Annotated in this window: 40 protein-coding genes (1 of these 40 running past the window's edge); 11 read left to right on the top strand and 29 right to left on the bottom strand. The window is 60.0% G+C overall.

Features of this window, described 5'->3' with window-relative positions; translation table 11 throughout:
- On the bottom strand, positions 1-247 hold the start of the coding sequence (gene trmJ / locus AWR36_RS13090) for a tRNA (cytosine(32)/uridine(32)-2'-O)-methyltransferase TrmJ (RefSeq protein ID WP_067085709.1). The gene continues 533 nt to the left of window position 1, outside the view; only the first 247 of its 780 coding nucleotides appear in the window; it begins with the start codon at positions 245-247; its stop codon lies beyond the left edge, outside the window.
- A 195-nt stretch (positions 248-442) separates the two neighbouring features.
- Between trmJ and AWR36_RS13085 the strand changes: the two genes are divergently transcribed.
- Positions 443-1,246, top strand: a complete 804-nt coding sequence (locus AWR36_RS13085) for an inositol monophosphatase family protein (RefSeq protein WP_067085707.1) — start codon at positions 443-445, stop codon at positions 1,244-1,246.
- A 2-nt stretch (positions 1,247-1,248) separates the two neighbouring features.
- On the opposite strand, the gene AWR36_RS13080 is transcribed toward AWR36_RS13085, so the two are convergent.
- Complete coding sequence (locus AWR36_RS13080) at positions 1,249-3,261, bottom strand: sensor histidine kinase (protein WP_067085705.1); 2,013 nt, start codon at positions 3,259-3,261, stop codon at positions 1,249-1,251.
- Between the two features lie 673 nt (positions 3,262-3,934).
- Here AWR36_RS13080 and AWR36_RS13075 point away from each other — a divergent pair.
- Positions 3,935-5,080, top strand: a complete 1,146-nt coding sequence (locus tag AWR36_RS13075) for an acyl-CoA desaturase (protein ID WP_067085703.1) — start codon at positions 3,935-3,937, stop codon at positions 5,078-5,080.
- 120 nt (positions 5,081-5,200) lie between these two features.
- On the opposite strand, the gene AWR36_RS13070 is transcribed toward AWR36_RS13075, so the two are convergent.
- The 6 genes from AWR36_RS13070 to AWR36_RS13045 form a co-directional block, all read right to left on the bottom strand.
- Positions 5,201-6,223 (bottom strand): alpha-L-glutamate ligase-like protein, encoded by a 1,023-nt coding sequence (locus AWR36_RS13070; protein ID WP_067085701.1) that lies wholly within the window; start codon positions 6,221-6,223, stop codon positions 5,201-5,203.
- Positions 6,224-6,227: 4 nt separating this feature from the next.
- Positions 6,228-7,760 (bottom strand): inactive transglutaminase family protein, encoded by a 1,533-nt coding sequence (locus AWR36_RS13065; RefSeq protein ID WP_067085698.1) that lies wholly within the window; start codon positions 7,758-7,760, stop codon positions 6,228-6,230.
- Between the two features lie 65 nt (positions 7,761-7,825).
- On the bottom strand, positions 7,826-8,515 hold the full coding sequence (locus tag AWR36_RS13060) for an ATP-dependent zinc protease family protein (RefSeq protein ID WP_082679597.1): 690 nt from the start codon (positions 8,513-8,515) through the stop codon (positions 7,826-7,828).
- Positions 8,516-8,759: 244 nt separating this feature from the next.
- Positions 8,760-9,083 carry a YqcC family protein gene (locus AWR36_RS13055; protein ID WP_067085694.1) on the bottom strand — a complete coding sequence of 108 codons (324 nt, stop codon included), beginning with the start codon at positions 9,081-9,083 and terminating at the stop codon, positions 8,760-8,762.
- A gap of 56 nt (positions 9,084-9,139) precedes the next feature.
- The gene (gene dinG / locus AWR36_RS13050) at positions 9,140-11,278 is read right to left on the bottom strand and encodes an ATP-dependent DNA helicase DinG (protein ID WP_067085692.1); all 2,139 of its coding nucleotides are present in this window, start codon (positions 11,276-11,278) and stop codon (positions 9,140-9,142) included.
- Positions 11,279-11,369: 91 nt separating this feature from the next.
- On the bottom strand, positions 11,370-12,539 hold the full coding sequence (locus AWR36_RS13045) for a 1-acyl-sn-glycerol-3-phosphate acyltransferase (RefSeq protein ID WP_067085690.1): 1,170 nt from the start codon (positions 12,537-12,539) through the stop codon (positions 11,370-11,372).
- Between the two features lie 341 nt (positions 12,540-12,880).
- Between AWR36_RS13045 and nhaC the strand changes: the two genes are divergently transcribed.
- From nhaC to pgi, 3 genes are all read left to right on the top strand, one after another.
- Positions 12,881-14,371 carry a Na+/H+ antiporter NhaC gene (nhaC, locus tag AWR36_RS13040; RefSeq protein WP_067085688.1) on the top strand — a complete coding sequence of 497 codons (1,491 nt, stop codon included), beginning with the start codon at positions 12,881-12,883 and terminating at the stop codon, positions 14,369-14,371.
- Positions 14,368-15,429 (top strand): DUF3549 family protein, encoded by a 1,062-nt coding sequence (locus tag AWR36_RS13035; RefSeq protein WP_067085686.1) that lies wholly within the window; start codon positions 14,368-14,370, stop codon positions 15,427-15,429. Before nhaC ends, AWR36_RS13035 begins: the two co-directional genes overlap by 4 nt.
- An 813-nt stretch (positions 15,430-16,242) precedes the next feature.
- Complete coding sequence (pgi, locus tag AWR36_RS13030) at positions 16,243-17,865, top strand: glucose-6-phosphate isomerase (protein WP_067085684.1); 1,623 nt, start codon at positions 16,243-16,245, stop codon at positions 17,863-17,865.
- A 74-nt stretch (positions 17,866-17,939) separates the two neighbouring features.
- Here pgi and AWR36_RS13025 read toward each other — a convergent pair whose 3' ends face one another.
- From AWR36_RS13025 to sbcB, 5 genes are all read right to left on the bottom strand, one after another.
- Positions 17,940-18,701 (bottom strand): slipin family protein, encoded by a 762-nt coding sequence (locus tag AWR36_RS13025; RefSeq protein ID WP_067085682.1) that lies wholly within the window; start codon positions 18,699-18,701, stop codon positions 17,940-17,942.
- A 49-nt stretch (positions 18,702-18,750) separates the two neighbouring features.
- Positions 18,751-20,223, bottom strand: a complete 1,473-nt coding sequence (locus tag AWR36_RS13020; RefSeq protein ID WP_067085680.1) for an NfeD family protein — start codon at positions 20,221-20,223, stop codon at positions 18,751-18,753.
- 124 nt (positions 20,224-20,347) lie between these two features.
- The gene (gene ggt, locus AWR36_RS13015; protein WP_197409276.1) at positions 20,348-22,030 is read right to left on the bottom strand and encodes a gamma-glutamyltransferase; all 1,683 of its coding nucleotides are present in this window, start codon (positions 22,028-22,030) and stop codon (positions 20,348-20,350) included.
- Between the two features lie 201 nt (positions 22,031-22,231).
- Positions 22,232-23,248 carry an aspartate carbamoyltransferase gene (locus AWR36_RS13010; RefSeq protein ID WP_067085678.1) on the bottom strand — a complete coding sequence of 339 codons (1,017 nt, stop codon included), beginning with the start codon at positions 23,246-23,248 and terminating at the stop codon, positions 22,232-22,234.
- A 617-nt stretch (positions 23,249-23,865) separates the two neighbouring features.
- Entirely contained in the window at positions 23,866-25,305 is a 1,440-nt protein-coding gene (sbcB, locus tag AWR36_RS13005; RefSeq protein WP_067085676.1) for an exodeoxyribonuclease I, read from the bottom strand.
- Between the two features lie 137 nt (positions 25,306-25,442).
- On the opposite strand from sbcB, the gene argS reads away from it, so the two are divergent.
- Both argS and AWR36_RS12995 read left to right on the top strand, forming a co-directional pair.
- Positions 25,443-27,179, top strand: a complete 1,737-nt coding sequence (gene argS, locus AWR36_RS13000) for an arginine--tRNA ligase (RefSeq protein ID WP_067085674.1) — start codon at positions 25,443-25,445, stop codon at positions 27,177-27,179.
- A gap of 87 nt (positions 27,180-27,266) precedes the next feature.
- Positions 27,267-28,151: a dTDP-4-dehydrorhamnose reductase family protein gene (locus AWR36_RS12995; RefSeq protein WP_067085672.1), complete on the top strand. Its 885-nt coding sequence runs from the start codon at positions 27,267-27,269 to the stop codon at positions 28,149-28,151.
- 126 nt (positions 28,152-28,277) lie between these two features.
- Here AWR36_RS12995 and AWR36_RS12990 read toward each other — a convergent pair whose 3' ends face one another.
- Complete coding sequence (locus tag AWR36_RS12990) at positions 28,278-28,580, bottom strand: DUF2007 domain-containing protein (protein ID WP_067085670.1); 303 nt, start codon at positions 28,578-28,580, stop codon at positions 28,278-28,280.
- Between the two features lie 548 nt (positions 28,581-29,128).
- Here AWR36_RS12990 and gcvP point away from each other — a divergent pair.
- Entirely contained in the window at positions 29,129-32,020 is a 2,892-nt protein-coding gene (gene gcvP, locus AWR36_RS12985) for an aminomethyl-transferring glycine dehydrogenase (protein WP_067085668.1), read from the top strand.
- A gap of 92 nt (positions 32,021-32,112) precedes the next feature.
- Here the strand turns inward: gcvP and AWR36_RS12980 are convergent, their stop codons facing one another.
- From AWR36_RS12980 to purU, 6 genes are all read right to left on the bottom strand, one after another.
- Complete coding sequence (locus AWR36_RS12980; RefSeq protein WP_141398539.1) at positions 32,113-33,954, bottom strand: RHS repeat domain-containing protein; 1,842 nt, start codon at positions 33,952-33,954, stop codon at positions 32,113-32,115.
- Between the two features lie 220 nt (positions 33,955-34,174).
- Complete coding sequence (locus AWR36_RS12975) at positions 34,175-36,769, bottom strand: TonB-dependent receptor plug domain-containing protein (protein WP_067085665.1); 2,595 nt, start codon at positions 36,767-36,769, stop codon at positions 34,175-34,177.
- A 317-nt stretch (positions 36,770-37,086) separates the two neighbouring features.
- Positions 37,087-39,366 (bottom strand): RHS repeat domain-containing protein, encoded by a 2,280-nt coding sequence (locus tag AWR36_RS12965; RefSeq protein WP_067085663.1) that lies wholly within the window; start codon positions 39,364-39,366, stop codon positions 37,087-37,089.
- Positions 39,367-39,656: 290 nt separating this feature from the next.
- Positions 39,657-40,292, bottom strand: coding sequence for a DUF1294 domain-containing protein (locus AWR36_RS12960; RefSeq protein ID WP_067104716.1), 636 nt, complete (start codon positions 40,290-40,292; stop codon positions 39,657-39,659).
- Positions 40,293-40,318: 26 nt separating this feature from the next.
- Positions 40,319-40,750 (bottom strand): hypothetical protein, encoded by a 432-nt coding sequence (locus AWR36_RS12955; protein ID WP_067085662.1) that lies wholly within the window; start codon positions 40,748-40,750, stop codon positions 40,319-40,321.
- 23 nt (positions 40,751-40,773) lie between these two features.
- Entirely contained in the window at positions 40,774-41,610 is an 837-nt protein-coding gene (purU, locus tag AWR36_RS12950; protein WP_067085661.1) for a formyltetrahydrofolate deformylase, read from the bottom strand.
- A gap of 112 nt (positions 41,611-41,722) precedes the next feature.
- Here purU and pepQ point away from each other — a divergent pair, with 112 nt between their 5' ends.
- The 3 genes from pepQ (at position 41,723) to AWR36_RS12935 (ending at position 46,700) form a co-directional block, all read left to right on the top strand.
- Positions 41,723-43,033 carry a Xaa-Pro dipeptidase gene (pepQ, locus tag AWR36_RS12945; RefSeq protein ID WP_067085660.1) on the top strand — a complete coding sequence of 437 codons (1,311 nt, stop codon included), beginning with the start codon at positions 41,723-41,725 and terminating at the stop codon, positions 43,031-43,033.
- A 258-nt stretch (positions 43,034-43,291) separates the two neighbouring features.
- Entirely contained in the window at positions 43,292-45,337 is a 2,046-nt protein-coding gene (locus tag AWR36_RS12940; RefSeq protein ID WP_067085659.1) for an amidohydrolase family protein, read from the top strand.
- An 817-nt stretch (positions 45,338-46,154) separates the two neighbouring features.
- On the top strand, positions 46,155-46,700 hold the full coding sequence (locus AWR36_RS12935; RefSeq protein WP_067085657.1) for a cytochrome b: 546 nt from the start codon (positions 46,155-46,157) through the stop codon (positions 46,698-46,700).
- Between the two features lie 91 nt (positions 46,701-46,791).
- Here AWR36_RS12935 and AWR36_RS12930 read toward each other — a convergent pair whose 3' ends face one another.
- The 9 genes from AWR36_RS12930 to wecB all read right to left on the bottom strand — a co-directional run bounded on the left by AWR36_RS12930 (position 46,792) and on the right by wecB (position 56,942).
- Complete coding sequence (locus AWR36_RS12930; RefSeq protein WP_067085654.1) at positions 46,792-48,540, bottom strand: DEAD/DEAH box helicase; 1,749 nt, start codon at positions 48,538-48,540, stop codon at positions 46,792-46,794.
- Positions 48,541-48,741: 201 nt separating this feature from the next.
- A complete protein-coding gene (gene rfbD / locus AWR36_RS12925) occupies positions 48,742-49,659 on the bottom strand; it encodes a dTDP-4-dehydrorhamnose reductase (protein ID WP_067085652.1) in 918 nt (305 codons plus the stop codon).
- A complete protein-coding gene (gene rfbC, locus AWR36_RS12920) occupies positions 49,656-50,222 on the bottom strand; it encodes a dTDP-4-dehydrorhamnose 3,5-epimerase (RefSeq protein ID WP_067085650.1) in 567 nt (188 codons plus the stop codon). The genes rfbD and rfbC overlap by 4 nt, the downstream gene beginning before the upstream one ends.
- Before the next feature lie 15 nt (positions 50,223-50,237).
- Positions 50,238-51,104, bottom strand: coding sequence for a glucose-1-phosphate thymidylyltransferase RfbA (rfbA, locus tag AWR36_RS12915; protein ID WP_067085648.1), 867 nt, complete (start codon positions 51,102-51,104; stop codon positions 50,238-50,240).
- A complete protein-coding gene (gene rfbB / locus AWR36_RS12910; RefSeq protein WP_067085646.1) occupies positions 51,101-52,198 on the bottom strand; it encodes a dTDP-glucose 4,6-dehydratase in 1,098 nt (365 codons plus the stop codon). The genes rfbA and rfbB overlap by 4 nt, the downstream gene beginning before the upstream one ends.
- Positions 52,199-52,644: 446 nt before the next feature.
- Entirely contained in the window at positions 52,645-53,409 is a 765-nt protein-coding gene (locus tag AWR36_RS12905) for a WecB/TagA/CpsF family glycosyltransferase (protein ID WP_067085644.1), read from the bottom strand.
- 69 nt (positions 53,410-53,478) lie between these two features.
- Entirely contained in the window at positions 53,479-54,504 is a 1,026-nt protein-coding gene (locus tag AWR36_RS12900) for a polysaccharide deacetylase family protein (protein ID WP_067085642.1), read from the bottom strand.
- Positions 54,505-54,562: 58 nt separating this feature from the next.
- Complete coding sequence (gene wecC / locus AWR36_RS12895; RefSeq protein WP_067085640.1) at positions 54,563-55,831, bottom strand: UDP-N-acetyl-D-mannosamine dehydrogenase; 1,269 nt, start codon at positions 55,829-55,831, stop codon at positions 54,563-54,565.
- A complete protein-coding gene (gene wecB / locus AWR36_RS12890) occupies positions 55,809-56,942 on the bottom strand; it encodes a non-hydrolyzing UDP-N-acetylglucosamine 2-epimerase (protein WP_067085638.1) in 1,134 nt (377 codons plus the stop codon). The genes wecC and wecB overlap by 23 nt, the downstream gene beginning before the upstream one ends.
- Between the last annotated feature and the right edge of the window lie 729 nt (positions 56,943-57,671).

Below are 57,671 nucleotides of genomic sequence, written 5' to 3'. Positions count from 1 at the left end.
CGAGGCCGCAATCCGCCACCGCATCCTCCAGCGTATCGACCACCACAGCGCTCTCCAGCAGGTCTGCAGCGCCGGCGGCACGCCAGATCGCATTGGCGGCGGGAAACTCCCGCGGCGCCACCAGGTAGAGCTGACTCAAGCCCATGTTCTTCAGGGCGCGGGCAGCACCACCGATATTGCCGGGGTGGGCGCTGTTGACCAGCACGACGCGGATATTATCGAGAGCGGACATGGGGGACTGAGCCATCTTGCTGTTACCGAGGTTGGCCGGTGGATGCGCAGCGCACAAACACCCTAAACTTCGCCTATGAGTTACGGCGGCGCGCGAGTGTAGCAAAATTGCACAGGAATCCCTACAATCCGCGCACCCGGCAAGCCCGGCCCCGGAGGTCCCTACGCCTCCCGCTTTTTAACCCCGAAACCACACAGTGCGGACTTAGTTATGGAACCCATGCTGAACATTGCCCTGCGCGCGGCGCGCAAGGCCGGAGAACTGATCGAGCGGTCCTGGGAGCGCAGCGACCTGACCAGGCTCGAGGAAAAGGGCCGCAACGATTTCGTCACTGAGGTGGATCGGGCCAGCGAGCAGGAGATCATCTATCACCTGCGTAAAGCCTATCCAAAACACAGCATCCGCGCTGAAGAGAGCGGCATCCTCGAGGGTGCCGAGCCGGACTACGAGTGGATCATCGACCCTCTCGACGGCACCACCAACTTTATCCACGGCGTTCCGCAGTTCTGCATCTCCATTGCCTGCCGCTACCGCGGTCGCATCGAGCACGCCGTGGTTCTGGACCCCATCAAGCGCGAAGAATTCACCGCCAGCCGCGGCCGCGGTGCGGCCCTGAATGGCCGCCGCATCCGTGTCTCCCCGCGCCAGGGGCTGCGCGGGGCGCTGATCGGCACCGGCATTCCCTTCAACGGCCCGGCGCTGGAAAATATCGACCCGTACCTGACCGCCCTGAAAGAGATCGCCGGCCAGACTGCCGGCATTCGCCGCCCGGGTGCCGCAGCCCTGGACCTGGCCTACGTGGCAGCAGGACGCTTCGACGGTTTCTGGGAGATGTACCTGAATGAGTGGGATATTGCAGCCGGTGCCCTGCTGGTAAAAGAGGCCGGTGGACTGATCAGTGACTTCCGCGGCGGTGAGGATTACCTGGATTCCGGCCACCTGGTATGCGGCTCACCCAAGGTGTTCAAGCCGCTGCTGCAAATCGTCGGCAAGAACCTGGGCAGCATCCGCTGATACTACCCTTCTTCCTGAGCGCCCGCGCCCGATTTTTCCAGGGCCCGGGCAAGTTCTGCCGGGCCGTACTCTGTCGGCAGTGTGGCATCGACCGCATCACAGCCTCCCCCGCCCACCTCAATCAGCCGGATGCCGGCAGTGCGCGGATCCCCACTGAACACCTCGGACAGATCCGCTGCGGATAATCCCGGCACGCTGCTGTCGAAGAGCACCGCATCCACATCGCGGCTGCGTGCGGTGAAGATGGCCTCCACCACATCGGCGGCCACCAACAACTTTACCTGAGGGGCATCTGCCAGGACCCCGCGCAGTCGCGCGACCGCAGCCGGACGATTTTCCACCACCAGCAAACAGCACTCTGGAAAGGTAAGCGCTTTCCCCGGCTCGGGACGCAGCCTCAATACATCGCTCGGGGCATCAATCAGGGGAAATTCGATCCAGAACACCGACCCCTGGTCTTCGTGGCTATCGAAATCGATACGCCCCCCCATAGCCTCCGTCAGCCGCTTGGCGATTGCCAGCCCCACACCGGTGCCCTCAATCTGACTCTTTTCCGCGCCGAGTCGATTAAACGGCTCGAAGACCTCGCTGCGCCGCTCCTCGGCAATACCCGAGCCGGTATCGAGGATCGAGAGCCGCAACCAGCCCTCCGACTGCGGGGCAAAGTTCATGACAACGCGCCCGCCCTCCCGGTTGTACTTGACCGCGTTGCCAGCGAGATTGAGAACCACCTGCTTGAAGCGTACCGGGTCCACGCGAATGAATGCGGACTCCCACCCGAGGGGCTCGAAGATCAGCGAGACCTTGCGCGTCTCCGCCAGCGGCTCCAGCAGGCGCTTGCAGTCATTGACGAGACTCGCCGGCTGCACTGCCTCCATGGCAGGACCTACGCGGTTCGTATCGATACGGGCGAGCTCCAGCACGTCCCCAACGAGATGCAGCAGATGCTGCCCGGCACGGCGGATTTCCAGCAGGCGCTTCCGTTGATCGGTACTCAGGGTCTGGTCCAGCTCCACCATCTGGCTGTAACCGAGAATGGCATTGAGCGGGGTGCGGAGCTCGTGGCTGAGGCTGAACAGCAGGCCCGCGCGGTGCTCGCTCTCACTGCGCAGGCTCTGCAGCTCCCGCTCCGCCCGTGAGAGCGCTTCGCGACCACTGGTGACATCCTGCAGGGTACCCAGCACACGGAGCGGCTCATCCTTGCGGTTGCATTGCACCTGTCCCCTGCAGCGAAGCCAGACGATGCTGCCATCCCGATGCCATAGCCGGTACTCCACATCCAGCGGGATTCGCTCCTGCACATGATCCTGCATCGCCTGTTTGAGCCGGTCGTAATCCTCCGGCAGGATGCGGCGCTTCCACAGCTTCAACCCGCTGCGCGGGTCGGCATCCATGGTACCGGGCTCGAAACCGATCAGCGCCCAGCAGGCATCGTCCAGCAGCACTTCATCCGCGCGCAGATCCCATTCCCACAGGCCATCGCCAACGCCTGCCAGAGTCTGCAGCGGACGATCGGCGGGCAGGCTCGCGGCATCCCGCCCCGCCAGGGATTCGGTGTAGTCGGCGCAGCCGCCAATAACAAAGTGGGCCAAATTGCCGGCCGAGCCCCGGGGCTCGAAGGAGCGCGCCCAGATACGCAGCCAGCGCAGGTGACCCGAGCTGTCGTAAGCACGGAAAGTGGCGTCGGCCAGCCCACCGGGGCGCTCGAGCCGCCCTCGCATCGCACTCAACCGGTCACGATCATCAGAGTGCACCAGCGCAAGGGCCTCACCGGCAAAGAGCTTCTCTACAGCCCGGCTGCTTTCGGGGTTGAATTGGGACCACACCGCGCCCTCCGCGCGGCACAGGCCGGACTGGGGATGCCACTCGAAATAACCCGAGTCCACATCCAGCAACAGTCGCTGCAGGTAGTGAACCTGACTGCGCAAGGCCTCTGCGTCCAGGCTTTCCAGCTCGTCCAGAGCCGCCAGTTGCAGGGGTCCATCGGTGACTTGATCAGGGGGGAGCTCAGACACGCTTGCCACTTTTTAGTTGTTGAGCCGGCAAATGGCTCTGCGAGTCAAGTGAAGCACTAAACCGGCGCCAGTAAAAGAGCCGTGAGGTATCGCCAGAGTGCTCTGTGGTCACAGGGTTGACCCGCTGTAAATGATTGCCAGTGAGGATCAGGCAAAAAAAAGGCCCCGCAAAGCGGGGCCTGAATCAGCGATGATGAGAGAAAACGGGAAGACACGCAGTGTTATAAACCGTCTGTCGACCCCTGGCCGACGCGCTGTCATAAACCCCGTGAGGGATTCCCGGAGCGCGGGTCTCGCGACCCACACTCTGGTATTTGCAACCGCCATGCCAAGTTTGCCACACCCGGGCTATCGCCTCCTTCCGGGCCATGCAATAAGCGTTTTCAAACCTTGGCTGCCATTTTCCATCCGCAAACGACCGTTTCCTGTTGTCGCTGGCCCTTCCCGTGATCCAAGTCGGCACAGTTTTCCTCTACTACGCACCAAAAGTACGCAGCCGTGACCAAATGCGCAAATCTAGTCCTATTAGTGCCGGCACGGGGGTGCCATACTCATGCCGATCGGTTAGGATCAGAGTCAGCAGTGGAAGTCTCGCGCGAGGTTGCCGGCAGCAAGGCCGACCTGCCCGTTTACGGGCCACCTGACCGCTGCAGCGCATAACGAAGGTTGTAAAATGAAGACAGTTTCCGAGGCCCCAAGAATCTGGGTCACCACCATATTATTCGCCACTACCGCCCTGGTGGCCCTCACACTTGTCCCCCTGTACGGCATCTTGCATGGCTACCAGTGGCAGGCCTGGGCGGCCTTCGCCGTTTACGGCGCTCTCTGTGGACTCTCCATCACGGCGGGCTACCACCGCCTCTGGTCCCACCGCACCTACGAGGCGCACTGGTCCCTGCGCTGGCTGTTCGCCCTGTTTGGTGCCGCCTCGCTGCAGAACTCCATCCTGATCTGGTGTTCCGGCCACCGTCGCCACCACCGCCATGTGGACGATAATGATCACGACCCCTATTCCGCCAAGCGCGGCTTCTGGTTCTCCCACATCGGCTGGATGCTGCGTGACTACCCGAGCGGCAAGGTGGATTTCGACAACGCCAAAGACCTGCAGCGTGACAAGATTGTCATGTTCCAGCACAACCATTACATCCCGATCACCCTGGCCATGAACATCGGCCTGCCGCTGCTGCTGGGCCTCTGGGCCGGCGACATCATCGGTATGCTGCTACTGGCAGGCGTTCTGCGGATAGTGGTCAACCACCACACCACCTTTTTCATTAATTCCCTGGCGCATATCTGGGGTCGTCGCCCCTACACCGATGAGAACACCGCCCGCGACAACGACCTGCTGGCGTTCTTCACTTTCGGCGAGGGCTACCACAACTACCACCACATCTTTCAGACCGACTACCGCAACGGTATCCGCTGGTACCACTGGGACCCCACCAAGTGGTTGATCAAGACCGCCAGCTGGGTGGGCCTGGCCCGCAACCTGAAGACCGTTCCCGCCATGCGTATCCAGCGCGCCATGCTGGACATGCAATTCAAGCGGGCGGAGCAGAAGCTGCAGCAATCCAGTCACAAGGACAGCTGGCGCGAACTGCTGGAGAAAGAAGCGCAGGAATTTTCTGCCGCACTGGGAGAGTGGAAAGAGCTGCAGTCCCGCCGTTACGAAAACGCGCGCGAGCGTCTGCTGGCCAAGTGGGAAAGCGCAGCGATTCGCACCCGCGTCAAAGAGCTGGAATACAGCCTGAAGATGCAGCGCAAGCGTCTGTCCATCATGATGGATCAGTTCCACCTTTCCCCGGCAGCCGCCACCTGATCGGCCTCCCCGGGAAAACGCAGAGAGGCGAGCCACCAGGCTCGCCTTTTTTATGCCTCGAAAAAGCTCGAATCAGGGTGCGGGATTCCGCCGGCCTGTGCCGCAACAGGTGTGGACGGGTCAGGCAGAGGCCGCCTGCTCCAGGGTGCGGGCCGCAGCGAACTCCTGCATGGAATAGCTCACACGCTCCTCCACGGACTTTTCCAGCTGCTCCAGATCCATGGCCTCGACATGCTTCAGGCGGGTGCGCAGGCCTACGCCATTGGCCACCTGAATTGCCAGACCCGGGCGCGCGTTGGCCTCGAGCAGCAGGGGACCGCGTTTGCGATCCAGCACGATATCGCAACCGAGGTAACCGAGGCCTGTCATCTCGTAACACCTGGAGGCCAGGCGCAACAGGTCGCGCCAGCCGGGCACAACCAGCTCGCCGAAGGGCATTTCCGTGTCGGGGTGACGACTGATACGCAAACCACGCTGCACGGCGTGGCAACTCTTGCCCGTGGCCAGGTCGATGCCCACACCCACGGCGCCCTGGTGAAGGTTCGCCTTGCCATCCGAGGAGTGCGTGGAGCAGCGCAGCATCGCCATCACCGGGAAACCGCGGAAGACGATGACACGGATATCCGGCACTCCCTCGAAGGAGTACTTGTCGAACACCGGATCGAAATCCACTAGGGCTTCAATCATTACCCGGTCCGGCTTGCCGCCCAGACTGTAAAGGCCACTGTGAATATTGCTGACATGACGGAGGACGTCTTCGCGGGTCACTGCCGCGCCGGAGGGCTTGAGATAGGTGTCGCCCTCCCGGCCGACCACCACCAGAATACCCTTGCCGCCGGAGCCCCGCGCGGGCTTGATCACGAACTGCCAGAGCGGGTCGATGACCTCCAGCACCCGGCGGCGACTGGGCTGGCTTTCGAAGGCGGCGATCAGCTCCGGCACCTGGATACCGTGTCGCCTGGCCGCGTGCTTGGTGTTCAGCTTGTCATCGACAATAGGGTAAAGATCACGGTCGTTGTAGCGGGCGATGTAGTGCACGTTGCGTGCGTTCATGCCCAGGACACCGAGACGCCGGAGGGCAAACGGGGATACAAAACCTCCCCGTAGCTTGGCGACAAACTGACTGAAATCAAACCGACCCATCGATCTAGCGCACCAGCTGGCGGAAACGCATGAGCTCACCGAGTCGGTAGCCGGTGTAGTTGCCCACAATCAGGATAAAGCCCAGCAATACCAGCAACAGTTCCGGGAAGTTGAAAGTCCAGTGTTCGACAAAACGGTTCGTCATCACCCACCAGGCCAGCACCGCCACCAGCAGGCTGCCGCCCGCCTGAACCACTACTTCGTAGGGCCCGTCCTCCTCCCATACGATCGACATTCGCTCGATGGTCCAGGCGAGAATGATCATCGGGAAGAAGGTCACCGTCAGCGCCTGCTCGATACCGAGTTTATAGCTCACGACACTGATGGCCCCCATTAATATCACCACGGTGACCACCACCGCGGCGATCCTCGCCACAAGTAACAGGTTGAGCCTGCTCAGGTAGAAACGCACCCACAGGCCCAGCACCAGAATCAACACGAAGATGGCCAGGCCGGTGAACAGTCGCGTCTCGATGAAGGCGATAGCCAGCAGCACCGGCATAAAGGTGCCGGAGGTGCGCAGCCCCACAAAGACGCGCAGCAACACCACCACCAGCGCGCCCACGGGTACCAGCAGGATCAGCTTGAAAATACTTTGCTGCTCGATGGGCAGGCTGTAGATGGAGAAGTCCACCAGCGCCTCTTTCTCGTTGCTGGTGCTGAGCATCGCTACATCCCGCGCGGGGACGTCGTTTGAGATCACAGAGAAGGTCACGCGGGAATTGCGCCCCCCCTCCACGTCCAGCAGGCTCTTACCACCACGCTGCCAGATAAAGAAGTTTTTGGGCACGCCCGGGTTGCCGGTGTTGGGCTCGAACACCACCCAGCGGCGGCCGTCATAGACTTCCAGCAGGTCCTCCGGATCCAGGCGCCGGCGATCATCTTCCAGATACAGGCCGCGGATGCGGTGGGCCGGAATGTCCGCCGCCGCCAGCACCAGCAGGGCTACATCAACCAGGGTGCGATCCTTGTAATAGCCAAAGATCAGGTTGCGATCCTGGTTGCGGGGGTCATTGAGGGCAGTGAGGAGTTGTCCGGTGAATGTCTTGGTGTCGGCCGAGCGCTCGCGGGCACTACCGACAAGGCTGTAGATCGCCTGTCGCACCGCCTCCTGCTCACGGGCACCGAGAAAGGGCGTCTCCACCTCGGTGCTGAGTTCCAGTGGCTGCTCCAGTGGAGCCCCGGGGGTCTGGTGCACGTCCAGCTGGTAAAAAAGGGACTGGTTACCGGTCGCCGAGCGACGCGACCACACTGCGCGGTACTCGTTATCGTCGCGGACGATGTTGAAGCCATAGCCGGAGGAACTGAACGTTTCTCCCAGCACTTCCATATTGCGCTGTGCGCGGGGCAGCGTCAGGGAGGCTTTGACCGGCCCACCCTCTGCGGTGAAGCGCACCTTGGCCTCGATGGTCCAGACCGTGCGGTACTCGCCCGGCAGCAGCGGGAAGCCCAGCTCCTGGTTTTTGTAAATGGTCAGGCCGGCGCCCATCAGCGCGAGCAGTGCGGCAAGAATATATACCTGAGCGCGTGGCGACATTCGCCAGTCCCCGTTTGCAAGCGGGGACGATTATACCCGTCACCCGCGGTTAGCATTTTCCGTTGTTATTTTGGCGCTGGTGGACGCGGCTGCCCCTGCACCTTGCGACGGCTCACATCGACCACCGCCGCGTCCTTCAGAAAGTTGCGTCCCACCAGCAGGCGGTAATCCAGGCTGGTGCGGTCAGTCAGGTTCACCTCCACCATATGGGTGACCTCGCCGACGGTCAGGCTCATATCCACCACCGGTCGGCGCTGGGTATCAAAACCCGGCCTAGCCACGCGCACATAGCGTTTGACCGGCAGTTCCACTGAGAGAGCGTCATCTTCGTCGCCGACGCTCACTTTGAAGCGCACCCATTCCTTGCCGTCCCGCTCAAAGGGCTTCAGCCCACCCACACTCAGGGAGGACGTGGGGGCGCCGGTATCGATCAGGGATTCCAGCAGCAGGCCGCCTGGCTCTATGGCCACCATCTCGACGCTGCCGAGCACCAGCTTGTCCTTGGCGACGGGCACTTCGACGACTTTCTCAAACGTTCGTTCAATGACCCGTTCAACGACTTTGACTTCGGGCTCTGCGCAGACGACCTCCTGTACCGGTGGACACTGCTGTGCCGCTTCCGGCAATGCGGCAGTTTCAGCTGGAGCAGTGGCCTCGACAGCCGCCGGGGAGGATTTTTGCCAGGGGAAGTGAAGCGACTCGCAACCACCGATAAGCGGTGCAAGCAGCAGTAGGATTAAAGGAGAAGTCCGCATTCTTGTTAACTACCTTGGGCCACTTGGCCGTCCATTTGCGATCATCGCAACCTGGCTTTCCGTGCTTCTCTGACGCCGGAGAGATCCCGTCCCCGTTTTGCGCAAAAGGCGGATATTACCGCATCCATGCCTCACCTGAACAGCGACCGACCATCCAGACATCGTCACTTCATTGCCATTCCCTGCCACGAAGGGTGAATTGAGAGGGGCAGTATAGACCTGCAGCCCGCTCTATCACTGACCTTCAGCCTTGCTGGAGCCGCGCATCGATGTCTGCCAGCAATTTGATCAACGGTTCGGCGCCATCGGTATTGCGGAAAAATTCCTCCGCAACCGGGGCGATACCACACTGCCGGGGCAAGGGCTGCTCCAGCTCGATCAGCTGGCTCATACGCGGCAGGAAAATGAACTGCAGCCACTGCGGCAGGGTGAGGGTATCGACACAGAAGGGCTCCGTGCTGGCCAGCGCCTCCGGCGCCGGGGGCTCGGCCTGCCAGAGGTCCTGGCGGCGCAGCTCCATTTCGAGCTGCAGCAGCTGGTCCGAGACTTCCAGATAAATCGATTGCATCAGCAACTCCGTGCGGGGCTAACCCCATGATTAAAACAGCTCGTCACCACATCTCTCTAAACGATATGACGGGTAAAGGGCGGCAGCGAATCGAGAATGGCGCGGCCGTAGCGACGGGTCACGACTCGGCGATCCAACAGGGTCACCGTGCCCTCATCCTTTTCTGTCCGCAGCAGGCGGCCGCAGGCCTGCACTAATTTCAGTGCGGCGTCGGGAACCGTGATCTGCATGAAGGGATTGCCACCGCGCGCCTCGATCCACTCCGCCAGTGCCGCCTCGATGGGATCGTCCGGCACGGCAAATGGCAGCTTGGCGATTATCACATGGCGACAGTAATCCCCGGGCAGGTCCACCCCCTCGGCAAAACTGGCGAGGCCGAACAGCACACTGCGCCCGCTGCCGTCCACCGCTTCCCGGTGCAGCTCCAGCAGCCGCTGCCTGGACTGCTGCCCCTGCATCAGGATGCGATTGCGCCAGGTCCCGGGCAGGGATTCATATACGGTTTCCATCTGCCGGCGGGAGGAGAACAGCACCAGCGCACCGCCACCCCCCTCCAGGAGTTCCGGCAGGGCGTCAATCACCGCGTCGGTGTGGGCGTCGGCGTTGCCGGCGTCCACGGCGCAGGACGGGACCTGCAGCTGTGCGCGGGAAAAATCGAACGGACTCGGCACCACCTGGTAACTGGCATTGTCGGGCGTGCCGGCGCGCATCTTGAGCCGGTCGAAGCGCCCCAGCGCCGTCAGTGTTGCAGAGGTCAGCACCGCACCAAAACAGCGCCGCCAGAGGCTGTATTCCAGGGTCTTGCCGGCCAGGATCGGTGAGCTGCATACCTCGAAGTCCGTCGAACCGCCCCAGTCCACCAGCGTCACCCAACGGGCCTGGGGCAGCGCCCCCTCCGCATCCGCGCGTGCGTAATTGGCCCATAACTGCAGATTCGCCTCTGCGCGGCCATACCAGCTGCCCAGCTGGGGGTACCAGCGCTCCAGGTCCACTGCCGGCACAGGCGAGTGCGGGTCATCCAGCAGCCGCTGGGCCGCCTGCAGCATCTTGCCCAGCAACGCCTCCAGCTCATCAAAATCTTCCCGCAGCTTCTCAGCCAGCTGCATCAGGGACTCGGGTACCACGCCCCCTTCGAAGCGGTGACGGACTGTATTGCCCCGCTCGTCCTCGAACTCACACAGGTCCTCGATCAGCGGCCACATCTGCTCCAGGCCCTGTTTGGCCGAGGTCAGCACCGCAGGCAGCTGCTCGCCGCAGCGATCGATCTCGGCGCCGTCACCGATCTCACCCAGCATCTGGCCGAGATTCTTGTTGGCCTGGTCGAGCCAGCCGCTAGAGGCGCCGACCCGGCTGTGATGGGAGAAGTGGTTGAGCGCCTTGTCGGGCAGGTGATGGGCCTCATCGAGGATGTAGATGGACTCCTCCGGCGGCGGCAGGATAGCCCCGCCGCCCAGGGCCAGGTCTGCGAGCAGTAGGTCGTGGTTGGCGACGATCACCCGGGTCTTCCCCAGGCTCTCCCGGGCGCGAAAGAAGCTGCAGTTGGTCACGTGGGGACAGCGGCGGCCGCTGCACTGGCGGTGGTCGGTAGTCACCCGGCTCCAGTCCTCGACCTCGATGGTGTCGGACCAGTTGTCCCGATCGCCGTCCCAGGACCCGGTTGCCAGTTTGTCCGCCATGTCGCGATAGAGCTTGACGCTGCCCTCGCCCACCTGGGGCAGTTCGTCCTCGTACAGGCCCATACTGGCCCCGGCACCACCCTCACTGAAACCGGAGAGCAGCTGGTCGAGCTTGCTAAGGCAGAGATAACGCCCCCGGCCCTTGGCCAGGCTGAAATCGAACTCGAGCCCGCTGTGGCGGGCCACTTCCGGCAGATCCTTGTGGATGATCTGCTCCTGCAGGGCCACGGTCGCGGTAGACACCACCAGTGTTTTTTCGTGCGCCTGTGCCAGGGGAATGGCAGCCAGCAGGTAGGCGACGGTCTTGCCGGTGCCGGTGCCCGCCTCCACCACACAGATGTGTTCACCGTCGGTCTTTTCCCGGTCGCGTTCACCGGCACCGTCGTGGGCAATTCCACCCAGCGTACGGGCGATGGCGGCCACCATCAGCTTCTGCCCGTAGCGGGCCTGCAGGGAGCGGCCGGCCAGGAACTGACTGTACGCGGACTGGATGGATTTCTTCTGTTGATCGCTAAGCACAGGGGACGCCGGCAGGGTTGTATAACTGGAAACGCGCCATGGTAACCGATTCGGGGGCTCCACCGCGCGCTTCAACGGCTGTGCTGGGCGCTTATTCGTAGGCCAGCTTGGAGACGACGGGGTTGGCGTAGGACTGGATCGCCTGCTTACGCCAGCGTTCGTCGATTCGCGCCATGCGCTGTTCGAACTTCTGCCGGATCTCCTCGTGCTCGTCGGGATGCCACTCCCGCGGGGGCCAGGAAACCGTCATGGGCGGCGCCTCACCATAGATCATCTCGTAAGCGATCAGGTTGGTGGGGTGCAGCACGTAGTTGCCGATAATCTGGCGGTCGATCTCCTCGGCAATGGCGGCCACGTCGGAGTAGTCTCCCTCGATGGGCTCTCCGAAGGCCGCATGCACGTGGCCTTTCTGCCCGACCACGCCCTTGGCGATGGACTTCAGGTCCTCGTGCTTGCTCTTTTTGTAGCCCTCGGGATTTGCCTCGAAGAAGATCTGACGCGCCTTCTGCATGTCGCAGGGATCCCACTCGTAAGAGATGGACAGGGGCACGATATGCAGCTTGCGCCAGAACTCGGCAAAGGAGGTCTCCTTGTCCTTGGTCATGGCGAACATGGCGCACAGGGCGGGATTGGTGCGGTCCAGGCCGTCCTTCGCCCGTCCGGAGCGCTGGGCGATCCAGACGTGCTCGTTGTCATTGACCACCGAGTGGTAGATATAGTTGGACAGCTTGGTCGCCGCCTCGAGCTTCTCACGCCGGTTACTGGACTTGCGCTTTACCGTGAAGCACTTGTTCAGCTTCATGATATCGGTGGCGAACTGCTTGCTGAGCAGGTTGTCGCCGATGGCGATGCGGGCAGTCTCATGCCCCTCCTTGTACATGGAGAGGATGGACAGTGCCGGGTCCATGGCGATATCGCGGTGGTTGCTGACAAACAGGCAGGCGCGGTCCTTTGGAAGGGTATCCAGACCGGAGATGGTCAGCCCGTCGCTGGTGCGGTTGACCACCATGTCCATGTACTTGGACACCACATCCTGCACACCGCGCACGTCATTGGCCTTGCGGAACTCGAAGCGCAGGAACTGTCGCACCAGCCAGGCCACCGGCCCTTCCAGCTTGGCCAGCTTCGGCACCAGGAAATGGGCGGCGGCGTGGGACATCTCCGGGTCCGCGATCAATCGCTTGAGGGCATCTCGTACCTCATCATCCCGGTACGGGCGCATATCCTCAAACTGGGCGGGATCCAACTCACTTGCTCTCATGGAATCACTTACCTGCCTACTGCGGCGCTGTGGGCCAGCGCTCTGGGCTCATTCTTATTTGATCCTAGTGTACTGGTTCGCGCCCGAGGGAGCCGTGGGCTCCGAAATCGGGCTCGAAACAGAAGGGTCCGCCCGGCGGTCGGGCGGCACGCGATCGGCGGCCCGGAGGCCGCGCCGGCGCAGAACATACCGGAAGCGCCGCGGAACTGCCAGCACGCGGCGCGACCCACCGGTGTGGACAGCCGGCGGCGCAGCCGGGAGAATAACCGGCTTAATTGCGCTCAGACGCCAAAACAACGATAACGAGCCCGCAGGGCACCGCATTAGAGCAGGAGTACAGCTTGAGCCAGCCAGACACCACCATCGAGGCCCGGAAGCCCAGCCTTCGGGACTCACTGATCCCCCTCGGCATACTGATCGTCCTACTGTCACTGTCGGTCTACTTCTATGGCGCCGACTCCTCCTACGGCCCCAACCAGATCGCCCTGTTGCTCTGCGCCGGTGTGGCTGCGCTGATGGGCATGAAAAACGGCCGCACCTGGGACGACATGGAGGGCGGCATGCTGCACGGCATCGGCCTGGTGTTTGGTGCCATTCTGATCCTGTTGGCGGTGGGCGCCCTGATCGGCAGCTGGATCCTCGCCGGCACGGTACCGTCAATGATCTACTACGGTGTGCAGATCCTGTCGCCGCAGTGGTTCTACGCCGCCAGCTGTATTATCTGCGCCATTGTCGGCCTCAGTATCGGCTCCAGCTGGACCACCGCCGGCACCCTGGGCGTCGCCCTGATGGGCATCGCCGCCGCACTGGGGCTTTCCCCGGCAGTGACCGCCGGCGCGGTCATCTCCGGTGCCTATTTCGGCGACAAGATGTCTCCGCTGTCCGACACCACCAACGTGGCCGCGGCAGTCACCTCCAACGACCTGTTCCTGCACATCCGCCATATGCTGTGGACCACCATGCCGGCTTTCCTGATTGCCCTGGTGGTATTCGCGGTGATCGGCCTGACCGCAGAAACCGGCAACGCCTCCGCCTCCGACATCCAGCTGCTGCTGGGCGCTTTGAAAGAAGAATTCAATATTTCGCTGGTCAGCCTGCTGCCCCTGGCACTGCTGCTGTTCATGGCCTGGCGCAAGATCCCCGCCTACCCCACTCTGATCATCGGTGCCCTGGTGGGCTGCGTGATCGCGCTGATTTTCGAGCCGGAGACAGCGCGCCGCCTGGGCGGCGGTGAGGGCCCGCTGGCCGGGTTGAAAGGCGCCTGGTACAGCCTCTTTGATGGCTACAAGTCCACCTCCAGCAATGAGAACGTGGCCGCACTGCTTTCGAAGGGCGGCATGAGCAGCATGCTCAACACCGTCTGGCTGATCGTCTCCGCCATGGCGTTTGGCGGCGTCATGGAACGTGCCGGCTTTCTCGAGCGGATCGTCGACTGGACACTGTCCGGCGTCAAAACCGTGGGCGGTCTCATCAGCACCACCGTGCTCACCTGTTTCGGCATGAACGCCGCCGCCGGCGACCAGTACATGGCGATTATCATTCCCGGACGCATGTTCCGCGATGCCTATACCGACAAGGGCCTGAACGCCCTCAACCTGTCGCGTACTCTCGAGGACTCCGGCACTATCACCTCCGTGCTGATCCCCTGGAACACCTGCGGCGCCTATATGAGTGCCACCCTGGGTATCGCCACATTCACTTACGCGCCCTTTGCGATCTTCAATATTCTCTGCCCGTTGTTGGCCATCGCTTACGGCTGGCTGCACTTCAAACAGATGCCGCTGGCAGAGTCGGCAACCCCCAAGAGTGAAGGAGAACTCAGTCGCGCATGAGCACTGCTGGAACCCTTAGCGCACTGATTGCAGAAGCAGACTTCAACCTCCGCTGGTTCGACCTGGGCCGCCGGGTGCAGACTGTTTCCCGTGCCGACGCCGAAGCTTTCGAGAACGGTACCGCGCCCTGGCCCCACCCCTACCTGCGCCACGCCTGGACCGGGCTCCTGCTCTGGCCCCGGGAGGGCGGTGAGGCGGTCGTCTGGTTCCTGCGCCTGCCTCTGGACGAACAGGGCAAACTGCAACTACCCGTGCGCGACGGGTTCCTGCGCCGACTGGATGAGGCTTTGCGCGCGGCCGGGAGTGATGGAAAGCCGGTTGAGCCACCTTCCGCGGAGGCTCTGGACGCCGCTCTTCAGGCCAGCGGACTGCTGTTCGAACCGGCCCAGGAGCGCCAGGCCTCCTTCCATGCACACTCCTCGATGCTGCTCCAGCGGCCTCCCAGTGACCATTATGCCAGGGCACTTGCCCACCTTCAGGAACCAGAGAAAGTGGCTTGGGACCAGCTGGCACTCCAGGGCATTGCCGACCTGGCGGCCCGCTGGGAAAAACACCGGGACCTGCTCGAGCGCCGCATACCGGACCTTGCGCCACCGGTCTTCATTACCCTGTGCCAGTGCCTGGAAAGCGAGGCTGTCGATCACCGCATTGCCGGCGCGATTGCCAGGCGCGGGCGCACTGTCATGGCTGACGCGGCCGGTAACAGGGCGGAAGTCGCCGCTGCCGTGCGCGGCCTGTCGCATTCCATCGCGAGCGGGTTGCGCCGCCAGTTCCTGACGGACGTGCTGGAATCCACAGCCGCCAGCGACAGTGAGGTCCTGGCGGCAATCGGCAGCCGCTGTGCCGACGATCTGGCGGATGAAACGCTGGTTCGGGTGTGGCTTGAGGCGGTGTCTTCCTCCCAGAGCCAGAACACCTTCAACCTGTTAATGACCGATCTCATGTACCTGCCCGGGGTGCGCGGCGCGATTCTGAACGCCGTGAGGGACCCCCAGCGTCCGGAGGATGTCGCCCGGGCATTTGGCAACTTCCTCCACGGTAGTGGACCCGTTCACTGAAACACTCCCGAAAAAGTCACGCACAACGGGCTATCTTTACTTTCGCTGAGACGGGCAATTAACTCTTCTGTCGCCTGAAAGCACCAAAATTTTTTTGCGAAATTCTTTTTTTTGCAGCGGACAAAAAAAATCACAACGCCCCGCAACAGTTCCTGAACGGTTTTGGCAGAAAACCCCTTGAATTTAGGTATCTGCCGGCGACAAACTGGCGCAAAAATTATCCAGAGTTACCCCTTGGCGGCTATTTAAACCGCGTGCCTATTACACTCCATTGGGCGGTATCTTTGTAGAAAATATTTTTACAAAGCTGACCAAACAGGTGACGTTTTATTGGCTATGCTGATAGCTAACATCAACGGAAAGGAGTTAGGGGATGAATTTCACTCCAGCCAAGTACTTACTCGGAATTATCAGTGCACTGGTTCTGGCAGGATGCTGTGCAGCGCCAACACCGCCAGCTTCCTGTCCTCCGGGCTCTGAGCAGATTCCGCTTTCAATGGCATGCCCTGCTGACGCGGATTGCTGGATGGCATCCGACAACGTACGCTGCATGAAAGTGGTCAAGTAAGGTAACTTTTCAGGTTGCTCTCGCAGTTTTCCTGAAAGGTCCCTACGCGACCTGTTCTGACTAGCAATGCCGCTTTTCGAAGCGGCATTTGCTTTTCCAGCCCTGACAAAACGCTTACCAACAGCCTTCCCGCTGGCTCCCCCAACAAATTCCCGCTAGCATTGGTCACTTCGTCCTGGCCCGCTGATCAGACGGCTTTCGCCCTGACACGGCCACCATCCAAAGAGCAATAACCAAGATTTACCATGACCACCGAAACCCCGACGGTTGACCGCACCGCAGCCATTGCCCGACTCCAGTCCCATAAAGAAAAACACAAATGGTCGCTCCGCGAACTTTTCAGCGCCTCTCCAGACCGGGCCAGGGCGTTGAGCACCGAAGCCGCCGGCATCTACCTGGACTACAGCAAAAATCACCTGCGACAGGAAACCCTCGACCTACTGCTGGGTTTCGCCGAAGACATCGAGCTGCGCCAGCAGATTCAAGAACTGCTGGCCGGTGCGACGGTGAACAATACCGAGCATCGCCCCGCCCTCCACACGGCTCTGCGCTTCCAGGGGGAACCGCGCACGGAACACGAACAAGCCGTTGCAGACTGCCGCGAGCAGATGCGCCGCTTTGTCGAGCAGGTCCACAGCAAGAGCTGGACCGGTTTTTCCGGTGAACCCATTCACCACGTAGTGAACATCGGTATCGGCGGTTCAGACCTGGGCCCGCGCATGGTGATGGAGGCCCTGCGCCCCTGCAATAAAAACGCGCTCTCGGTGCACTTCGTGGCCAATATCGATGGTGCTGATTTGAGTGACACACTGGCGACCCTGCCAGCAGAAAACACACTGTTCATCGTTGCGTCAAAATCCTTCTCTACGCTGGAAACCCGCCAGAACGCCCTGTCCGCCCGCCAGTGGATGCTGGATGCCGGCTGCCGCGAGGATCAGCTCGCACAGCACTTCGTGGCGGTGAGCAGCAACATTGTCGCGGCGCAGGATTTCGGCATTGCCGCGGAGAATATTTTCCCCATGTGGAGCTGGGTGGGCGGGCGTTACTCACTCTGGTCGGCCATTGGCCTGCCCATCGCACTGGGTTGTGGCTTTGATGCCTACGAGCAACTCCTGGCAGGCGCCCACTCTATGGATCGCCATTTTGCCGAGGCGCCATTGTCAGACAACGTGCCGGTTCTGATGGCCCTTATCCATTTCTGGTACCGCCAGTGCTGGCACACCAGCAGCCAGGTGGTGCTGCCCTATGCTCAGCGACTGGCAAAATTCCCCGCGTGGCTGCAGCAGCTGGATATGGAGAGTCTCGGTAAGGGCGTGGATCGCGATGGACACCACCTGAACTATCCCACTGGCAGTGTGATCTGGGGCGCGGAGGGTAGTAATGGCCAGCACTCTTTCCACCAGCTGCTACACCAGGGCACAGACCTGATCCCGGCGGACTTTATCGCCGTCCGGCAGCCCACGTCAGAACTGGAAGAACAACATCGCTGGTTACTGGCCTGCTGCATCAGCCAGAGCCAGGCGCTGCTGCAGGGCAAGAGCCAGCAGGAAGCCCGCGAAGAACTGGAAGCACAGGGCTATACCCACCGCGAGGCCCACGCGTTGGCCCCGCACAAGGCCGTGCCGGGGAATCGCCCCAGCAACACCCTGGTTGTGGAGAAGCTGGACCCCCACCACCTGGGTGCCCTGCTGGCACTGTACGAACACAAGGTCTTCACCATGGGCTGCCTGCTGGGCATCAACCCGTTCGATCAGTGGGGTGTGGAGCTGGGCAAACTGCTTGGAAACGCGGTGCACGAGGCTATCGGCAAAGAAGCCCCGGCAGAATGGGATGGTTCCAGTCGGGAACTACTCGCGCGCCTGTTCTGAGCGGCTGGCAGCTGGAGGGTTTCCCCTCCAGCTGCCTATCACGGGCTGATCACTTCAGGCACGGCCGTTTACGGCTACGCCTTTTCCCCGGTGAGGTTTTTCATCATCGGCTGGATCAAGTCGAGGGGCAACGGGAAGACAATGGTCGAATTCTGCTCACCGGCAATATCAATCAGTGTCTGCATATAGCGCAGCGTGATCGCATTGGAGTTCTTCGACAGCTCATCGGCCGCCTCGGTCAACTTCAGTGCCGCCTGCGCTTCACCCTCGGCGTGGATGACCTTGGCGCGACGGGAGCGCTCGGCTTCAGCCTGACGCGCAATGGCGCGTATCATGCTTTCGTCCAGGTCGATATGCTTGATCTCGACATTGGTGACCTTCACGCCCCAGGCATCGGTCTGTTCATCGAGAATTTTCTGGATATCCACATTGAGCTTGTCCCGCTCTGACAGCATCTCGTCCAGCTCGTGCTTACCGAGTACGGAGCGCAGCGTGGTCTGCGACAGCTGGCTCACCGCCTCGTGGTAGTTTTCCACGTTGATGATGGCTGACTGGGGATCGATCACACGGTAGTAGACCACCGCGTTTACTTTCACCGAAACGTTGTCACGGCTGATCACATCCTGGGTCGGCACATCCATGACCACCGTGCGCAGATCGACACGTTCCATGGTCTGGATCACCGGAATGATGATGATCAGGCCCGGCCCCTTGACGGCCTGAAAGCGGCCGAGGAAAAACACCACCGCCCGCTCATACTCGCGCAGGATGCGGATCGCATACATCAGCAGCAGTGCGATGGCTGCGATCAACAACCCCAGAAAATAACTCACCATGACTTCACTCCCTTGTTGCTGTTATTCCGTATCGAATTATTCAGGGCAGCTATTCTGGCTCCACCTGCAGCCACAGCCCCTGCTCTGCGATGACCTTCACTTGCTGCCCCGGCACCAGCTCTGCGTCACTGTGGGCGCTCCAGATCTCACCACCGATCATCACCAGCACCTCATCTTTCTCAACCGACTTCACCGTCGCCGTACGCCCCACCATCGCATGGTCGATGGCGACCCGGGGCTTGCGCAGGCTGCGTCCCACCGCCATCAGCAGGCCGAGCATGGCGAGACCACTGACACCGGCAACGGCACCGATCAACTTGCGGGATACCTGCATGCCCGGCACATCGCTGTCGATCAACATGACAGAGCCGATTACCAACGCGATCACGCCCCCGATGCCCAGCGCGCCAAAGCTGGGCATAAAGACTTCGGCAACAATCAGCAGTGCCCCCACGATGATCAGTGCCAGGCCGGCATAGTTGATGGGCAGCACCTGCAGGGCATAGAAAGCCAATAGCAGGCAGATAACGCCCACGATCCCGGGCACCAGGGCGCCAGGGTTATATCCCTCGAAGATGAGCCCGTAGATGCCGACCAGCAAGAGAATATAGGCCACCTGGGGATTGGTGATCAGCGCCAGCAGTTCATTGCGCCAGTCCGGCTCAAACTCCCGCACTGGCAATTCCGCGATATCCTCCTGCACGGTAACCTCACCGGATTCCAGCTGGACCTTGCGTCCAGCCAGCTGGGCAATGAGGTCCTCGGGGTTCTTGGCAACGATATCGATGACGTTCTCTTCCAGCGCCTCCCGTGCCGTCAGGGTGGCGGCTTCCCGCACCGCTTTTTCGGCCCAGTCGGCGTTGCGGCCATAGCGGTTGGCGAGGCCGCGTATATAGGCAACCGAATCGTTGATCACCTTGCGTTCCATAGCGCTGCCCGGCTTGGGCGCTGTACTGTCGCCCTCTTTACTGGCCCCCTCACTCTCGGCGTCGTCGGCAGACTTTTCGCCGCTACTGTCCTGATCAGAGTTTTTCCCGGCACTGCCCGCACGGCGTTCCTGATCAGGTTGCTGGCCCGGCTGGGGCTGTCCGGGTGCCCCGCCCATCTGCACCGGCGTGGCGGCACCGAGGGTGGTCGAGGGTGCCATGGCTGCGACATGGCTGGCATACAGGATGTAGGTTCCGGCACTGGCCGCACGGCTGCCGGCGGGATAGACCAGTGTGGCGACGGGAATATCGGAAGCGAGAATATTCTGGATGATGTCTCGGGTGGCCGCATCCAGCCCCCCGGGGGTATCCATCTGGAGCACGAAAAGGCGGGCGCCCTGCTCCTCGGCTTCTTCCATGGCGCGTTCGAGATAGTCCGTGGTGGCCGGGCCGATGGCACCATCGATGGAGAACTTCGCAACATGGGGAGTGCGCTCCTGCTGGGCGATTGCCAGGGACGCGAGAATACCCAGCAAAATCAACGCAAACACGCCGCGTCTGGGCAGGTACATTCTTTCTGAAATCCACTTCAGCATGGCACCAATCCTGGCTGCGAGAATGTCGGTTACTGGAGGTTATCAGAAATAGCCCCAGGCGACAGCGAAACTCTCGGGCCGTGGACCGCGCCGGCTCGAGAGCCCGGCTCGCCAACCATTGGGGTCACAGGCAATGTTTAGCAGGGCACTCGATGGAAATTACACTGGTAGCGCCGCGTCCGCTGGACTGGGAAGCAGCCTCGAGCTGGCCGTGCCGCTCCACAATCACCTGCAGGTCGCCAAAACCGCGATCATCCAGCTTGTACCCCATCGCCTGCAGTTCCGCCCGTGTCGCTGCATCGAGCCCCGTATGGTGCCGGATCACGTCCCGTGGCCACAGCTGGTGGTGAAAACGCGGGCTGTCCACAATCTTCTGGGCATCCATACCGAACTCCACCGCATTGAGAATGGACTGATACACGCTGCTGATAATCGTGGTACCGCCCGGGGAGCCGGTCACTATTTTTACGTTACCATCCCGCAGCACAATGGTAGGGCTCATCGAAGACAGCATACGCTTGAACGGCTGCACCTCGTTGGCTTCGCCACCTAATGCGCCGAACGCATTGGCCACTCCCGGCTTGGCACTAAAGTCATCCATCTCATCATTGAGCAGAAAACCTGCCCCATCGACCACCACACCGCTGCCAAAACCCAGGTTGATGGTAGTGGTATTGGAGACCGCATTGCCCCACTGGTCGACGATGGAAAAGTGGGTGGTTTCCTCGCTTTCCTGCAGACCCGGCTGAATCGCCGGCGTCGGCGAGATGGCAGCCAGATTCAACTCACCGGCGCGCATGGCGATGTACTCATCCGCCAGCAACTCGGCCACCGGCACCGGGTAGAAATCCGGATCGCCCAGATACTCTGCCCGGTCGGCAAACACACGCTTGCCCACTTCCGCCAACAAATGCAGGTACTCGCTGCTGTTGTGCGCGGGTCGGGGGTTCGCGGCGAGTGCGCGGTCATACATCTTGAGCCACTGCACTACCGCAATACCGCCAGAGCTGGGCGGAGCCGCCGACACCACCTGCAGATCACGCCAGTGGGCAACGATGGGCTCGCGCCATTTTGCCTCGTAGGCAGCCAGATCCGCCTCGGTGATCAGGCCACGATTCTTTCGCATAAACGTAGCGATGATCTTTGCGGTCTCGCCACGGTAAAAGCCATCCGGCCCCTGGTCGCGGATACGACGTAGGGTCGCCGCCAATTCCGGCTGACGAAAACGCTCGCCGGCCTCCATCGCACCGAAGTAACGGGCAAAATTGACCGATGGATGCTTACCCTCAACCTTGCGCGCGAACGCGCTTGCATAACGGGCCAGGGGTGCCGGCACGGCAAAACCCCCGGCGGCGAGTTTTACTGCCGGCTCAACCAGCTCAGCCCAGGGTTTTGTCCCGTGGCGCTGGTGCGCCTGCCACATACCGGCAACCGTGCCCGGTACACCGGAAGCCAGCACACCGTAAAGGGAGAGGTTCGGGATTACATTGCCGTCATCATCGAGGTACATGTCCCGGCTGGCCGCCGCGGGTGCCATCTCGCGGTAGTCGAGGAAATACTGCTCGCTGTCCTTGTGAATCAGCATGAAGCCGCCACCACCGATATTGCCCGCTTCCGGCAGGGTGACCGCGAGCACGAACTGGGCAGCGATGGCCGCATCCACCGCATTACCACCGCTGGCCAATACCTCACTGGCCACGTCGGCGCTGAAGCTGTCGGGCATGGCAACCGCTGCCTGGCGCGGCGCTGCCAGTGATGCCGAGGAAATCGCGAAGAAAATCAGGAAAGAGAAAACAGTAATACGCACGACCGGCCTTCCGTTTATTGTTTGCAAGCAAACTAACCCTGCATCACGACAAACGCAATAAGCGGGGACAGAGGCCGTCAGGGGGTGGTGGCGCTGGCGCGGGGCGAAGAAAAGTGAAGGCGCTCAGCAGTTCATTGCTCAGAGCGGACAAACCGGAAAAAGTCCCCTGCCCGCTGCTGGGTGCGGGCAGGGACTCACAAATCAGGCCGGGTTGCGGCGACTGTGCCAACGAACCGGGTAGGAGTAATCGTCTACCTGATCCTCCACCCCCAGGAGCAGGGCGAACAGCGCCATACGGACCAGCAAGCCGTTGTCGGTCTGGCGGAAAATCGCCAGGCTGGGATGCTCGTTGAGATCGGTATCCAGCTCGTTGGCCTCGGCGCGGGAATCCCGCGGCAGCGGGTGCATGATGACGGTGTTGGGCTGGGCGTGACGGGTAAAGATTTCACGGTTCAGCCGGAAGCGCCCACGGTACAGGTTGGCCTCCTCCTGGGAGGAGAAGCGCTCTTCCTGAATACGGGTGGAATACACAATATCCACCTGTGCAATGCTGTTCTCCAGGTGGTCGGTGACCTCCACCGTGTGACCCACCGCCCGCAACTGCTCCACCAGCGCCTGCGGCATGGCCAGCTCAGGCGGCGAGACAAAAGTCAGGTGCACCTTTTTGAACAGGCACAGCAGTTTACACAGGGAGTGGACGGTGCGGCCGTGCTTCAGGTCGCCGATCATGGCGATGCGGAAGTCATCCAGTGCACGCCCATTGCCTGCCAGCTCCTTGCGGATGGTATACAGGTCCAGCAACGCCTGGGTGGGGTGCTCGTTGGCCCCATCGCCACCGTTCACCACCGGTACCCGGCTGGCGGCGGCGAACTCCGCCACCGACCCCGACTGCGGGTGGCGCATGCAGATCACGTCGCTGTAACCGGACAGCACCCGGGCGGTATCGTAGAGGGATTCCCCCTTGGCCATGGCACTGGCAGTGATGCCGACCGTTTCCCGCACGGTACCGCCCAGCAGGTTGAAGGCGGCGCCGAAACTGAGGCGTGTACGGGTGCTGGGCTCCAGGAACATATTGCCGAGAATGGCGCCTTCCAGCACGCGGGTGACTTTCTCACGGCGCGCGTAGGGCCCCATGGTGTCTGCCACCTCAAAGATGCGGTCGATATCAGCCCGCTCGAACTGGCTGACGGAAAGGATATTGGCTCCGATAAAGTCCATCGCTACTCCACTGACTGCGCCGGCCGGCGCTTGCTTTACCGGGGCGCATTCTACTGGAAAATGGCCCGCGGCCCATCCCGATATTGTTGCAGATTAGAGCCGCTCAGCTTCGATCACTATTCAGCTCATCCACTGGACACCCTGGAGGGGCGGGGTGGAATGTCTCGATTCAGCACCAGCGCCGATGCAGAATGATCAAGCTCACGGGTTATTGGCATGGAATTGGCACCGTGGCGGGCCCGCTACCGGGGGGAGTCAGGCGAGACACGCCGTGAATACATCCCTGTAGGCTTGTCTGCGAGATCCCTCTCGCAGACAGTCTCTCCGGACTCCCCCCGGCAGCGCCCCCTTAAAGGCATCGACCAGTGCCGTTTTTGACTGAGATTCGACAGTTCGTACCGGTCTGACCAAGCAAACAAGTACTTTCCCTGAGAGAAAGCAGAGGACCAGCCCCGCAGGCCTTGGTAGCCGGTACATCTCGCGGGACCGTCGGAGGCAGGATGCCGACGCCGAGCGTACAGGGACGTATTTACAGCGTGTCTCGCGAGATGTACCGGCTGCCAAGGCCGCCCCTGAGCCTAGACAGAGCCGCCAATAAAATTACATGCAGGTTTCGGTCAAACCAACAAACCATCTCCCCAGGCTTCCAGCTGGTCCAACAGCCCCGCCCTCTCCGGATACTGCTCCCGCAACTCGGCGATCTGCTCGAAATAGGGCTCCAGGGTAATGCTGGCCCCGGCAGCCGGGTCGGTCAGCCGGCGATAGCGCCACTCCTGCCAGCGCTGCTGCTCTTCCGCAGAGAGCGTGTCCGGGAAATTCCGCGCCCGCAGCCGGAACAGCAATTCCGGAAGGCGCGTATCGGTGAACGGGATGGGCGCAGCCAGGGCCTCGGGGCCACGGGTCTGCAGTTCCCGATGCAGCTGTCGGCACAAATCCCGGTCCGCGTCAGCGAGGAACCCACTGTAAAGACTTGCCTCCACATCCCGCTCGGGAAAATCCCCATCGGCGAATACCTGCTGCAGCTTCTCGCGCAGGTCTTTCGATTTCAGCGCCTGCCAATGGCGCTCACAGGCCTCCTTGTCGATGCCAAGCTCGACCGCACGTTTGTCATCGAGCATGTTCGGCGGCGCCAGCACCGGGCAGCGGTTGAGGTGAATCAGCTTGAGTCCGGCCGGGAGCTCACCCTCAGCCAGCTTGTCCCGCCCCGTATAGAGACGCTCGCGCAGGGCATCGGCGTCGAGGTTCAGAATCGGCTCCGGATCCATGGCCAGGTTGGCGGCGATGATGGCGTTGCGGTTTACCGGATGCGCCGCCAGCGGAAGAATGTAAGTGAGGTGGCCCTGACTGGCCGGCACCTTGCCCGACACATGCAACAGCGGCTTGCGCGCCTGCAGGTCGATCATTGCGGCCGCCTCGCGCTTGTTGCGCAGACGGAAAACATAATCGTAAAGGCGGGGCTGCCGCTGGCGGATCAGGCGGGCCATATCGATGGTGGCGCGCACATCGGAAAGCGCGTCGTGCGCCCCCTCGTGGGCGATACCATTGGCCGCGGTCAGCTCCTCCAGCCGAAAAGACGGCACTTTCTCCCCGTTGGCACCCTCACGCTGCGGCCACTCGATACCTTCTGGACGCAGCGCGTAGGTCAGGCGCACCATATCGATGATATCCCAGCGACTGTTGCCAGAGCGCCACTCCCGCTCGTAGGGATCGAGCAGGTTGCGATAGAGCGTGTGGCGGGTCACTTCATCATCGAAACGCAGGCTGTTGTACCCCACCCCGCAGGTACCGGGCGCTCCCAGCTCCTCCAGGATCCGCTGGATGAACTGCAACTCCGGCACGCCCTCTTCCAGCGCGCGCTGCGGACTGATGCCGGTCACAAGGCTCGCCATCGGCTGCGGCAGGCAGTCGTCCGCGGGCCGGCAGTAGAGCATCAGCGGCTCACCTACAATGTTCAGGTCCTCGTCGGTGCGGATGCCGGCGAACTGGGATGGCTTGTCGGCGCCGGGGTTTGTGCCCCAGGTCTCATAATCGTGCCAGTAGAGTGTGGTTGCGCTCACGGGTCCCCCCTTTTATTTGCGGGCATCATATCATCGTGCCCCCTGAATCCCGACGCCGCCGGCGCTGTGCCGGTTGCAAAGCCCCCGCGGCGCTTTAAAATTCCGCGTTTCCACGAATTACGGCAGCATCCTCTCCTATGAATATTCGCCAGCTCCTTACCGACAAAGTTCAGGCCGCCATGATCGCCGCCGGTATCCCCGAAGAATGCGGACCGGTCGTCGCCCCGGCCAAGAAAGCGGGCTTTGGCGATTACCAGGCCAACGGCGCCATGGCCGCGGCCAAGCGCATGGGCACCAACCCGCGAGAGCTGGCGGCCAAGATCGTCGAGCAGCTGGACAAGGGCGAGATGATAGAGAAGGCGGAGATCGCCGGCCCCGGGTTTATCAATCTGCACCTGAGCGAACAGTGGCTGGCAGACCAACTGTCTGCGGCCGAGAGTGACTCCCGTCTCAATGTCGCTGCCGAAGGCGAGCCGCAGACGGTGGTGATCGACTACTCCAGCCCCAACCTGGCCAAAGAGATGCATGTGGGCCACCTGCGCTCCACCATCATCGGCGACGCCCTGGCGCGCCTGCTGGAATTCCAAGGTCATAAAGTGATCCGCCAGAATCACATGGGCGACTGGGGCACCCAGTTCGGCATGCTGCTGGCGCACCTGTCGGACAAACTGGAGAAGAACGACGCCGAAGTGGCCCTGGCGGACCTGGAGGTCTTCTACCGCGAGGCCAAGATCCGCTTCGACGAGGAGGAGGGTTTCGACGACCGCGCGCGGGACTACGTGGTCAAGCTGCAGAGCGGCGACCCGAAGTGCCTGAAACTCTGGCAGCAGTTCATCGATATCTCCATCAGCCACAGCGAAGAGATCTACGACAAGCTCAACGTCACCCTGAAGCGCAGCGACGTCTACGGCGAGAGCCGTTACAACCCGGACCTGCCGGTGCTGGTGGATGAGCTGTTGGAAAAAGGCATCGCGGTGCGCGATCAGGGCGCCGTCGTCGTGTTCCTTGAGGAGATGGCGGACAAGGAAGGCAATCCCAGCCCGATGATCATCCAGAAACGCGGCGGGGGTTACCTCTATTCCACCACCGACCTGGCGGGTATCCGCTACCGCGCCAACAAATTGCACGCGGACCGTATCCTCATCGTGGTGGACGCGCGCCAGTCCCTGCACCTGCAGCAGGCGTTTACCGCCGCGCGCAAGGCGGACTTCCTGCCGGAATCCGTCACCCTGGAACACTGCGCTTTCGGCACCATGATGGGCGAAGACGGCAAACCGTTCAAAACCCGCACCGGCGGCACCGTCAAGCTCGCGGACCTGCTGGACGAGGCCATCGAGCGGGCGCAGAAACTGGTGGCAGAAAAGAACCCCGATCTGGATGCGGCAGCCTGCGCCGAGATCAGCCGCAAGGTGGGTATTGGTGCGGTGAAGTACGCCGACCTCAGCAGAACCCGCACCAATGACTATGTCTTTAACTGGGACGCCATGCTCAGCTTCGAGGGCAACACGGCCCCCTACCTGCAGTATGCCTATACCCGAGTCCGCAGCATCTTCCGCCGCGCCGGCCTGGAGCCGGCCGAGCTGACCGGCGCCATCACACTGAAGACGCCGGAAGAGCGCGCCCTGGCCATCAAACTGTGCCAGTTCGGAGAAGTGCTGGAGCAGGTCGCCCGGGACACCTATCCCCACGTGCTCTGCGGCTATCTCTATGACCTGTCCAGTGCCTACATGGCCTTCTACGAGGCCTGCCCGGTATTGAAGGAAGGCGTGAGCGAAGAAGACAAGCAGAGCCGCCTGCGCCTCTGCGACCTTGTTGCCCGCACCCTGTCCACCGGGCTGGACCTGCTGGGTATCGAAGTCATGGAGAAAATGTAAGCCACTTTTTCCTGTCTCCGGCGCGCGCCTCCGGGGCCGCGCCGACTGACCGCCTCCCGGCCGCACCCTGGCGAAGGAAATATGCCCATGAATGTCCTCGTGACCGGCGCCTCCGGCCTGCTGGGCCGCAGTGTTCTCGGCCGCCTCCAGCGCGACCCCCGCTTGCGTGTCACCGGCAGCGCTCTCTCGCGCGCTAACAATGATCTGGTAGCGCTGGATCTCAATGACAGTAAGGCGGTGAGCGACGCGCTCGATTCGCTGCAGCCAGGCGTGGTCATTCACTGCGCCGCCGAGCGCTGGCCCGATCGATGCGCGGAAGCGCCGGAGCGCAGCTGGCAACTGAACGTCCAGGCCACCGAGTCACTCGCCCGCCAGTGCGAGGCCACTGGGGCGCGACTGATCTACATCTCCACCGATTATGTCTTTGACGGCAGCGCTCCACCCTACGCCGTCGATGACACCCCCAATCCCCTCAATTTTTACGGTCGCAGCAAACTCGCCGGTGAGCGGGTCATCCTGCGATCCGGGCATCACTGGGCACTGCGCCTGCCCCTGCTGTTCGGTCCCGCGCAATATCCCGGAGAGTCGGGCGTCACCGGACTTCTGGAAACGCTACAGAGCCGAGCACCGCAGGCGCTGGATCACTGGGCCATCCGTTTCCCTACCAGCGTGGAGGAAGTGGCAGAGATCCTCGCCCAGGCTCTGTCCAGGGCGCTCGAAGGTGAGCAGTTTTCCGGGATTTACCACTGGAGCGGCGATAGCGCCTGCACCCGCTATGAACTGGCACTGAAAATCGCTGAGATTGCCGGGCTGGATAGCAGCCACCTGAGCCCGGATACCGCACCCCAATTCGAACAACCCCGCCCGCAGAACTGCCAGCTGGACAAGTCGCGCCTCACCAACCTGGGTATCCGAGGAAAGGATTCTCTTGAGCAACAGCTGGAGCGCGCCATTGCGCCCTTCCTGGCGTAGAAGTCTCCGGATTAGCAAGGTGCCGCCATCCGCAGCAGTTGGGGTGAGTAAAAGGGGCAAACTCAACATGCGGGATCTCTGGACTGGACCCGGGGAAACCACGCACTTGGAGGTATGGAAGTCGCGTCAGGCGATTTCAGCGCTGAAGGCCGATGGCGGACAGGGAGGGCGCTTGCTGAGGGAGGTCAGGTCCGAAGAGTCATCCGGCGTCTCGCTGGCCAGGAATTGCTCCAGAAGGCGCCGGGCCGCGGCCAGCTGGCCGTCGTGTAAAACCCAGAGTTCCGAGTACCAGGCCAGCGGTGCACCCTCTTCCTGGGGTACGTCTACCGCCGCTTTCTGCGTGAGGGCGGAGATGCCCGCATTTTCCAGGACGTTGTGAAGGTGAAAGACCATCAGCTGGTCACTGGCGATGTAAAGTCTGTGCGCCATGGTGAGAAGTTTCCGCAATCCCTGCTGGCTATTCGCGTCAGCAATGCCCATTTATCCTTATGTGGCTTCCCGCGGAGACAGCCAACTACAAACGCCGCGGGTATCTTTCACCATAGTCCAGCCGCCTCAGGCGCGCGTATTACTCATCGTATGTCGGGTTTAACCGGGCGCCAGGCGGGAGCTGAGCCCCAGCCGTGACATAAAATCCGGACAAGCGATACTTTAGAGGACGATTATCACTGTTCAGGGCTATTTTTAGCAGTTTCACCGCCAAATAAGCACAGATTGCCCGGCGGCCTTGCGATTGCTAAGATGCGCGCGGCTCGACCGGGCGCCACGGTCCTTAGCCCCGGCCATGAGTGGAATGACCGGCCAGGCGCGCTTACCAGGCCCGGCCGCAAGCCTCTTGCGAGTGCGCCCGCTGCCCAACCCCCGGGCACAGCGGACGGCGGGAATACCGCAGCGCTCTGCTATTTTTACCCGGTGCCGCTAACCCGCGCCGGGGCGCAATTCCAGCGACTACTCCCTGCGATACAGGAACGAAGTTTATGACCCAGCCATCTCTTCAGCAGTTGGAACAACACGACGCATTTATTCACCGCCATATCGGCCCGGATGAGGCCCAGGTGAAAGAGATGCTGGAAACCCTCGGTGTCGCCAGCCTGGAAGAACTGATCGAGAAAACAGTCCCCGCCGCCATCCGCAAGACCGATGAGCTGGACCTGGCAGACGCGGTGAACGAAGAGGAAGCGCTGGCAGAGCTGCGCGGCCTGGCCCAGCGCAACAAGATCTACCGCACCTTTATCGGCATGGGCTACCACGACACCATCACGCCCAATGTCATCCTGCGCAACGTGCTGGAAAACCCGGGCTGGTATACCGCCTACACCCCCTACCAGCCGGAGATCGCCCAGGGCCGTCTCGAAGGCCTGCTGAACTTCCAGCAGATGATCATGGACCTGACCGGCATGGAACTGGCCAACGCCTCTATGCTGGACGAGGGCACCGCCGCCGCTGAGGCCATGGCCATGTGCAAGCGCCAGGCCAAGCGCAACAAGTCCAATGTCTTCTTTGTGGACGCCGACTGCCACCCGCAGACCATCGCCGTGATCAAGACCCGCGCCGAGCACTTCGGTTTCGAAATCGTGGTGGGCGACGTGGAAAAGGACCTGCCCGGCGAGCTGTTTGGCGCCCTGTTCCAGTACCCGGGCTCCACCGGTGTGGTTCGCGACCTCACTGACATCATCAACAAGGTGCACGAGGCCAACGGCCTGGTGACCGTGGCTGCCGACCTGATGAGCCTCGTTACCCTCAAGGCGCCGGGCGAAATGGGCGCTGACGTCGTTGTCGGCTGCAACCAGCGCTTCGGCATCCCCATGGGTTACGGCGGCCCGCACGCCGGCTTCTTTGCCTTCCGCGAAGCGTACAAGCGTGCCGCACCCGGCCGCATTATCGGTGTCTCCGTAGACAGCAAGGGCAATCGCGCCCTGCGTATGGCCATGCAGACCCGCGAACAGCATATCCGCCGCGAGAAGGCCAACTCCAACATCTGTACCTCCCAGGTGCTGCTGGCGGTCATGAGCGCCTTTTATGCCGTCTACCACGGTCCCGAAGGGCTAAAGACCATCGCCGCGCGTATTCAGCGGCTGGCGGATATTCTGGCTCTGGGCCTGGAAAAGCAGGGCTTCAACCTGACTCACGATACCTGGTTCGACACCCTCACCGTAGTGGCCGGCGACCAGCGCGACGCTATCTACCAGCGCGCCCTGGCTGCAGAAATCAATCTGCGCAAGGTCGGCGAAGATGCCCTGGGCATCAGCCTGCACGAGACCGCCAGCCTGGACGACGTATCCGACATCCTCAAGGCTTTCACCGACGGTGATCACGGCCTGGACCTGCACGCACTGGACAGCGAGATTGCGGCCAAGGGCCCGCAGGGCGTCCCGGCATCCCTCGTTCGCGATACCGAATTCCTGACCCACCCGGTCTTCAACACCTACCACTCCGAAACGGAGATGCTGCGGTATCTGAAGACCCTGGAGTCCAAAGACATCGCCCTGAACCACTCCATGATCCCGCTGGGCTCGTGCACCATGAAGCTCAACGCCACCGCGGAGATGATCCCGGTGACCTGGCCCGAGTTCGGCAAGCTGCACCCCTTTGCCCCGACCAGTCAGGCCGAGGGCTATGCGGAGATGTTCAAGCAGCTGCAGCAGATGCTGTCCGCCTGTACCGGCTATGACGCCGTCAGCCTGCAGCCCAATGCCGGCTCCCAGGGTGAATATGCAGGCCTGGTGGCCATCAAGAAATACCTGGAAGCCAAGGGCGAGGGCCAGCGCGATATCTGCCTGATCCCCGCTTCCGCCCACGGTACCAACCCGGCCTCTGCCATGATGGTGAGCATGAAGGTGGTGGTCGTTGCCTGTGACAACAAGGGCAACGTGGACATGGCCGACCTGAAGGCCAAGGTGGAAGAACACGGCGACCGCGTCGCCGCGCTGATGGTCACCTACCCCTCCACCCACGGCGTGTTCGAGGAAGGCATCCGCGAAATTTGCGACCTGATTCACGAAGCTGGAGGCCAGGTCTACATCGATGGCGCCAACATGAACGCCCTGATCGGCGTGGCCGCCCCGGGTAAGTTCGGTGGCGATGTATCGCACCTGAACCTGCACAAAACCTTCTGCATCCCGCACGGTGGCGGCGGCCCGGGCATGGGACCGATCGCCGTGGGCGAACACCTGAAGCCCTACCTGGCCGGCCACCCGGTAACCGAGGTACCGGAGACGGACCCGACCAACGGCACCATCTCTGCCGCGCCCTGGGGTTCTGCCAGCATCCTGCCGATCAGCTGGATGTATATCCGTATGATGGGCAAGACCGGTATGAAGCAGGCCACCGAGACCGCCATCCTTAACGCCAACTACATGGCCAAGCGCCTGTCCGAGCACTACTCGCTGCTCTACACCGGCACCAACGGCTTCATCGCCCACGAGTGCCTGGTCGACCTGCGCCCGCTCAAGGAGACCAGCGGCATCAGCGAGGAAGACATCGCCAAGCGCCTGATGGACTTCGGCTTCCACGCGCCCACCATGTCCTTCCCGGTGGCGGGCACCCTGATGATCGAACCCACCGAGAGTGAATCCAAGGAAGAGCTGGACCGCTTTGTCGAGGCGATGGCCATCATCCGCAAGGAAGTGGAAGACGTGGCCAACGGTGTTTACAGCGCGGACGACAACCCGCTGCACAATGCACCGCACACCCTCGAGGACGTGATGGCCGACCAGTGGCCGCACAACTATTCCCGTGACGTTGCGGCTCGCCCCGCGGCCTGGTTGAAGGCACACAAGGTGTGGCCGGCGTCCAACCGCATCGACAACGTCTTCGGCGACCGCAACCTGATCTGCTCCTGCCCGCCGGTAGAGAGCTATATGGACTGAGACCGGTCCTGAAACGAAAAATGGCGAGCCCTGGGCTCGCCATTTTTTTATCCCGACAAAACGCTTTTAGAGATAGCTCAACTACCAGCCTTTCAGTCGCTGTACAGTTTCTCCTCGAACGGCAGTTTCGCAAACTGGTGAAGCGAGGGGGCCCATTCAAGCGCAGCCCGCCACCCTAGCAACTCTAAATCATACTTGAACTCGTAATCCACACTCCCGTCTGCACCAGAATCGCGCCCCAGATAGGTTAGACTTGCACCCGGATCATATTGATATACCGTCCTCTCTTTCCCACCATTCGGATCATCTGGGGCATCGTAGGTATAGTCCTCTGTGAACTTCTCACTAACCAAGCCCTGCTCATTGTAGCTGTACGAAACCGTTTTGCTGGGCCAATCGGTAACCTGCCCCCCTTGAGTGACTTCGTACCACTTCTCCTGGGTCAAGTTACCACCCTCGTCGTAAATGTACTCTCTTTTCTGCTCGACACTACCATCGAGATAAAAGTCTTGCGTAAATTCCAATAAATTTCCTGACTCGTCAAACTCATTATTAATCAGAAACGACTGATTGGGAGACAACCCCAGCTCCTGATACTTCGCCTGAACCCGGTTACCTTGGGCGTCGTAGGTATAGTCCCACCGATACCCGTCACCTGGTCCGAAAGGGCCAAAGAAAGTCTCATCTGACACAAGCCTGCCAAAGTCATCATAGGTCTTGGTGCGGTCCAGCTCCCCGGTCCAACGATAGGTATGCTCTGCAACAAGCGTTCCGTCAGATTGATACTCTAGAGCCAAAACTTTCACTTCATCCAAAAGGACTGACTCGAGCAGCCCCACCGGAGAAAGCTTGTATTCCAATGTATAGGCGAGATCAGTTATACCATCTCCATCTTGATCCTCTCTATAGCGATAAATATAGGATTTATCTTGAAACTCATACGAGCGAGTCTGGGATCTATCAAAATCTCCGTCAGCATTACTATCCACGCTGATACCGACTAAGTTACCCGCCACGCTGTACTCATATTCAGAGTATGAATCATTCACTCCGTCCCCGTCAGCGTCATAAGAAATAGTGAGGACGCGACCATATTCATCGTAGGTCAGGGAGCTACCGATAAGCGGCCCGGAACCGGTATTGCTGTATGCCTCTAAAATTCGATTGCCGCGAGCATCATAAGAGTACTTCTCAACTCTTTCCGGAACACCATCCTGGTTATAATCTGCGGTCTCGTAAGTAGGCAACGAGAAATCGAAGCCAGAACCAATGGTGGAGTAATAAGCGTCCGCTACGGTTCCCGCTGCCCGGTTCGCAGCAGTAGCGACTTCCCCTTTAGAAAAAGCAACATTTCTATAGTAAAAAAAAGCGGGGTCAACATGCGAGAACGCTTGAACATCTGTTTCAAGGGCAAAAATAACACCATCAAGGGTTTCACTGACCCCATCCACCAAATCAATCCCTGTTGAAAAGTCCGCGTCACTGTCGAATCCAGCAAGTAACGCCAATGTGTTGTGAAAGCGATTAAACGCTTTTCTTTCCTCAGAATTGGGGCTCAGGGAATAAAGCGTCTTGATCTCATGGAAATTAGAATAATCTTTGTAGGCAGGAAACAAATCTCTGAAACTTAAATCACCAATAGCTCCTATTGTCTCTCCAATTACAGTATCACCAAGGTAAAATTGGACCTGCTCCCCGCTCTTATAAGAAAATTCAGAACTGGAATTAGTGTAACCTGATTGGCTATCCGTTACATATCTCAACCCGGCTATCTGGGGAGCAATTAGCTTCCCGGTTAAGAGTTGATTATCACTGTTCGAGCTCCCCTCTGCCTCAGAAGAACTTGGACTACTGCCCCCACCACCTCCACCACCGCAGGCACAAAGTATCACCACTGAGATTAGGCAATATGCCCTTCTAAATCCTTCTTTCACGGTTTCTCCTAATTTTCTACAAGCTTACGATATTGGACTCCTACCACTGACAAACATTTACAAACTGAAAATCATAAATTCCGAAAATATCACCAACCACGAATTAATCAACACAAAATAAGCTCAGTAAAGATACTTTTTTCTGTGAAAAACCCACCCTGTCACCAAATGAAAAAGGCCGGCATTCGCCGGCCTTTTTCACTTCATCAGTCAGGTTTGATCAGAACTCTGCACTGGCACGCAGGTACCAGAAGCCACCATTAAACCCGAACGGAGAGGTGAGGGACTGACGCACCCCCAGGAACTGCAGGGTGGGATCAGCCTCTTCGTCCGGCAGAGTATCGAAGATATTCTCACCACCGACGGAAACCTTGTAGTTGTCGGCGAGGGTGAACGTCGCCTCAACATCCACAAGGATCTCACTGCCATAGCTGGTGGCATCGGAGGCATCACCCGGACCGAACAGGCCGAAGGTGGACTCCCAGCCGCTGTAGCGGTTCAGGCGCAGGTAGCTATTAAACAGGCTGCCGGTGTCGTAGTTGAAGGTCAGGGTCGTGCGATCGCTCGGCACCTGGTTCTCCAGGTCATACACCCGCGAATCATTGATAGTATTCGGGGCCACATTGCTCACTTCCTGCTGGTTGTGATTGTGACGCAGATCCACCACCAGCAGGTTGCCAGCCACTTCGAAGTCGCTGGTGACCGCGATATCGATACCGCTCACCTCGGAGTCGTACGCATTGACGAAGAAGTTGGCGTTGCTGCCCTGCAGCAGGGAGGCATTCGCCACACCGGCGCCCTCCAGCAAAGCCACCTCGCCGGCACCGATGGTGTTGTTACGCAGTGCGAGTCGATCGTCGATATTGATGCGGTAGTAGTCCAGGGTCACGCTGGTGTTATCCAGTGGATTGATGACTGCGCCGAGGGTAAAGCTGGTGGACTCTTCCGGTGTCAGCGGTTTGGCACCCAGCGCCAGGGCCACGGGGTTGTCCACCGGATAGGTCCCGTTCGGGATCAGGTTACCGCTGGCATCGGCTGTGGTGGTGACGTTCAGCGTGTTCACCTGGCCCGGAGTCGGGGCACGGAAGCCGGTATTGGCCGTGGCACGCAGCGCGAAGCGCTCGTTGAAGTCGTAGCGCCCGGACAGCTTCCAGTCAGAGGTCGAGCCGAATGCATCGTAGTCTTCGAAGCGCAGCGCCGCACCGACAGTGAATTGATCGGTGACATCCGCTTCCAGATCCACGTAGGCAGCCATGCTCTCACTGCTGAAGCTGCCGGCGGCATCGGTGGGGAAGCCCTGGAAGCCATCAGAACCCACACCGAACACGGCCGCGGTAGGACCTACAGCAATGGAGGCATCATCCCCGGCACCAATCTTGTAGGTCTCATCGCGCCATTCCGCCCCGAAGGCGACGTTCAGGGGCGAAGCCAGGCCATCGATATCCACCGGCTGGACAAAGTCCGCGTTCACGCTGGTCTCTTCCTGGGTCAGGGTGCCCGGATTGAAGGTCGTCGGGGACAGGGCACCCAGGCTCGGGTTGATGGAGTCTTTCAGCACGTAAGAAACTTCGTTCTCCGCGGAGCGCGCGCGGAGATCCCAGCTCATGCCGGAAGCCAGCTCACCGCGAGCGCCAAAGACGGCAGAAAAGTCACTGATGTCCGCACCGAACTGCGGGTTGTAGCCGCCGGGGAACTGGGTGTAGATCGGGTTGCGCAGTACGTAACCGCTTGCACTGGAGGCATCCGCCACCAGGTAGTCCCCCGGGTTCAGCCCCTGGGCGGTAATGGAATTGATCAGGGACTGCGGCGCCGCATCCGGCATGAAGTCGCCATCACCATCGGCCTGCAAAGTCGCACGGGCGCCGAACTCGTACTGCGGGTCCAGTACCGGGCCGCGGTAGAAGAAGTCGGAGATGGTCTCGTTCTCCGAGTAGCCGACATTGCCGTACAGCTCGACACCGTTATCCAGCTCATAGCCAGTGTTCACAAACAGTTTCAGCGCTTCCACATCCGGGTCACCCCAGCGCTGGCCCAGACCGTCCAGCGGCACATTCTCCACGCCCACCACGCTACCAACAAATTCTGCATCCGGACGGGCAGCACCGCGCCAGGTCTTCTCGGCGGTGGAGTGTTCGATGGTGGTATTTACAAAGCCCTGGTCACCAAGGGCAAAGCCGGCATTGGCAGCCAGGCTGGTGCGGGCACCGTCGCCTTCGAAGTACTCGCCAGTTTGGGCGGAGACACTCACGCCCTCAGCGTCATCCTTCAGGATCACATTGACCACCCCGGCAATGGCATCGGAGCCATACTGGGCCGAGGCACCGTCGCGCAGCACTTCAACCCGCTCGATGGCGGCCGACGGCAGCGCGGCAAAGTCCACCGCCTGGGCGCCCTGGTTGACGGTACCCAGCGGTGCAATCTGCAGGTTGACCAGCGCGGAGCGATGGCGGCGGGTGCCATTGACCAGCACCAGGGTCTGGTCGGGAGACAGGTTGCGCAGGGTCACCGGGCGGATAAAGGCAGTACCGTCCGCAATCGGGAAGCGCTGGGTGTTGAAAGAAGGCGCAATTTTGGCCAGGGACTCGGTCAGGTCAAAGCTGGCCTGGTCGGACAGGTTTTCGCCGCCAAGCACGTCGACGGGGGACAGCGTCTCGGTGGGCGACAGGCCCTCGACGCGGGTACCGGTGGTAATCACCTCTTCCATACGGCCGTCATCGGCTTGTGATTCACCAGACTGCTGTGCAAAAGCCGACACTGGCAGCGTCAATACAGCGGCAACAGCCAGAGAAAGTGGCTTGAGTGAGAAGGTCTTCATGGGCTCTCATCCTCTTTTTTATCTCGTTATTCCCCTGGTCCAGCCAATGCTCCCGCTCGCGACCGATGTGATCTGTGTCGGTTCAGTGCGAAAGGAGCGTTACCCCAAGCTGGCTGAGGTTGTGATATGCAGCCTATTGAAATACCGAAATGGGATCAATCGGCGGATGGAAATCACAAAAAATTAAGAGGAGAGCTGGTTTGATTGTTAAAAACAATGCGGATTTATGCGCCAAGCGAAAGGTGCCTTGCTGAAACCACCCCTCTTCTGCGATGCGGATTATTCTCACTGCTCTGTTGCAGCGACGCCTTTACAGATCACCTGCGACTGATATCAACCTCCTCACGCCAGACTGGCCGAAAATCCACCTTTTCAGATCTCGCCCGATAGTTGCATGCGTACGGCAGCGGATAAAAATCCAGCGGCTCCAGCGTAACGATAGTCCCCCCGGGGCCCGCGGCTTGTGGGTAGACCCGGGGGATCTCCGGGTAGCGCCGGAGGCGGAAACTGTACTCCAGCCCACCATCCTCGATCACTACAACCCCACGCATGAGCAGGAACCAGGTAAGGACGACGGCATCCTCCCGGACATCCGAGCGATCCCGCAGAATAACCTCGCCATTGTCGAAAAACTCGAGCGCGAAGGGCGTTTCGCAGTTGATGCTTATGACCTCAAGGCCGGCCAACCTGCGAAACTCCTCGTCAGTACGCAGCAGGCGCTCCAGGCTGCTGTCGACAATGTCCTCCGTCTCCAGCTCCGCGATAAGGCGCCGGCGCAAAATCTGCCGGCTGGGCAGTTCTGCAAAAGGTGAGGCCGAATAAACCGAGGGGTTCTCGATCCAGAGCAGTGCCGCCCGCCAGTTCTCCCGCCGCAGCTCAAAGGCCTTTTCAAAATCCAGCGATCCATTGTTGCCATCGTCGCGCACCACAGAGACCAGGTTATTGCGATCGTCATAGCTGTAGATAAAGGCCACCACATCGGTACTGGGCAGAAGGGGCGCGGAGGCGAGCAGGTTGGTCTGTACTTTTCGTATCAGCAGACCATCCGTATCGTAGGCATAAGCAATTTCGAAGACTGCGGTGCGCAGGTCGCCGGTAAATTCGAACCAGACTTCACGCACCAGGCGATCATTGTCGTCGTAGACATACTCCCGGGAGAAATCCGTGTCCCCGTCCTCCCTCAGGTCGACGGTATAGAGGGTGAGGTTACCCTGGATATCATATTCCCACTCCACCAGAATCCGGTATTCGACAAAGTCGGCACCGGAGCGGGTAAATCGCGCGCGAACCAGGTTATCCCGCGAACCGTAGAAGAACTCCCAGAGCCCCTCCCCTGCATCGCCAAGCTGTCGACGCAGCGAACTGACCCTGCCCGCCTCGTCAAACTCGATCACACGAAACGGTTCACCGCTGCGTGGCGAAAAGATTGTTTCTGAAGCCGTGCGTCCGTTTTCCTGGAAAGTGTATTCAGCCAACAGCTGGTCATCGCGGCGCACTTGCTGCAGCCGGCCCCGTTCATCCAGCTGGTATGAAACGGTGAACTCTTCGTCGACCACACTATCCCCGTCGGAATCCTCGGTGTAAGTCACAGAGAAGAACAGGTCTCCAAAATCATATGCCCAGTTTCTCACCCGATCGAGGGTGCCATTGCCGTCGAGGTCCTCCCTCAGGCTGACCAGGTTCCCGGCATCGTCATACTCGAACTCCGCGAACTCATCGTCGACAAGAAAGGCATCGGGCTCGAAACTCCAGGTGAGAATATTGCCAAACCCATCGTAAGTGGCAAAACGGGAAACCCGTCTCAGAATCTCGCGGTCGGATTCGGTGACCAGTTCGGTGATGTTGCCGTCGTCGTCATAGTCGAAGCGTTCAAGCTCATCGAGAATCTCATCAAAGAGGAAGTCACGACTCTTGAAAACAGGTACGAAAAAGCTGCCGACCAGCTCGATGGCCTCGTAATAGGTATCCAGAACCATGCCGGTATCGAGGACCGCCCCCGAGTCCACGAGCCCCAATTCATCGGCCCGGTTGCGGAAGTAAATCAGTGGCACATAGTGGCGGGCATAGTCGAGGGCATCGACTTCGACATCGAACAGAATATTCTCCAGCAGGTCACGAACGCCCGGCTCGATCACAACACCGTTACCCAGGTCCGAATCACGATCAAATGCCTCGAGCAGGAACAGGGTATTGTGGAAGCGGTTAAAGTCGATCCGCTCCCGATTGAAAGGCGCTGCGCTGAATAGCCGCCGTAATTGGTTGAAGTTGCGGTAGAGGCGGATATCGGGGAACAGGTCCAGAATTCGCAGCCTTTCCTGCGCGCGCACAGCAAAGCCGATGGGCGTATCGCCGAGGAAGAACTGGATCGTCTCTCCCGGCAGGTAAGAGAACTCTCCCGTGTCACTGGTAACACCGGATTGGCTCTCGGTGCGGTATGCCAGACCAGCAATGATGACTTCCGTCAGCCGGCCGGTTTGGATTGTTGCTGCTGCACTGGTCGATGTGACCGCAGCGGTCGTTGCCGCAGTACTACTCTTACTGTCACCGCCGCCTCCCCCACCGCACGCGATGAGCGCAAGCAGGCTAATGACAACCAAGCTCCCGCGTAGAAAACCTCTCAAGACGCGACCCTCCATAGCCTCCCTTGAGTGTAACGGTTGTTTTTTAGCCAAACGAAGACCGCTACGCCAAAGTGGTTGCCAGACGCGCATTGGGGGAGGAAGAGACGACTTCAGGCGCCGCACAAAGACGGCATTCGCGCCGTCGGATCAATCTGCACGGATACGCGAGGCGGTGGAGGTGGCCATACAAAAGAACAGACAGGGCGGTATGGCGATGGCTGCATCCCCACAGGGGATGATCGTTCAGTGAACCGCGAGCCTGTTGCTTACAGGTTGGCGGGAATACGCATCAAAAAGCTGTCCAGTTGATGGAGCCACTGCTGCCCTTCTGCGGTAAGGCCGTAACCGAGCGCCGCCAGGTTGAGACCGACCGTCAGCCAGTAGACCATCCGGAAGGACCCTTTTCTGGACTTGTGCCGCAGGAGGCTCTGGCCCAGGGCCGCTCCAGGCCATCCGCCCAGCAACGATAACAGGTGGAGTGTCTGCTCTGGCGTCCGCCAATGCCCGCGCACCGCAGCCCGCTTGTCCTTGAAGTAGAGCAGCAGGGTCAAGAGACTGAGCGCGAGGTAAAGACCGGTAATTGACCAGGGCAGCCAGCCCCAAACCGAGAGTCCAGCCAGCCCGGCAAAGAACACCCCGACTAGCGGGAGCGCCCTGCGCCGCTGTCGCCCCGGGCGATTCGGGCTGCGCTTTGCATTTGCAGGGCGCGCACTATCTGCCCTCGGTCGGCCGCGATCATCCCGCCCCAAACTGAACCTGACCGCCATTCCCTGTTCCGGCCGGCAATACCTGCGATCGAAGGCGCTGACATGGAGAAACACGCGCGAGCCACCACCTTCAGGCTGGATAAAGCCATAGCCACGGCCATCATCCCAGCTGGCAATGCTTCCCTTATATTCCATCGTGGCACTCACCGACACACCACTGGTCAGCGCCGGGCACCATCACGGCATTCTCCGCGTACCTCCCCCCCTCCGACGAACAGGGTGCGGTCAAGTTCGAAAAAGCCGTCGCGGCAAAACCCGGTCTCAGTGAGTTTTTGATTGAGGGAGCGATTGAAGGCCATTTCATCGATCCGCGGGCCGCGGGGACGCTGGCCCGTGCGCAACATGGTTTCCCGCTGGATCCGCGCGCGGTTCACATCCTCGCGGGTGACCGGGCGCGGCAATTCCGGGCTGCGCATCTCCAGGGTATAGGTAAAGCGCTTGGCGCCATTGGCAGCGATTTCGGTGTGGAAAGTTTCGCTGAGCCCTGGTATCGGCGCTGTTGATTCACTGGCGCACCCCGCCAACAGGAGCAGAGACAGGGGCGCGAAGCACAGAGCCCGACCCAGCCGGCGATTGTTGTTGATTGTTATCATTATCGTCTCCTACTGCTGCCAGGCTACTTGAATACGACCGTCTTGTTGCCATGGATAAATACCCGCTCCTGCAGCACCAGTTGCAGGGCGCGACTCAAAACCGATTTTTCCACATCCCGCCCGGCTGCGGCCATACCCTCGGCAGAGTAACCATGGTCCACCGAGATCACAGCCTGCTCGATGATCGGCCCCTCATCCAGGTCATCAGTGACAAAATGCGCCGTGGCGCCGATGATTTTGACTCCGCGCTCATAGGCCTGCTGGTAGGGCCGGGCACCGATAAACGCCGGCAGAAACGAGTGATGGATATTGATGATGCGACCGCGGTAGTGTGCCACGAACGCCGGGGTCAGCACCCGCATGTACTTGGCCAGCACCAGGTAATCCGGGGCGAACTGATCCACCAGCGTCATCACCTGCTCTTCGTGCTGCTCGCGCTCCAACTCCTCCGCTGGCAGGTGATAAAAAGGGATCTCGAACTTCTCGACGAGGGGGCCCAGGTCCGGGTGATTGCCAATCACCGCCGCAATCTCCACATCCAGTGCCCCGGCAAAACACTTCATCAGGATATCCCCCAGGCAGTGGGGCTCGCGGGTTACCAGTAATACCAGGCGCTTTTTCCCGCTGGGAACCAGGCGTCGTTCTGCCCCCTGGGGCAGTGCCATGTCCAGGTCTTCCAGCAGGGTTTCGTCATTGAAGTTGCCCTCCAGCGCGGTGCGCATGAAGAAGCGACCTCGCTCCCGGTCCACGAATTCATCGTTCTTGGTGATGTTCAGCTGGTGCTTGTAACAGATGTTGGTGATCTTCGCGATCAGGCCCTTTGCGTCGGGGCAATCTGTCAGCAGTATCTTCTTTTCCATGGCAAAAATTCAGGCCAAATGACTGGGAGTTGTGGAATGTCAGACTATACACTAAGCGGATTAGCTGAATCACACCGCCTCGCCGACCGCGAGCAACTAATAAAGGAATTCCATGGACAAGAACCTCTACGCCGAACATCTCGCCACACTCAAGAGCCGCTATGACGACATCCTCGAGCAGTGCGGTTACGAGACGCTCAACGTATTTAGTGGTAAGCCCAAGGTCCAGTTCCTAGACGACAACTACTACCCGTTTCGGGTCAACCCCCAGTTCAAGGCCCTGGTGCCAGTGACCGACAACCCCCATAGCTGGATCATCTACCGCCGCGGGCAGAAACCGAAGCTGCTGTTCTACCGTCCGGTGGACTTCTGGCACTACGTGCCGCCTGCGCCGCAGACGTTCTGGAGCGACGAGTACGACATCGAGCTGCTGAGCAAGCCCGCCGATGCCAAACAGTTCCTCAGCGCCGACAACGCGGCATTTATTGGCGAAGCCGATGGCCTGGAAGGCTGGTCCGTGGGCACCCCCAATCCGGAAGAACTGCTGGCCCGGCTGCACTGGGCACGCGCTTACAAGACTCCGTATGAGATGGCCTGCCTGCGGGAAGCCAACCGCATTGCAGTCAGGGCCCACCGCGCTGCCGAGGCGGCCTTCCGTGACGGCGCCAGCGAGTTCGAAATCAACCTGGCCTACCTGAATGCCGCCGGCCAGGGTGAGAACCAGATGCCTTACGGCAATATCGTTGGTCTGAACGAGCACGCGGCCATCCTGCACTACACCCATCTCAACACCAAACGCCTGCCGGAGGCGGAGCGTCGCAGCTTTTTGATCGATGCCGGTGCCGACTACAACGGCTACTGCGCGGACATCACCCGCAGCTATGCCTACCGGGACGGGGAGTACGCCGAACTGGTGGCGGCCATGGATGAGAAAGAGCAGGAACTGGTGGCCGGCCTCAAGCCCGGCACCCCCTACCCGGACCTGCACCTCGAGTGCCATCACAAGATCGGCGAATTGCTGAACCGCTTCGGTGTAATCAAATCCTCCGCCGAGAGCGCGGTGGAAAGTGGTTTGACGCGACCCTTTATGCCCCACGGCCTGGGCCACTTCCTCGGCCTGCAGGTCCACGACGTGGGCGGTCACCAGACTGCGCCAGAAGGCGGGACCACCCCGCCACCAGAGCAATACCCGTTCCTGCGCACGTCCCGTACCGTGGAAGCAGACCAGGTCTTCACCATCGAGCCCGGCCTCTACTTCATCGACAGCCTGCTGGCCGACCTGAAAAACAGCGACCTGGCCAGCGAGGTGCACTGGGACAAGGTAGAGGCACTGCGTCCCTTCGGCGGTGTGCGGATCGAGGACAACGTCATCGTGCACGAGGACCGCATCGAGAACATGACCCGGGACTGCTACGCGCAGTAATCCGCAAAGTTACACCGGCTTCTCGCCGCACAGGCGGGAAGCCGGTTTCGCATTTTCCTCCCCGGCACTCGCCATCGCCTGAACTCCACTCACCCCACCGCTGCACAGCTCATCAATCAAGAATCACTGGCGGACGATCCACTATTTACGTCGTAAATGGCGCCAAAGTATCCACGTGTCACCAGATGCCATTGTCGCTCCCGCAAAAAGTCCTCAGGATTGTCCGGCTGAAAAAACCATAAATAAAAGGTAACCACCATGAAGTTTCTGAATTTCGCTGTGGTACTCACCTCCGCCCTGCTTCTCTGGGCGTCCAAACTATCCGCTCAAACCATCGAGTATGTCTTCTACGATCCAGAAGGTGTCGCCGGACACGAGGTGATCACTCGCGAGGACAATCGAGTTTCCGGAACCCTGGAATTGGGCTGGAACAACCGGCGCATCAAGATGACCGAGGAGTTTGAGCTTGGCCCCAAGGGCATTCCCACATTTATCCACATAAAAGGTATAAGCCCCGGTGGGGCACCGGTGGAGGAGACCTTCACCCTTGCCGATGGGCTGGCTGAATGGAAAGGCAGCGATGAACGAGGCAGTGCCAAGTCGTCCGCATCCCAGTTTTTTGTCCCCAAAAATCCCACCATCGCCATGAAAGCCCAACTGGCCAAGGCGTTGCTGGCGAGTCCCGGGCATACGCTCAAGCTGCTGCCCCAGGGGCAGGCGCGACTCGAGCAGCTGGACAAGCGCACCGTTACACAGGGGGACATGGAAAAAACCATCTACCTGTACGGCGTCAGCGGGCTCGACTTCACTCCCTTTCTCGCCTGGTACGATGAAGAAGGAGACCTGTTCGCCTCACATGACATCGCCTTTTTTGCAATTTTGCGCAAGGGCTGGGACAAGTCCCACCTGCAACCATTGAAAGAACGGGAGATGCAGGCCAGCAACGAATACCTGCAATCACTGGCGGGCCAACATACCCACCAGTCGGAGACCCCTATACTCATCAACAACGTCAACATCGTCGACGTTGAACAGGGTCAACTGCTTCGCGGTCGCCACCTGCTGATCGAAGATGGAAAGATCACCCGCATCAGCTTGCAGCCGATTCGCTTTCCCGGTGTTACCCGTATCAATGCACGCGGCATGACCCTGATGCCTGGATTGTGGGACATGCACGGCCATATGAGCCCTGAGCATGGGCTCCTCAACATGGCTGCCGGCGTCATCAGCGTGCGTGACATCGGCAATGCGCATGAAAAAATCATGCTTACGGAAAAACTGTTCGATTCAGGTAAGGCGATCGGCGGCCCGATCTATCGCGCCGGCTTTATCGATCGCGACAGTGAAAATGCGATGCGACTTGGCAAAACGGTAAAGAGTCTGGAGGAGGCGAAAGCCGCTGCAGACTGGTATGCCGAGCGCGGCTACATGCAGATCAAAACCTACAGCTCCATGGAGCCCGAGTGGATCGCGCCCCTTGCCGAGCATGTCCACAAGCGCGGCATGCGCCTGAGCGGCCATATCCCGGCGTTCATGACCGCCGAGGAGGCGGTTGATGCGGGCTTCGACGAAATCCAGCATATCAATATGCTGTTCCTCAACTTCATGGGCTCCATCGATACCCGCAAGAAGTTGCGCTTCACCGAGGTGGGAGAGCACGCCCATGAGATTGACCTGGACAGCGCGGAAGTCGCCGCGTTCCTGGATAAGCTGGCCGACAAGGGTACGGTGGTGGATGCCACGGTGACTGTATTCCGCTCGCTGCTACAGGGCGAGGCTGGCCAGCTGGACAGGGAGTATCAGACCGTGGCCGACCACCTGCCTGTCAATGCCCGCCGCAATCTGGTTGGCAGCTGGCTGAATATCCAGCCAGAGCACCGCGAGCATTACAGCAAAAGCTCCGCCGCACTGCTGGCCATGCTGCGCAAGCTTCATGAGCACAACGTACCAATGGTCGCCGGCACCGACGGCCTGCCCGGCTTCACCCTGCTGCGGGAACTGGAGCTCTACGCCGAAGCGGGCATTCCCAACGCCGATGTCCTGCGCACCGCCACCATCGAGCCCGCCCGGGTAGTCGGGGCTCTCGACCAGAGTGGCACCGTGAACGTGGGCAAGAAGGCGCATCTGGTGTTACTCGATGGCAACCCGCTGGAAGACATCACTGCCCTGCGTCGCACGGCACTGGTCATCGAGGGCCAGAATCTGTATCGCCCGGATGAGCTTTATCAGGCGATGGGCATCAAGCCATTTGTCGAATCGGTGCCTTTCCGGCTGAATGGGGCGGTGGACGTGGCAACAAATTGACCCCTAGGGCAAGATATTCACATCCAGCTTAAAACCCCTAACAACGGCCGCGCAGGCAACGCGGTCGTGAATTTCTACAGAAAGCGGAAGCTGAAGGCGCCCATGATGATTGCTCGTAACTTGCTTAAGAGGAAACACATCGGCACCAGGGTAAAAAGGAAATATTGCGCTACAGCAGAACCAACTCTCCTCCCAAGTCTTTTTGCATGTGCTTTATCCGCCTGCTTTTACACTACACCCACAATAGCTAGTGGGGAAGAAGGCTATTTATCGATTACTGCGGTGACAGTACCCACACAAAAAGAGCAACCTTCGTGGGTCGCGCTCTTGCGGAATAGCTCGAATACTTTGGTACACGTGCCTCCTGACCAGGCACTCATGAAGCTCAAATCAGGGATCTACAACATCAGTCACATAGACTTTGGCCCCAAATTCTGCAAGCGAGGTCGCTCACCACTTTGCTCGGCATTATGGATCCCGGAAGGCCAAAAACGAGATGGCCAGAATCAAATCGGTAGTATCGAAATAAAACCCGGGATGGTTACAGTTTACGGCACCCTCGTTCTGAGACCCAAGAGAGATAAATATGATGTGGAATTGCATCAGGCTACCACTGCTCTCCCCTGGCTTTGCACATACGAACAGGAATCAATGAAGAATCATCCTGCGCACATACTGCAACCAGATCAAAGCTATAAAACTGTAAGGGTTAATTGCATAAATCCATAGCTGATCATTTCAAATTACTTAGATTGCAGTTTTATATTGGCGTCAGGTATTCTCTAGATCCCGATTATTTGAAAAAGAGAACTACTCCATGACGCTTCCATCGCAGTGGAACCCAGTTAGTAAAGGTCTGCACTGGCTAATTGCCATCTTTGTGCTGTTCGCCTGGGGCTCGGTGGAGCTGCATGAGTTTTACCAGAAAGGCGACCCGATGCGCGAGTGGTGGAAGACCCTGCATTTCTCCATCGGTCTCACCATTCTGCTGCTGGTTGCGCTACGTCTCTACTGGCGCACCACCCACCCACGGCCGCAAATGCTGGGCAGCTCCATGGAGCGCATCGTGGCCCGTATCACGCACGTTACCTTTTATGCCCTTCTCCTGGCAATGCCAATCCTTGGCCTGATCATGAAACAGTTTGCCGGCTCCGACACCACCATTTTCTGGCTCTTTGAGATTCCCGGCTTCGTTGAAAAGAACACGGATATTGCCAAACAGCTGGCATACCTGCACAAGGAGCTGGTCTGGAATACCTTACTGGTTTTGATCTGCCTGCATGTGGCTGCCGCAGTGTGGCACCACTTGGTCAATAAGGATGCCACCTTGCGGCGTATGCTGCCCAGCGGGAGGGAAAGCTGACGGGCGCACTGCCCTGCGGAAGGCTGCCAGGGTCGTGCGTCAGACATAAAAAAAGCGGGTGATTTCTCACCCGCTTTTTTTATTTCTCTTTTCAGTCACCGCGCTTTACTTTGCGGTGCTTCGGCTTGCCCGCCCCGGGCTTGCGCTTGCCGCTCCTGGCTGGCGGCCCACCCTTGCCTTCCTCGAACCTGGAGATATTCATCGGCCGGCCGGATACACGCACCTTCTTCAGGTGCTGGAAGATTTCCTTCGGCATTCCTTCCGGCAGATCCACGGTGGTGAACTCCCGATAAATCTCGATACGGCCAATATAGGAGCTTTCCAGCTCCACTTCATTGGCGATCGCACCGACGATATTGCCCGGGCGCACACCGTGCTCGCGGCCAATCTCGATACGGTAGCGCTCCATACCCTCGTCCGGCGAGGACATTTTTTTGTCTTTCTTAAAGCTGCCCTGCTTGCGATCACGGGGCTCGAAGTCGTCATCGCGCTCACGGCGTTTTCTCGGCTCCTGCTCCTTCACAAACAGCGGCTGGTCACCCTGGGCCATGGCTGCCAGCGCAGCAGCGACCTGCAGTGGATCTGTCTCATTCATGGACAGGTATTCGTCCACCAGCTGGCGGTACGGTGCCAGGTCGATAGAACCTTCCAGGGTACCGGTAATACGCTCGCGGAAACGCTGCATACGCGCCGAGTTGACCGCTTTGGCGCTGGGCAACTCCAACTGCTCGATCGACTTCTTGGTGGCCTTCTCGATAATGCGCAGCATGCGCCGCTCGCGGGGTGCCACAAACAGGATGGCGTCACCCTCACGGCCGGCACGCCCTGTACGCCCGATCCGGTGGATATAGGCCTCGGTATCGTAGGGAATGTCGTAATTGATTACGTGACTGATGCGCTTCACATCCAGACCGCGGGCCGCCACATCGGTGGCCACCACGATATCCAGCTTGCCCTTCTTGAGCTTGTCGATCACACCTTCACGCAGGTTCTGCGCCATGTCACCGTTCAATGCGGCACTGGCAAAACCGCGTGCGGCGAGCTTGTCCGCCAGTTCCACGGTGCTGTTTTTGGTGCGCACAAAGATAATGGTGGCGTCCACCGGCTCCGCTTCCAGGATACGGGTCAGCGCATCCAGCTTGTGCAGGCCGCCCACCGGCCAGTAACGCTGGCGGATGGTTTCGGCGGTCTCGGTCTTGACCTTGATCTTGACCTCTACCGGATCGTGCAGGTGATCGCGGGCAATACGGGCGATCTCTCGCGGCATGGTGGCGGAGAAGAGCGCAATCTGGCGCTGCTCGGGAAGCTGCTCCAATACCCACTGCACGTCATCGATAAAGCCCATGCGCAGCATTTCGTCGGCTTCGTCCAGTACCAGGGTCTTGAGGTTGGACAGGTCGAGGCTGCCACGGCGCATATGGTCCATCACCCGGCCCGGCGTGCCGACAACCAGCTGTACGCCGCGTTGCAGCTGCTTCATCTGGCCGCGGTAGTCCGCGCCGCCGTAGATCGGCGCCACATGAAAACCTTTGAGGTTCTGGGCGTAGGACTGGCAGGCCTCGGCCACCTGGATGGCCAGTTCACGGGTCGGTGCCAGTACCAGTGCCTGGGGGCGCTTGTTGCTCACGTCCAGCTGTGCCAGCAGCGGCAGCGCAAAAGCCGCGGTCTTGCCGGTGCCGGTCTGGGCCTGGCCCAGTACGTCGCGCCCGTCCAACAGGGAGGGAATGGTCTGGGCCTGAATCGGCGAGGGGGTCTCGTAGCCCAATTTCTGGACGGCACTGAGAATATTGGCGGGCAGGTTGAGCTGGTCAAAGCCAACGGGCTCGGGGGTATCGGTCATTTCGGATTTCACTTGAGGCTGCAAAGGGGCCCACGAACAATCGGCAGGGGCCTGGTGCGGCGGGGGGTCAAAAGGCTGCGCAGTCTATCAGGTTCGCCTCTCACTAGCAGCCTATTTTTTAATCAACTCCTGAGCCGCGCCAGGGCTCGGAGCTGACTACCCGTTCGCAGTGCGCGATCAACCCACCTGCCAATCTTCAGACTAATTCAGAACCGAGGGGGTGATTGCCGGCACATCCCGGTTTGCCAGCGCCTGACAGGCCTGCCGGATGCCCCGGTTCCAGTGAGGTAGTGGATGACCAAGCAGATCCGCCAGCTTACTGCTGTCGAGGGCCGAGTAAGCCGGCCGGGCTGCCAGGGTGGGAAACTGGTAGCTGCTGATCTTTTTCACCCAGGGTGCAGGGTCCAGCAACCCTTCCGCCTCGGCTTCGGCGAAGATATGGCGCGCAAATTCATAGCGGCTGCAGGGTTCCGGCGAGCTGCAGTGATAGAGCCCCCACGGCAGGTCTTCAAATTCTTCATAGCGTCGGATCAAATGGGCGATCACCTCGGCGATATCACCGGCGTAAGTCGGACAGCCGACCTGGTCACCCACCACACTCAGGGTGGTGCGCTGGCCCGCAAGCCGCAGCATGGTACTGAGAAAATTCCCCGGCTGGGCACTGAATACCCAACTGGTGCGCAGACACAGATACTTCGGATGCACCGCGCGCAGCAGGCGCTCGCCTTTGAGCTTGCTCGCGCCATAGGTGTTGATTGGCGCGACCGGGTCATCCTCGCGGTAAGCGCGCGACCCCTGGCCATCAAAGACAAAGTCGGTGGACAGGTGAATCAACGGTATGTTCATGGATGCGCAGGCGGCAGCCAGTGCCCCCACGCACTCTCCATTCACCTTGGAGGCGACATCCGGCTCTTTTTCCGCACGCTCCACATCGGTGTAGGCCGCCGCGTTGATGACCATATCCGGCCTGGCCCGCTGCACACAGGCGGTCACCTGGTCCGGGCAGATGAAATCTGCCTGCTTGCGCCCAAAGGCAGTGAGCTCCCAGCCAGGCTGTCGCAAGGCATCCCGGCAGGCACGTCCCACCTGGCCATTGGCACCGAATAAAAGGATCTTCACGGCGTTACACGCTCCCTGTTGTGATTTTGGAGTTGTTCCAGAGTCGGCCACTGCCCATCCTGTTCCGAGACAAGCGGATCCTCGAGCGGCCACGTGATCGCCAACTGCGGGTCATTCCATGCCACCCCGCACTGATCTGTCGGTACATAATAGTCGGTGCATTTGTATTCCACGTCCGCCGAGTCAGACAACACCTGAAACCCATGGGCATAGCCCGGCGGAATCCACAGCTGGCGGTGGTTCTTTTCGCTGAGGTGCACCCCAATCCACTCACCGAAAGTCACCGAAACCGGATCGATATCAACCACCACATCGTAGATTTCGCCGCGGGCGGCCCGCACCAGCTTTCCCTGCGGACAACGCTGCTGGAAATGCATGCCGCGCAAGACACCCCTGGCCGATCGCGAGTGGTTGTCCTGCACAAACTCAAGTCCGGCACTGAATGCCAGGGCCCGTTTGTAGCGGGTCAGCTGCCAGGTCTCCAGGAAGAAACCCCGCTCGTCAGCAAAGACTTGGGGTTCCACGATTTTTACGCCGGCGAGGGAAGTTTCGATGATCTCCATAGATAATCTTTCGTGTCAGTATTCCAGCAGGTCCATAAGGTACTCGCCGTAACCACTTTTCATCAGTGGCATTGCCAGTGACTGTAATTGATCGCGGTCAATCCACCCTCGCCGCCAGGCCACCTCCTCAGGACAGGCCACCTTCAGGCTCTGGCGATGCTCAATCGCCTGTACGAACTGGCTCGCCTGTAGCAGTGAATCGTGGGTACCGGTATCGAGCCAGGCGGCGCCTCGACCGAGAATCTCCACATTGAGCTCGCCGTTGTCGAGGTAGAATCGATTGAGGTCTGTTATCTCCAGCTCGCCGCGTTCAGACGGCTTTACCTCCTTTGCCAGGTCGACGACCTTCTCATCGTAGAAATAAAGCCCGGTCACCGCGTAGCGGGAACTGGGGTACTGCGGTTTCTCCTGAATATCGATAGCGCGTCCGGATGCATCAAAGGAAACGACCCCGAAACGCTGCGGGTCTTTGACCGGATAGGCAAACACGGTGGCGCCGTGTTCCTGTTGCGAGGCACGCTCCAGTGTCGCCGTCAGTCCCTGGCCGAAAAACAGGTTGTCACCCAGAACCAGGGCACAGGAGTCTCCGTCGATAAATTCTTCACCAATGATGAATGCCTGCGCCAGACCGTCCGGTGATGGCTGTACGGCGTACTGGATATTGACACCCCAGCGGCTGCCATCGCCGAGCATCTGCGCAAAGCGTGGCGTGTCATCCGGTGTGGAGATCACCAGCACATCCCGAATACCCGCCAGCATCAGCGTGGTCAGCGGGTAATAGATCATTGGCTTGTCGTAGACCGGCAGTAGCTGCTTGCACACCCCCCAGGTAATCGGGTGCAGGCGCGTGCCGCTGCCGCCGGCGAGAATAATCCCTTTCATTCGCGCATCTCCTCTTGTGTCTCGCCGAGCCCCAGGCGCTCGCCGCTGTAGAGCGGCGTGTCTGCACGTCGCCACCAGTTCTCATTATCGAGATACCAGAGCACGGTCTTGCGCAGGCCAGTTTCAAACGTCTCCGCAGGCATCCATTCCAGCTCGCGGGCGATCTTGCCCGCGTCGATGGCATAGCGGCGATCATGGCCGGGGCGATCCGCCACGAAGCAGATCAGGTCACGATAGCGACTGACGCCGAAAGGCTTGTGCGGTGCCACCTCTTCCAGGATGTCGCAAAGGCCGGTGACCACCTCGAGATTACGCTGCTCGCAGTGGCCGCCGATGTTGTAGGTTTCACCAACGGCGCCACGGGTCAGCACCCGATACAGTGCTCGCGCATGGTCCTCCACATAGAGCCAATCCCGAACCTGGCTGCCATCGCCATAGACCCGCAGGGGTTCACCGGCCAGGGCATTGGTGATCGTCAGGGGAATCAGTTTTTCCGGGAATTGATAGGGACCGTAATTATTGGAGCAGTTGCTCAGCACCACCGGCAGGCCGAAAGTCCGGTGCCAGGCGCGCACCAGATGGTCGCTGGCAGCCTTGCTGGCAGAATAGGGAGAGCTGGGATCGTAGCGGGTGTCCTCGCTGAAATAGCCATTGGCCCCCAAGTCACCAAATACCTCGTCCGTTGACACATGGTGGAAGCGGAAATTCTGCCGCGCTTCAGGGGCAAGGCCCCGCCAGTAACTGCGTGTTACCTCCAGCAGTGTGCAGGTGCCGGTTACGTTGGCACTGACAAATTCCGCCGGCCCGTCGATGGAGCGGTCTACGTGGGTCTCGGCTGCCAGATGCATGATTGCATCGGGCTGGAAGCTCTTGAAACACTGCTCGAGACCATCGCGATCACGGATGTCGACCCGGGCAAAGCGATAGCGTTGCCGATCGATTGCCGCACCGCCCGCCAGCAGTGGGATGGAAGCCAGGTTGCCCGCATAGGTCAGCGCATCCACATTCAGCACACTGTGCCCCGTCTCCCGTAGCAGGAAACGCACCACCGCGCTGCCAATAAATCCCGCGCCGCCCGTCACCAGAATTCGCATAAACGCTCCAACTATTTTTTCCTCGTCACACCGACCACCTGCAAGTGGGACTCAAGTGCAACCTTGTATATAGACGGCGGCCCGATGCGGTGTAGGTGGAAAAGGTGAACTCAGGTGGGGTGAGGTGTCGGTTATGAACAGAAGCGGTTTTAGGCGCGAATAGTTGCCAGGGTATTGTCTTTCTAGCTTTGAAAATTGCAGTGGCGGTCAGCCCCTTATCAACTGCCTGCAATACATGGGATGGATTCCGGTTTGCGCCGGGATGATGGGGTTATGTGATTGCGGTTTTCTGTTATTCCCTTATTCGGCACAAGGAAGCACGCCAATGCTCTCCGTCGTCATGCCGGCGCAGGCCGGCATCCCAAATTCACCGCATCATCACACCCCTGCAGTGTGGCTACTGGGCAACCGTCAACCAACAGCACCAACTCCACACTAATCCGCCATCAATCCCCAAACCCGAACTCCTCACTGCCAAACGCATAGTGAAACCGCTCCTGCAGCAGCAGCCAGGCAAAGGCAGAATTGGTCACCAGGTAGCGCTTCCACATCCGGCGGGGCTCCTGGATTACCCGATAGAGCCACTCCAGCCCGGCGCGCTGCATCCACTCCGGCGCACGTTTGACCTTGCCGGCCACCACATCAAAGGTGCCACCGACCCCCATCACAAAATCGACGCCTAGCCGGTGTCGCCAGCGGTTGATAAAGTTTTCTTTCAGGGGAGAGGTGATCGCCACGAACAGCAAGCGTGCTCCGGACTGGCGGATTTTCTCCACCACCGCTTCCTCGTCATCCCAGAAGTAGCCGTGGTGGTAGCCGGCAATCTGCAAATCCGGATGTTGCTGGCGGCAGACACTGGCAGCCTGCTCCACCACCTCGGGTTTTGCGCCGAGGAAGAAGACGGGGAATTTTCTTCTGGCACTCATGGCCAGTAATTGCTGAAAGAGATCCACGCCGGCCACCCGTTCTGCAACCGGATGGCCGAGAAACCGCGCCCCCCAGACCACCCCCATGCCATCGATGTTGATCAGGTCGCATGCAGTTACGGACTGGGCCAGCGCCGCGTCTTTACGCGCATTGACCAGCTTGGCCACATTCACAACCACATGCTGGGTAAACTGTTTGCGCCCAACCCGGTCCCCGATCAGGGTTACCGTCTCCTCCATGGACGAGACATCCATGGGCATCTGCAGCAATTCAATCCTTTCCACACACCACCTTTTTAAATCCAAACACCTGCCAACTACCGATCGGGCGAGGCCTGTCCATCACCGCGCTCATCAGACGGCTTCGGCGACAGCCGGGGCCTCTACCTTCACAGGTCGGTCGAAAACCGCCAGGCGCTCATCACGTGAATACACTTCCGTCAGCCACTGGCGCAGGTTACCCAGCGAGTATTCCGACAATGCTTTGGGATGCCCCATGGCAACAAAGTGGGTCTTGCCATGGGAAAGTGCCCGCAAATAGGCATCGCAGAGCAGGGACGATTTAAAGCCATCCACAGACACAGGAATCTTTGAATAGCGGGTCAGTTTTCGCAGCAGCTCTTTGCGACCATTGGGCATGGCGCAGCCATCGCCAAAGGGATGATGTTCTGAGAGATCACCAAACAGGCGGTTGAGCGCAAACCGCCAGAAGAACACTGGCGAAACCCGCATGGAAGAGATGGGCATTTCCGTGAAGGCACCATTGCGCACCAACCGGCACGGCTCCGATTCGAACTTCCAGCTGCCCAGTGACGGCGAACTGGAAAAGTCGAACAGATGCGGGGCATGAAGGCTCTGGCCACCGCTGTAAACGGTACAGTCCACCGTAATGCCATTGTCCTGCAGGAACTTGCCGATATGCATCCACGGCTGCACACACCAGCCCCCTGCGCGGAAGACAAACACTTTGTGCTTCAAATGGCGGTTCAGCTCCGCGGTGCAATCGGCAATAATTTTCTCAGTCTCTTCGCGGCTCCAATCGCCGAGCCGGTAACGGCGCGTATCCAGGTGCCATGCCTGGCCGTCATAGGTTGAGTCCATCCAGTGCGGGTGAATATGCAGCTGTATCTGGTGTCCGTCGCTTTCCAGCTGGCGGATCTGCCGCACCACAGCGGCGTAGTCCTTTGCTGCCTGTGCATGAGTCTGGGCGTAGTGACGCAGCCGCACCAGGTACGTTGCATCCACAAAAAACACCGCGCGCGCATCAAATGGCTTCAGGGTTTCCAGCAAGCGGTTGGTGGCATCAATCAGGCAGGTACCGGCGGTGCCGGTGCGGGGGCCGAAGAAGAGTTCATAGTCCAACGTCAGCAGCGTCTTCATGGCAAGCATTCATTCCTTGGAATTATCAGTTGCTTCCTGCAGAGGTGTCATTCTGTGATCAGGCGAATACACCCCGGGTATCAATCGCCGCCTTGGCGGCAAACAGTGAGGGATCCAGATTGCGGAATTCCCGGTGATCGACGAGCACCACCACCACGTTGGCGTTCTCCAGTGCCGTGGTCAGGTCCACCAGCCGAACACCCTTGTCAGAGAGGCTGCCCGGCAGCTCCTTGATATTCGGCTCTACGGCGACCACGTCGCCAAAACAGCTCTCTGCCAGCGTTTCGACTATGCGCATAGCCGGACTCTCGCGCAGGTCATCGATATCGGCTTTGAAGGAGAGGCCCAGGCAAGCAATGATCGGCTCCTTGAACTGTTCAGCGACCTTGCGCACCTTATCCACCACAAACGCCGGTTTGCTGTCATTGACCGCGCGAGCCTGGCTCATCAAACGGGCCTGGTCCGGGCAGCTGCTGACAATGAACCAGGGGTCCACGGCGATGCAGTGCCCGCCCACCCCGGGGCCGGGATTGAGGATATTGACCCGCGGGTGGCGGTTGGCGAGGCGCACCAGCTCCCAGACATTGATCTTCAGCTGGTCACAGATCACCGAGAGCTCGTTGGCAAAGGCGATATTCACGTCGCGGAAGGCGTTTTCAGTGAGCTTTGTCATCTCCGCGGTGCGGGCGTTGGTGAGGATGCATTCCCCTTTCACGAAGATCTTGTAAAGTTCCACAGCCGCAGCGCTGCAGGCGGGGCTGAGTCCGCCGATAATCCGGTCGTTGCTCACCAGCTCCTGTAACACCTTGCCCGGCAACACACGCTCGGGGCAGTGCGCCACGCGCACATCGGCGGCATCGCCACATACATGGGGGAAAGTCAGGTCCGGGCGGGCTTGCTGCAACCATTGCGACAGCTGTTCCGTCGTGCCCACCGGGGAGGTGGACTCCAGCACCACCAGGTTGCCCTTCTGCAGCATCGGCGCAATCGACTCCGCCGCAGCGCGGATATAGGTCAGGTCCGGCTCACGGGAATGCCCCTCCGGCGTTTCCCTGAACGGTGTCGGCACCGCAATCAAGAAGGCATCGGCAGGCTCCGGCACTTGCGTGGCCCGCAGCTTGCCCGTATTGACGGCGGCCTGTACCACAATATCCAGGTCCGGCTCGACGATATGGACGCGACCGGCATTAATGGTTTCCACTGCCCGCTGATTGATATCAACGCCGACCACCTCCACTCCCCGTGAGGCAAACACCGCCGCCGTGGGCAGACCGATGTAACCCAGTCCGAGGACAGAGATTCTTTCAAACTGTGTATTCGTGGACATCCGCGAGTATCCCCTCCACTATTTTTTCGCAGGCAAAGCCATCGCCATACGGATTGTGGGCCCGGCTCATGGCCCCGTATTCGTTGTCATCGTCCAGCAATAACTGCACGGCACTGACAATCTTTTCCACATCGGTACCCACCAGCTTGACCGTGCCGGCAGCAACCGCTTCGACCCGCTCGGTGGTCTCGCGCATCACCACCACCGGTTTGCCCAGTGACGGTGCCTCTTCCTGGATTCCGCCGGAGTCGGTCAGGATCAGGTAGCTGCGGTTCATCAGGTAAACAAAGGGAAGGTAGGTAAGGGGCTCGATGAGATGCACGTTGTCGAGCCCCATCAATAGCCGGTTGACCGGCTCGCGGACCCGCGGGTTGAGATGTACCGGGTAGACCACCTGAACATCGTCCCGCTCTGCAATCTGGCGGATGGCCGAGCAGATATCCTCAAAGCCCTGGCCAAAGCTCTCGCGACGGTGGCCCGTCACCAGAATCAGCTTTTTACTCTCATCGAGAAACGGGAACTGATCCGCCAGTTTGCGGCTCAGGGTTTCGGATTGCTGGATGCGCTCCACTACTTCCAGCAGTGCATCCACCACCGTATTTCCCGTTACCTGGATGGCATCCTTGGAAACGGATTCATTAATCAGGTTGTCGCGGGAAAGCTCGGTGGGCGCAAAATGATGCTGGGCGATGGCGCCGGTGAGCTTGCGGTTGGCCTCCTCCGGCCAGGGGCTGTAGAGGTTGCCGGTGCGCAAGCCGGCTTCCACGTGGGCCACGGGAATCTGGCGATAATAGGCAGCCAATGAAGCGGCGAGCGTGGTCGTGGTGTCACCGTGCACGAACACCTTGTCCGGCAGGAAGTCGTCCAGCACCTCCCGCATACCGAGCAACACCCGCGCAGTAACCTGGTACAGGTCCTGCCCTTTTTGCATGATATCCAGGTCGTAATCCGGCTCAATCTCAAACAGGGCCAGTACCTGGTCCAGCATTTCCCGGTGCTGGCCGGTGACGCACACGCGCACTTGAAAGCGGTCATCCTGCCGCAGGGTCCGTACCAGCGGCGCCATTTTGATGGCCTCCGGGCGCGTACCGAAAACGAGTAAAACCTTCATCAAACACCAACACCCCAATTCGTATTTCGGCTTCTACTGATTATTTGCACTTCGTCACTTCGCATATCAGTGGTGCGAAGCGCGGCACAAGAATCTGTATAGCCGCCGACTGCCCAGCCCGCCTGAGAAATTGGAAAGATCGGGTTGGTACGGATGCCTCATTTATGGTTCAGGCTTATCTGGCCTGATTCTGAAGGTTTTTTTGGGGAGTTGGCAGTTGGTTCTTTGTCCGGGAATGACCGGTGCCAGAACGATTGATTCAGCGAATGAGGTGGAGAGAGCGCGAGAAATAAAACAGGAGACCGGTCTCGGATCTGGGCTGGTACAGGATCAGCATCGCGCATGAAGAAACGAGAGTCTCCCTTTCGATCCCAGCCCCACCGTCGTCACCCCGGCGCAAGCCGTGGTCTCTAAACCACTGAGCATCGTGAAACCATAATCCCTGGCTCAGCCACAACACTGGATGCCGGCCTTCGCCGGCATGACGATGGTGGGATTGGCGACCACAGCGCGCTGCTATACACACCGTCGTCACCCCGGACTTGATCCGGGGTCCACAAACCACTGAGCGTCGTGAAACCATAACCCCCTGGCTCAGCCACAACACTGGATGCCGGCCTGCGCCGGCATGACGATGGTGGGATTGGCGACCACAGCGCGCTGCAATACACACCGTCGTCACCCCGGCGCAGGCCGGGGTCCATAAACCACTGAGCGTCGTGAAACCAT

The organism is Microbulbifer flavimaris (assembly GCF_001641755.2).
In the GTDB taxonomy this organism is placed as follows: domain Bacteria; phylum Pseudomonadota; class Gammaproteobacteria; order Pseudomonadales; family Cellvibrionaceae; genus Microbulbifer; species Microbulbifer flavimaris.
Note: the sequence above shows the minus strand (reverse complement) of the source record. Positions and strands in the feature narration are given on the sequence as shown.

Bases quoted from the DNA above. Each gene is read 5' to 3' on its own strand.
- AWR36_RS13085 (WP_067085707.1), top strand. From the start codon at position 443: ATGGAACCCATGCTGAACATTGCCCTGCGCGCGGCGCGCAAGGCCGGA.
- AWR36_RS13075 (WP_067085703.1), top strand. From the start codon at position 3,935: ATGAAGACAGTTTCCGAGGCCCCAAGAATCTGGGTCACCACCATATTA.
- AWR36_RS13070 (WP_067085701.1), bottom strand. From the start codon at position 6,223: ATGGGTCGGTTTGATTTCAGTCAGTTTGTCGCCAAGCTACGGGGAGGT.
- AWR36_RS13065 (WP_067085698.1), bottom strand. From the start codon at position 7,760: ATGTCGCCACGCGCTCAGGTATATATTCTTGCCGCACTGCTCGCGCTG.
- AWR36_RS13060 (WP_082679597.1), bottom strand. From the start codon at position 8,515: ATGCGGACTTCTCCTTTAATCCTACTGCTGCTTGCACCGCTTATCGGT.
- AWR36_RS13055 (WP_067085694.1), bottom strand. From the start codon at position 9,083: ATGCAATCGATTTATCTGGAAGTCTCGGACCAGCTGCTGCAGCTCGAA.
- AWR36_RS13045 (WP_067085690.1), bottom strand. From the start codon at position 12,539: ATGAGAGCAAGTGAGTTGGATCCCGCCCAGTTTGAGGATATGCGCCCG.
- AWR36_RS13035 (WP_067085686.1), top strand. From the start codon at position 14,368: ATGAGCACTGCTGGAACCCTTAGCGCACTGATTGCAGAAGCAGACTTC.
- pgi (WP_067085684.1), top strand. From the start codon at position 16,243: ATGACCACCGAAACCCCGACGGTTGACCGCACCGCAGCCATTGCCCGA.
- AWR36_RS13025 (WP_067085682.1), bottom strand. From the start codon at position 18,701: ATGGTGAGTTATTTTCTGGGGTTGTTGATCGCAGCCATCGCACTGCTG.
- AWR36_RS13020 (WP_067085680.1), bottom strand. From the start codon at position 20,223: ATGCTGAAGTGGATTTCAGAAAGAATGTACCTGCCCAGACGCGGCGTG.
- AWR36_RS13010 (WP_067085678.1), bottom strand. From the start codon at position 23,248: ATGGACTTTATCGGAGCCAATATCCTTTCCGTCAGCCAGTTCGAGCGG.
- argS (WP_067085674.1), top strand. From the start codon at position 25,443: ATGAATATTCGCCAGCTCCTTACCGACAAAGTTCAGGCCGCCATGATC.
- AWR36_RS12995 (WP_067085672.1), top strand. From the start codon at position 27,267: ATGAATGTCCTCGTGACCGGCGCCTCCGGCCTGCTGGGCCGCAGTGTT.
- AWR36_RS12990 (WP_067085670.1), bottom strand. From the start codon at position 28,580: ATGGCGCACAGACTTTACATCGCCAGTGACCAGCTGATGGTCTTTCAC.
- gcvP (WP_067085668.1), top strand. From the start codon at position 29,129: ATGACCCAGCCATCTCTTCAGCAGTTGGAACAACACGACGCATTTATT.
- AWR36_RS12975 (WP_067085665.1), bottom strand. From the start codon at position 36,769: ATGAAGACCTTCTCACTCAAGCCACTTTCTCTGGCTGTTGCCGCTGTA.
- AWR36_RS12960 (WP_067104716.1), bottom strand. From the start codon at position 40,292: ATGGAATATAAGGGAAGCATTGCCAGCTGGGATGATGGCCGTGGCTAT.
- AWR36_RS12955 (WP_067085662.1), bottom strand. From the start codon at position 40,750: ATGATAACAATCAACAACAATCGCCGGCTGGGTCGGGCTCTGTGCTTC.
- purU (WP_067085661.1), bottom strand. From the start codon at position 41,610: ATGGAAAAGAAGATACTGCTGACAGATTGCCCCGACGCAAAGGGCCTG.
- pepQ (WP_067085660.1), top strand. From the start codon at position 41,723: ATGGACAAGAACCTCTACGCCGAACATCTCGCCACACTCAAGAGCCGC.
- AWR36_RS12940 (WP_067085659.1), top strand. From the start codon at position 43,292: ATGAAGTTTCTGAATTTCGCTGTGGTACTCACCTCCGCCCTGCTTCTC.
- AWR36_RS12935 (WP_067085657.1), top strand. From the start codon at position 46,155: ATGACGCTTCCATCGCAGTGGAACCCAGTTAGTAAAGGTCTGCACTGG.
- AWR36_RS12930 (WP_067085654.1), bottom strand. From the start codon at position 48,540: ATGACCGATACCCCCGAGCCCGTTGGCTTTGACCAGCTCAACCTGCCC.
- rfbC (WP_067085650.1), bottom strand. From the start codon at position 50,222: ATGGAGATCATCGAAACTTCCCTCGCCGGCGTAAAAATCGTGGAACCC.
- rfbA (WP_067085648.1), bottom strand. From the start codon at position 51,104: ATGAAAGGGATTATTCTCGCCGGCGGCAGCGGCACGCGCCTGCACCCG.
- rfbB (WP_067085646.1), bottom strand. From the start codon at position 52,198: ATGCGAATTCTGGTGACGGGCGGCGCGGGATTTATTGGCAGCGCGGTG.
- AWR36_RS12900 (WP_067085642.1), bottom strand. From the start codon at position 54,504: ATGAAGACGCTGCTGACGTTGGACTATGAACTCTTCTTCGGCCCCCGC.
- wecC (WP_067085640.1), bottom strand. From the start codon at position 55,831: ATGTCCACGAATACACAGTTTGAAAGAATCTCTGTCCTCGGACTGGGT.
- wecB (WP_067085638.1), bottom strand. From the start codon at position 56,942: ATGAAGGTTTTACTCGTTTTCGGTACGCGCCCGGAGGCCATCAAAATG.